The organism is Psychromonas ossibalaenae ATCC BAA-1528 (genome assembly GCF_000381745.1).
GTDB lineage: Bacteria > Pseudomonadota > Gammaproteobacteria > Enterobacterales > Psychromonadaceae > Psychromonas > Psychromonas ossibalaenae.
Genome location: NZ_KB907006.1, coordinates 1 through 43,845, shown reverse-complemented (window position 1 = coordinate 43,845; position 43,845 = coordinate 1). Strand labels below are relative to the sequence as shown.

Sequence of the window (43,845 nt, the reverse complement as noted above, 5' to 3'; positions counted from 1 at the left end):
ATGTCTTATGGCAACTCTTACAATAATATCTCTGTGTCTTACCAGCTTTGCCCCACTTTTTAAAATGACTCGAATGACAGTGAGGACATTGAGATGAATTATCAAACATAGGCTGAAACATCTCATTAACGGTGATTTCAGCCTGTGATGCTTGGATCGACTGGTGAACAATTTCTCTTTGAGCAGGTGTCATCGCTAGAAGAGTTTTAGTTATTTGGTTAAGCTGTTTGGTAAATGATTTAGTATCCATAGCTTTTAGCTTCAATAAGTTATGCGTACTTACAAGTATAGACAACAACTATCTGGAACAGAGCCGATTAATACTATAAATATAGACTAAACTGACCTATATGCAGAGGCATGAAACATTTTGACTCTATTACCGACCCGCGCATCGAGCGCTGTAAAAAACACAATCTACTCGATATTCTTCTCCTCTCAATTACTGCTGTAATGTCAGGCTCTGAGGGATGGGAGGATATTGAACATTTTGGCCATATAAAACTGGATTGGTTACGTCAATATCGCGATTTTGAAGCTGGCATCCCCCGCCATTATACCATCGCACGTGTTATCTCCCGTTTAAAGCAAGTGAAATAGAACATGCTTTTCAATCCTGGATAGCTAGCCTTGTAACAAAAACAGGCTGCGATGTTATCGCCATTGATGGTAAAACAGCGCGTCGCTCATTTACCACTAAAGGCCGAAAAAATGCATTACACACTGTCAGTGCTTGGAGCTGTCAGCACCAATTGGTATTAGGCCAAAGTGCGGTAGATGCAAAAACAAATGAAATCACAGCAATACCTGAATTGCTCTCACTTCTTGATATTGAAAGTAGCATCATCACTCTCGATGCAATGGGTTGCCAGAAAAAAATAGCCGAGCAAATTATCAAACAAAAAGCGGATTATATCCTCGCGCTTAAAGGCAATCATTCTGGTATGCAAGCGGAGCTAGAAGCATGGTGGCATAAGACTCAGCGAGAAGGATTATCAGAGCAAAATTATGCCGAGCATACAGAAATCGACAGTGGCCACAGACGCATTGAGACAAGAACATACCAGCAGATGTTGGTTGATAAACGATGGTTAGGCAAAGACTACCGTTGGTCAGGCCTTAAAAGCATCATTAAAATAAGCTCAACAGTTCACCATAAATCCACAGGGCAGGATACGAGTGAAACGCGTTGGTATATTGCATCATTAGATTTGAATGCGGAGCAATCACTCCATGCTGTGCGTAGTCACTGGCAAGTGGAAAGCATGCATTGGGTATTCGATATGACATTTAGAGAGGATGAATCGCGCATACGTAAAGGCTGTGGCGCATTAGCGTTTAGCGTGATGAGAAAGATAGCCATGGCATTGTTTAAGCAAGACAGCACAAAGTCGGCCAGTATAGCCGCAAAAAAGAAAATGGCAGGGCTAGATGATAATTATCGCTCAACCCTGCTAGAGTCTGGGATTAAAATGCGCTAGCCGTGTCAGTGATAGCAACAGCCAGCTGGGCTGGAATTAATATATTTGATTATTTAAATACACTACAGCGTGAGCAAGAAACGGTGAAGTTGGCACCTGAAAATTACCTCCCTTGGAATTACCAGTAAACAACATCCGCTCCGTCATAGGGTGGAACGGACTAAATTCTCTGAAGTCAAACTATCTTGCCGTAAGCTCACGTCAAAAAAGAAAAAACGGTTGACAGAACAATTAAGTTTGCGACGTCACCAAGGCCGAAGCCTATCTTTTCTTTTAAGCTTATTTGTGTGGAGGGCATATGTACTCCTTAAGTTATTGGGTTGTTAGATTGTTAGGTTTTGAATAATTCCTAAACAACTATATTGATAATAAGAGCCTTCCCTCAATTACAAAATTAATTTATCTTTTTACGTTTTTTTAAAGTGTAACTTCTATCTATTTCAAGACATAAAATGGGATTTTCAGGGTAAATCACCCACTCGTGGCTTAACAGATAAGAGCTTATCGACAGGGGAATTAATATATCTCATTGCATGGTAAACCGAGAAGACGTCAAGGATAGTGAGCATACTGCAGTAGATACAAATACAGCAGATTGACTTATAAGATTTTTCCTAGATGTTTATTGCAGTCAAAAAAACGCAAACATTAGAGACATGGATCACATTTACTAAATAGGTGAATTTTAGAACTAATTTTCATAATTGAATGCGCACTAAATAAAATCAATGATATCAGCCACGGTAATCACACACTTGAATAGGAAGTATGGCTATGACTGAATTTTTCAAAACGGTAAAAAAAATTAACTTTGAGGGAAAAGAATCAACAAATCCGCTTTCGTTTCATCACTACGATGCAGATAAAATGATTTTAGGAAAATCGATGAAAGAACACCTTCGATTTGCGGCCTGCTATTGGCATAACTTCTGCTGGAACGGGTCCGATGTCTTTGGCGCAGGTACTTTTGAACGTCCATGGCAGCAGAGTAATAATCAAATGGAAATTGCAAGAATGAAAGCTGACGCTGCTTTCGAATTCTTTTCCAAACTCAATGTTCCTTATTATTGTTTCCACGATACCGATGTTGCACCTGAAGGTAGTTCATTAAAGGAATATGTTAACAACTTTTCTGAAATGGTTGACGTACTTGAACAAAAGCAGGAAGAGACAGGCCTGAAACTACTATGGGGAACTGCAAATGCCTTCTCTAATCCTCGTTACATGTCCGGTGCAGGCTCTAACCCAGATCCAAAAGTTTTCGCTTATGCCGCTACACAAATTTTTAATGCGATGGGTGCAACTAAACGCCTTGGCGGAGAAAACTACGTTCTCTGGGGCGGCCGAGAAGGTTATGAAACACTGTTAAACACAGATTTACGTCAGGAACGGGAACAGCTTGGGCGTCTAATGCAGCTGGTAGTTGAGCATAAACACAAGATTGGTTTTAAAGGTACGATTTTAATCGAGCCAAAACCACAAGAACCAACCAAGCATCAGTATGACTATGACACCGCAACAGTATACGGTTTCTTAAAGCAGTTTGGTTTAGAGAATGAAATAAAAGTTAACATTGAGGCAAATCACGCAACGCTTGCAGGGCATAGTTTCCAGCATGAAGTTGCAACAGCAACATCACTTGGCTTATTCGGCTCTATTGATGCAAACCGTGGTGACCCTCAACTTGGCTGGGATACCGACCAATTTCCAAACAGTGTTGAGGAAAACACTTTGGTTATGTATGAGATTTTAAAAGCCGGTGGTTTCACGACCGGCGGCTTTAACTTTGATGCTCGTGTACGACGTCCTTCAATCGATGGTGAAGATTTATTCCATGGTCATATTGGTGGAATGGACACAATGGCACTGTCACTTGAACGTGCAGCCGCTATGATCCAGAACGATCAATTATCATCAAACATTGCGAAACGATACGCTGACTGGAACGGTGATCTTGGTAAAAAAATTCTGTCAGGTACACTATCGCTAGAAGAACTGGCAAAACTTGCAACTGACAGTAACCTTCAACCTGTTAAACAATCGGGGCAGCAGGAAATGCTAGAAAATATAGTTAATAACTATATTTATAAATAATTTCCTTTTTCACTTACCGCTGTTAACTGTAAATAACGATTTAGTATTCAGTGGCATTGTAATGTTCAGATTGACTATGCTTGAGCTTCAATGGGTTATTTAAAAGCATCACGGCCCAGAGCAGGAGATTAGGCAGATATAAAAAAACCGCGATAAACGCGGTTTTTTTACTCTTTAATAAACTGATTAATTAGTTAATTAAAGACGCTCTGCAATCATTTTTTCCAGTTTATCCTGGTCGAGAGCAAAGTTGCGGATACCTTCCGCTAGTTTATCAATCGCCATCGGGTCCTGATTATGTTCCCATAAGAACTGTGCATGAGTTAACGGTGATTGAGATGTTTTTTCAGCTGCAGAAGGCGCTAATTTTCTAACCACTTCTCCTTGTGTATCTGCTAACTGCTGCAGTAATTCAGGGCTGATAGTTAGTCGGTCACAACCAGCTAGCTCTAAGATTTCACCCGTGTTTCTGAAGCTTGCGCCCATCACAACAGTTTTATAATCGTTTGCTTTGTAGAAGTTGTATATTTTCGAAACAGACAGTACACCCGGATCTTCCTGAGGTGCAAAATCACGTCCTTCGTTTGCTTTATGCCAGTCCATAATACGGCCGACAAACGGAGATATTAAATACACACCGGCTTCAGCACAAGCACGCGCCTGAGCGAAAGAAAACAACAGAGTCAGATTACAGTTGATCCCTTCTTTTTCTAAAATCTCAGCAGCTCTAATGCCCTGCCAGGTTGATGCTAGTTTAATCAGAATACGATCGTTAGCAATACCGGCATCGTTATACATTTTCATCAGCTGGCGCGCTTTAACCAGACTTGCTTCTGTATCATAAGATAAACGAGCATCAACTTCAGTCGAAATGCGTCCCGGTACAATTTTTAAGATCTCTTTACCAATATTTACCGCTAACATATCACAGGTATCCTGCACCTGCTGCTGTGCACAATCGCTCTGTGCTTTTGCATACTCAATAGAGCTGTCAATTAAAGGCGCGTAATCAGCAATCTGTGCAGCTTTTAAAATCAAAGAAGGGTTAGTGGTTGCATCTTCAGGTGTATACTTTTGAATCGCTTCAATATCCCCGGTATCAGCCACAACAGTTGTCAGTTTGCGTAATTCATCTAGTTTAGATGTCATAATATTTACCTTGTAAAATTTGTTGGATAAAAACTAAAGCGCTCTTTTGTCACCTAGTAATACAGACTCAAATGCCAGTTCAATCATTGCTTTAAAGCCGGTTTGACGAGCTTCAGATGAAGCCGCTTCACCACGAATGATATGATCTGATACGGTAAGAATCGTTAACGCTTTTGCGCCGTATTCAGCAGCCACACCGTAAACACCGGCAGCTTCCATATCTACACCAAGAACGCCGTAGCTAGCCATTTTCTTGAAAAACTCAGGCTCAGCTGAGTAAAACAGATCTGCAGTGAAAACATTACCCGCTTTAACTTTAATACCCTGTGTCTCAGCAGTGTTCATCGCATTAGCAACTAATTGATAATCAGCAATGGCGGCAAAATCATGATTATTAAATCTGATACGGTTTACTTTAGAGTCTGTGCTGGCACCGGCAGCAATAACGATATCGCCTAAATTAACATCATCAAGAACTGCACCACAGCTGCCCACACGGATAATTGTTTTTACGCCGAAATCTTTAATAAGTTCAGTGGTATAGATAGAAACAGAAGGAATTCCCATACCGTGTCCCATAACAGAGATACGACGTCCTTTGTATTCGCCGGTAAAACCAAGCATATTACGAACATCACAAACTTGAACGACGTTTGTCAGAAAGTTATCAGCGATAAATTTAGCGCGAAGCGGATCGCCCGGCATAATAACAACATCAGCGAAATCACCCATTTCTGCATTTATGTGAGGAGTAGACATATTTTTAGTTCCTAATTATTAATTGACAAGTTAATTTAAGTTATTTGGTATTAAGTAAATTACTGATGTATTTTTGGAATAACATACCGCCTAAATACACGCCTACAATACCCATAATTCCAGATAAAACTGGTGGAGCAGGTATTGGTAATTTTAAAAAAGCAAAGAGCAGCCCAACGACTAATCCTGCAAATAAAGCCTTGAATATTTCATGCATAAGAGATCCCTGAAAGTTGATGCACTGAATAATTAAGACCAGTTTAGTAATTTATAGAAAGCAAAGTGTGACCAGGATCTCTTTAACAAGGTCTAAATATAGATCCAAACCAGCTGTTACCCAAATCTGTTGAAAGACTGTAATATGAAACTCATACGTTATTATTTGAAGGGTTACAGGCTGAAATATGTTTAAATTTGCAAATAACTTTAACTGCTGTAAAGCCGTGCACTGCCGAAACTTTGGTGTGCTGCACAGTAAAGATTATATTTATAGAAGCACAAGATTAGGTTATTTATCAACCGCATGTAAATCCTGTGGAAGCAATCCGCCGTGGGTAAATAATGAGCTTGTCACTAACATTATAAAAGAGAAACTGGACATACACTTCTCTATAAAATTAAATCACTGTCCCAAATGCTCCGGCAGTTTTTTCTTTGATAAAAATAGCCCCTTACATAAGTATGGCTTCACCTCTTCGGGCCGACAAAGAAAACAATGCGCCAAATGCGGCTTAGTTTTTACCATGGCAAACTTCAAAAAAATCAAACAGCTGCAGGCGGTTTTATCTACTATTGTAAACAAACAGGAAACCCGGGAAGCGATAACAATAACCGGGCTCTCTCCAAAATCCTATTATTTTTATCTGCAGCAGCTGTCTTTAATCTTTGCCAACTTCAGCAGATTAAATGAAGAAAAAATAATTGAGAGAAAATATCTGGGCCTGCACAGTGAAGGAAAGGTGCTTTCTCTAATGCATAAAAGAGGTGTTTATACTCTAATCAGCAGTGAGATAAACAGCGGTTATGTCTTATTACAAAGCCATAATCTGACTAGGACAAAGCTGCATGCTGAAGATACCTACCAGGCGCACAGCAACACAATCGTTGTTAATCACGAAACAGACAGCATCGAAAATATGCTGGTCAACCGCTATACACAAAATATGAAAAGAAAGCATTTTGAGCAGCTGCTGGTTGGCGAACTAAAAGCCCTCTCAAAATGCAGCTTAATATATCCGGACAAATTAGCCTATATCCATTTTCAACTGCTTAATGCTTTCACTCAAAAAGCCCAAAAATATGATCATTTTATTGAGCATGAAAGTACGCTCAGAGCCGGGGCATTAATGGCATCATTAAAGGAGATAAAAAAAAACAATGCAGATGTCTATTTCTTTGTGCCGCTAGATAAAGCCAAAGAGCATATAAACGGCAAAAAAATTGGATGGTGGAACGATCGCTGGTACAGCAATGAATTTGCAGCTTACTGCCCGGTTACATCTGCAGTCAAAGAACAGGGTGCAGTACCGCTCAAAAAAACAACCGATGTGGATAGGTTTTATACCTACCTTGATACACATATAAATAAAGGCATAAACAGTTTTAATGTTATTAATGAACTGTTTGAAATACAACGTGTACTTTTCAATTATTGTGAACTGACAGAGAATCAGTCACGAGCAAATAAAATCGGAATAACAGATAAAAGCTATACACCACAAAGCCTCTTAGATGAAGTACTGCACAGCATCAATGCCTGATAAAACATAATTAAGATACAAAAAAACCGCGATAAACGCGGTTTTTTATTAATCTTTATCTTAGTTAAAGATTATAAGCTGTTTGCAGTTTCAACTACATTTTTAACAGTGAAACCAAACATTTCAAATAACTGCTCAGCTGGTGCTGATTCGCCAAATGTTGTCATACCGATAACTTTACCGTTCAGACCTACATATTTGTACCAGTAATCAGCAATACCCGCTTCAATAGCAACACGTTTAGCAACAGCAGCCGGTAGTACAGACTCTTTGTACTCAGCGCTTTGTGTCTCAAATACATCCGTACAAGGAAGAGAAACAACACGTACCGCTTTACCTTGAGCTGTTAGTTCAGCGTGTGCTTCAACAGCAAGCTGTACTTCTGAACCCGTCGCAATCAGGATGATTTCAGCAGGAGTCGCACTGTCTAATAATACGTAACCGCCTTTTGCAACATCAGCTAACTGCTGTGCATCACGCGCCTGCGGCTTAAGGTTTTGACGGCTGAAGATAAGTGATGTAGGGCCGTCAGTGCGTTCAATTGCAGATTTCCAAGAAACCGCAGACTCTACACTGTCACATGGACGCCATGTATCCATATTTGGTGTTAAACGCAGGCTGGCAATCTGCTCTACCGGCTGGTGAGTCGGACCATCTTCGCCAAGACCGATTGAGTCATGAGTAAATACCTGAATAGCGCGCTGCTTCATTAATGCAGACATACGTAAACCGTTACGAGCGTATTCCATAAACATCAGGAATGTTGCGCCGTAAGGAACAAAACCTTTGTGCAGTGCCATACCGTTAATGATTGCTGACATAGCAAATTCACGCACACCGTAATGCAGGTAGTTACCAGATGCATCATCAGCTGTGATTGCTTTAGTACCAGACCACATCGTTAAGTTAGACGGTGCTAAATCTGCAGAGCCGCCTAGAAGCTCAGGCAGCATAGGTGCAAATGCTTCGATACAGTTTTGTGATGCTTTACGTGTTGCGATATTCGCTGAATCAGCTTGTAAATCAGCAATATACTGAGTTGATTTAGCTTCCCAGTCAGTAGGCATTTCACTGTTAATACGACGCTTGTATTCAGATGCTAATTCAGGGAAAGCGGCTGCATAAGCGGCAAATTTCTCATCCCAAGACTCTTCAGCAGCCTGACCGTCTGTTTTATTATCCCAGTCAGCGTAAATATCAGCAGGGACTTCAAAATCACCGTAGTTCCAGCCTAATGCTTTACGTGTTGCAAGAATTTCATCAGCACCTAGTGGAGCACCGTGACAGTCGTGTGTGCCCTGCTTGTTCGGTGAACCAAAACCGATAGTTGTTTTACAACAGATAATCGTTGGTTTCGTTGTTTCCGCTTTAGCGGCAGTGATTGCAGCTTTGATTTCTTCGCTGTTATGACCGTCAACAGAGATAACATGCCAGCCGTATGCTTTGAAACGTGCCGGAGTATCATCAGTGAACCAGCCTTCAACTTCACCATCGATAGAGATACCGTTGTCATCCCAGAATGCAACAAGTTTACCAAGACCTAAAGTACCCGCTAAAGAACAAGCTTCATGGGAGATACCTTCCATTAGACAACCGTCGCCTAAGAAAGTGTACGTATGGTGATCAACGATATCGTGACCTTCACGGTTGAACTGGGCTGCTAAAGATTTTTCAGCAATCGCCATACCAACAGCGTTAGTAACACCTTGTCCTAGAGGACCAGTTGTTGTTTCGACACCCGGTGTGTAGTCATATTCCGGGTGACCCGGCGTTTTAGAATGCAGCTGACGGAAAGACTTAAGATCATCAATTGACAGATCGTAACCCGATAAATGCAGTAGAGAATAGATCAGCATTGAACCATGTCCGTTAGACAGAACAAAACGGTCACGATCTGCCCACTGCGGGTTAGTCGGGTTATGCTTTAAGAAATCACGCCATAGGACTTCAGCGATATCAGCCATGCCCATTGGTGCGCCTGGGTGACCTGAATTGGCTTTTTGAACGGCATCCATACTTAAAGCTCGAATTGCATTAGCTAGCTCTTGACGAGAAGGCATCTGTATCTCCTGGTTTGGTTTAGTTACGTATTAACAGCGGGTATTCCGTGCGCAGGATTATCCCAAATGAACAGGGCAAGATGCAATGAAAATATTGCAAATCCATCACATATTTTTACAAATTTAAGCTCATTTTCTGCCTAATGGAGAAACTCGCTCTTTGTTCAGCAGATAGTGTCCTATCTTTACAATAATACTCCCTTAAAGATAATAGAAACATGAGCGAACCAGACTACACGATCACTAAATTATTACCTCTGGTGTTATTAAGCACCTGTTTCAGTATGGCCTGCGTTTACATCTTTCGCTCAATTGTCTTTAATCCTGTCTATCCGGATATCCATAACTTAAGCAATGAACTTGTCCCTCCCCTTTTAGGTTCCGTCTTCTTAATTATTCTCTTTTATCTGTTTGCCAGGCACCTGAAGTCCGGTCTAGCGCATGTTGTCTTAGAATTTCATATCGGTCTGGGACGACTGCCTTTTTTAAATCTTCTTTTTCAATTTCTAAGTGCCAGTGTCGCTTTAGTGACCGGCTTTGCTATCGGGGCAATTGGTCCGGCTGTACATATCGGCGCAGCCAGCGCGAATCTGGTCGGGCAGTTTTTTCTAGTTCGCTCCCACACGTTACGGGTATTAACAGCCTGCGGCGCAGCCGTTGCTATTACCGTCATGCTTGATACTCCTTTTATGGCGATATTATTTACTTATGAAACCATCATTCGTCAATTTAGGTGGCGCACCCTGCTGCTGGTCACGGCAGCCACACTTTTTGCACAATGGTTTGCACACGAGCTGGGTATTTATGCATTTATTATTAATGTCACCCCCTTCTCTATCTCGTTACTGCTGCTGGCAAAAATGCTGTTATTTGGCGCACTCTGCGGTCTGCTTTCCTCTTCCTTTTTAAACTGTATCGATTTCTTAACTCGAAAAATCAGTTGTAGTTACTGGCTGAAACTCCTGCTGGCCGGTCTGATAACAGCTGTGTTCTCCTGGCTTTCTCCAGAAACAATCGGGCTCGGATATGGACTAGTACAGGACCTGCTTTATGAACCACAAGCACTCACACTGATCACACTGTGGCTGATTGTTCGCTTTATCAGTTCAGCTGCAGTCATCGCGTTAGCGGTACCTGGCGGCGCGCTGGCACCAAGTATTATCTTAGGAGCATTATGCGGCGCGCTGTTTTGTAAGTTATTTGCTGTTGATGAGAGTCAGCTTTTTATTATTGTCGGTATGGGGGCACTGTTAGGCGCAGTATTACATGTGCCGCTGGCTGGTATTTTATTTGTTTTAGAGAGTACTAATGATCTTACTCTGTTACTGCCCTGCTTAGCAGCGAGTTACAGCGCTTATTTTATCCACCAGCATTTTAGCAAACAGAACAGTTTAATCGAATTATTATTAGTCAGACAGAATGTTATTCTGCGCAGCGGTTCATTAAAGAAAAAGCGACTAACGTCGCCCCTTTAGAGATGATAGCGTGAGTAAATATTAACTTTGCTGTTCTGCATAACCTGTATCTTTATTCGGTCCGAATACAAAAACAATACCTTTATCCAGCAGAATCTGCGAGGTTTTATCAAAAAAACTAACCGCCTGATCGCTTGGCATATGTTTTAAAATTAACTCAATGGCAATATCAAAACCTTCAGCATCCGGCAGTGCTTTAATTAACTCCCCTGATTCGATAAAAAACAGATAAGTATTTATTTTCTCCTGCAGAGTATAAAGGTGCACATTTTGCTCATCCCAGGCCAGCGCATCAATAATGCTTAAAAATACACGGCGTGCTTCTTTTTCCAAACCGATCGCATCAATACTATCTGTGTCAATTACACTCATTTTTTCCCTTTTAATATTATTTAAAACAAACCGACTGAGCTTTTATTAAGCTCCTGATACTATAGTAAAGCACTGATTTTATTATTCATGCGGATGTACAATACGCCAGTCAGTGAAACCGCCTTCAATACTATACACATCTAAATATCCCTGCTCACAAAGATACTGCGCAACACCTTTACTGCTGTTGCCATGATAACAAATTACAAATACAGGCGTATTCACATCCACTTCTTTCATAAACTTAGCCACACTGGCATTAGTCAGATGAAAAGATCCTTCAACATGATCGGTCTCAAAAGATTTGTCATCGCGAATATCAACTATCTTTACATCTTCATTTAAAGAGCGCTGTTTTGCATCATGCGCATTAATTAACTGGAACGTCGGCATAGTATTTCCTTATTAGATATAGCCTTTACACACTCAATTTAGCAAACACAATTGAATTTATGCAACATTTCATTCACCAATTGATAAATATTTATCTATACCCGTTACCAGTCAAAATGCATTTATCAGTCGCTAGCTCGGACACCAAAACAAGGCGCAACATGATGACCTTTCGAGCGATTAACTACGTTAATCCTCTGTCGGTAAGATTAAAATAAAGACTTTAATCTTTAAATGGCTAGCCCTTATCAAATGTTGCAACGCAGTATTGGTTTTCGATCTAGCGACCCGCAGGGAAAACCGTAAGGCAAACATCTTCGTTGTTGCGAAATCTCGATTTAACCAGTTAGATCTTCACCTTCTCGCCTAGAATCTGCTCACCTTACGACTTGCTGATTTTTGCATCTTGAATGATAACGGGTATATCGCCCCCTGTGCTTTTAAGCACTCACTGACCGGTCTTTTCAAGATTGTTTTTTATGCTCAGAGAAATTTAGCTGTTCACCGATAATATTACTGTTTACCGGATCAGAGTCGCAGCGGATAAAATAAAAAATTAGCACCGAAGTCGACTCTAAGCGTATAATCGCGCGTACTCGCTGATTAATATTCAGCAATACTCATTTTAATATCGTATCTATTTTAGAGGTGAATGCATGTTTATAGTTACAGGCGGCGCAGGTTTTATCGGCAGCAATATAGTCAAATCACTTAATGAGCGCGGCATTACAGATATTCTGGTTGTTGACGACCTTACTGACGGCACCAAATTTGTAAACTTAGTTGATCTGCAGATCACTGATTACATGGATAAAGACGAGTTTATTACGCAGATCGTGTCGGGCCAGGATTTTGGTAATATCGAAGCAATATTCCACGAAGGCGCCTGCTCTGCAACGACAGAGTGGGATGGAAAATTCATGATGGAAAATAATTATGAATATTCAAAAGACCTGCTTCATTACTGTATCGAACGTGATATCCCGTTTTTATACGCATCATCTGCAGCAACTTACGGCGGCAACGATACTTTTAAAGAAGAGCTTAAATACGAAAAACCGTTAAACGTCTACGGTTACTCAAAATTCCAGTTCGACCAGTATGTACGTGGTATCTGGCAGGATGCTAAAGACCATGGCGAAACACTGCCGCAAATTGTCGGTTTCCGATACTTCAATGTCTACGGACCGCGCGAGCAGCACAAAGGAAGCATGGCAAGTGTTGCTTTCCATCTGAATAATCAGCTTAATGCAGGTGAAAACGCTAAGTTATTTGAAGGTGAACACAAACGTGATTTTGTTTATGTGGGTGATGTCTGTAAAGTAAATCTATGGTTCTTCGATAATAACGTTTCAGGTATTTATAACCTCGGTACCGGCCAGGCAGAATCATTTCTTGAAGTAGGTAAAGCAGTGGTTGCATACCATCAGAAAGGTGAAATTCAGCGCATTCCGTTCCCGGATCATTTAAAAGGCTTCTACCAAAGCTTTACTGAAGCCGATTTAACTAACTTGCGCGCAGCCGGGTATGATGCTGAGTTCAAAACAGTGGCACAAGGTACTGCAGAATATATGGCAATTATTAACAAATAGTTCTTTTACCTTAGCAAGCTGAAAAAGCAGTAATGGCTCATTACTGCTTTTTTATTTTAATTTCTAAATGAGATGTATAGATGAATATATTGATGGCGCTCTCGCAGCTTGAAGTGACAGGTGCAGAGGTTTATGCAACAACAGTTGGTAATCAACTCAGTCACAGAGGACATCAGGTTTTTTATGTCTCAGATACATTAACTAAAAAGCATAACGGTCCTTTTTTTAAACTGCGCTTTAATAAACGCAGCGTGCCAAGGCGCTTCTGGCATGTTTTTTATTTAATCTATCTCATTAAAAAACACAATATTCAACTGGTACATGCACATTCCCGCGCTTCAAGCTGGAGTTGTCACCTTGCCTGTAAACTTACCGCCACTCCTATGGTCACGACAGTACACGGCCGCCAGCCGGTACATTCTTCAAGTAAAAAATTCCATGCCATGGGTGATAAGGTTATTTGTGTCTGCGAATCAATTCAGCAGCAGATCGTAACTGAACTGGGTGTCGAATTGAATAAAACGGTCGTTGGCCGTAATGGTATTGAATGTAACGATTTCAAAGTACAGGTATCACCAGATAACGATAAAAAAATCATTTCGATTATCGGACGATTAAGCGGTCCTAAAGGTGATGTTTGCTATCACCTGCTTAATCAATGCATCGATTTAGATAAATACCAGGTGCGTATTATCAGCGGTACACAAGTGGACAAACGCTTTGAGCCGTTTAAGAACCAAGTGGAATTCCGCGGTTACAGCAATGACGTGCAGACGATTATCGCACAGTCTGATTTAGTTATTGGAGCCGGCCGTGTTGCGATGGAATCACTGCTTTGTGGACGCCCTACTTTTGCTATCGGCGAAGCAAGCTCCATTGGTGAAATCACAGCGGATAATATCCAGCAGGCGATGAGCACTAATTTTGGCGATATAGGTAAAAAAGGATTAAATGTTGATTTTTCAATATTAAAATCGCAGATCGAAAAAGCACTGCTGCAGACAAACTGTGCGCCTGAAGTAACAGAACTCATTAAAGAAAACTATGATTTAGATAAAATTGTTGAGCAAATTGAAATAATTTATCAAGACACCTTTGTTGAGAAACGCAGGCAGGAAATCCCGATAATTATGTATCACCGTTTTATTAAAGATGAATCGGAAAAAGGGGTACATGGGACTTACCTTGATATCAATATGCTTGAAAAACATTTCAAGCTATTAAAACGTTTGAATATCGAAACCTTAACCTTTGCAGATTTAAAAGATTCAGGCACTGTTTCACGTCTAAAGCCAGGAAAACGTTATGTTATTATCACCGTTGATGACGGTTATAAAGACAATTATGAATTACTGTTACCTTTACTGAAAAAGTATAACTTTAAAGCCGTCGTGTACGCAGTTACCGGAGAGTCATTTAACCGCTGGGATGTGGAACAAGCTGATAATCCGGAAAAATCTGTTGCGTTAATGTCAGCAGAGCAGTTAAAAATATTAAGTGACTCCGGCTATGTTGAAATCGGCGGGCATACTTTAACGCATCCTAAACTGGATACGCTAACTTATGAGCAGCAGTTTAAAGAAATAAATGAAAACAAAACAGAGCTGGAAAAAATCACAGGTAAGCCGTTAGCCTCTTTTGCTTACCCCTTTGGCATTCACAATCAGGATTCTAAAGATATAGCGAAACAACTAGGTTATGATTTTGCCGTTGCAACAAACAGCGGCCCACTGGGCATGCATCAGGATTTATACCAGATCAGACGTATCGCCATTTTCCCGCGCACCGATGTTTTCGGATTATGGCGCAAAATTCGCGGTAATTATGTATTTAGAAAAGCCAAGTGATATGAAGAAAATTAATAATCTAACAGCAGAAACCAGTGCTATGACTCCCGTTCTATCTATATCTGCAGCAGGATACTAAATAATGAAAATTTTAATTATCAGCCCGTCATGGGTCGGTGACATGGTGATGACCCAGTCATTATACATCACTCTAAAAGAGCAATACCCAGAGTGCAGCATTGATGCATTAGCCCCTAAATGGTGTCTGCCTATTCTAGAAAAAATGCCGCAGATCAATCAAGCAATTGAAATGCCCTTAGGCCATGGAGACCTCGACTTTAAGGTTCGCTATCAGTTAGGAAAATCATTACGGAATAAAAGTTATGATATCGCCTACATTTTACCTAATTCAGCTAAATCAGCGCTTATTCCTTTCTTTGCTAAAATTCCAAAACGTATCGGCTGGAAAGGTGAAATGCGTTATGGTTTATTAAACGATTTACGTAATAATAAAAAATCATTTCAATATATGGTTGAACGTTACGTATCTCTTGCTTTCCCTAAAGATAAAATGACAGGATCGGGCTGTTTAGGAGATATACATTCTCTGCCGAAACCAAAATTAGCGATTAACGAGCAGATCAGAAACAGCATTTTAGGGAAATTTAACCTTTCATTAGCTCCTAAAATAATCGGCCTTTGTCCCGGCGCCGAATTTGGCCCGGCAAAACGCTGGCCTGAAGAGCACTACGGCACTATTGCTCAAGAACTGATCAAGCAGGGTTATCAAGTATGGTTATTCGGCTCAGTAAAAGACAGAGCAACAACCGATAAAATAGCCTATCTGGTTAATGACGCGGATCAACACAAGGTTGTTAATCTTGCTGGTAATACGACGCTAAATGAAGCGGTTGATCTGTTATCCTGCTGCCATACGGTTGTCAGTAATGACTCTGGATTAATGCATGTTGCGGCGGCTGTCGGCTGTAACATTGTAGGGATTTATGGTTCAAGCTCTCCTCAATATACCCCGCCGTTATCAAATCACGTTGAAATAGTGCATACAGATATTGAATGCCGTCCCTGCTTTAAAAAAGAGTGCCCATATCAGCACCTAAAATGCCTTAAGGATCTAAAACCTAATACGGTAATGGACTGTATTCAAAACTTCATAAAAACAGAGGAAAAATAGCGGCTGAATATAATATGAAGCATCTCTTCGCGCGAACAGGTGCTCTTATGCTAATCCTTCCTAAGTCCAAATTTGGTGCTGGCTGAATTTTCTTGTCTCACTTGATCAAATAATGCCTCATTGACCGCAGAGCGGGGCAGTTCTGTGTGATAGAGATGGATCTGATTGGCCATAAAGAAAATATTTTTTACTTTCACGCCAGAAAGTCTTAAGCGGTATTCTATATCGCTGTCTTCACCAATACCCGGGGCTTCATACCTTTCATCAAATCCATTGATTTTCAACAAATCAGCTTTGTTGGCAGAGAAGTTACAGCCGAGCAATCCTTTATTCTTGCGATTAAGGAAAGCAGAGAAAGGCTGAAGCCTAATACGAAACCCTTTCTCTATGTTTTTCCCTTTTCCCTGCAGATAATCACAGATAATTGAATTTCGATAAGATTTGAAAATCTTATTTGGCTCAGTATGCTGAGTTTCTCGTATTTTATCACTCACACCAGGCGAAAGATCAGCTCTGCGGCCATTTAAGCAGGTATTTTCTTCCGCCTGAAGTAAATGATCAGCTACAAAATAATCTTGCGGAATACAGTCCCCGTCAATAAAGATCAGATAGTCATTGTGTGAGACCAAAATAGCCTGGTTAAGGATTCTATTTTTTCTGAATCCTTTATCCTCATGCCAGACATGGTGAATCGCAAAATTGTAATCTCCGGAAAGCGCTTTGACTTGGGTGACACTCTCTTCTGCTGAACCATCATCAGCAATAACAACCTCAAAATTGTTTTCATATTGATTATTCAGGGCGGTTAATATCATCTTTAAACTTGTTACATTATTATAAAAAGCAATAATTATGCAGGCCTTAAGCATGAATTCTCTCCGGTAGGCTTGGTAGGCAAATAGATATTAAATAGAAAAAGCAGATGGTTTGATACTCAAGCTGGTTAGTATAAAACATACCAATAATAAAAAAGGCGGCAATGACATTTAACCCCGAATGTTTAATGCTGGGGCTGCCTTTCATGATCTGCCTGGTGATGAGTGCTATTAGTACTAAGAACATTATTTCATAGACGATACCAAGTTTGTTAGTCGCATCCAGAATACCATTGTGGTTATCACGAAAAGAAAATTCTGGATAGTCACTCAGTATATTCTTGTTTACGCTATTAATATATGTACTGTACTCTCGTTCGAAGTTAATAGGCCCACTGCCAAAGAAAAACGCAGCTGGATTGTTCTTCAGGTTATCAATAGCGAATAAATATCCGGACTCCCACATTTTAATTCGTGCAGAGTTAGATTTATTTGTTGTTGTATTTGTGATACTGCCTATTCTGTTTTCTACTACATTGACTTTTGATGGAAAGATGAACATCAAGAGAGGCAATACGACTAATAATACTGCGGACAACTTCAGCAACACATCTCGCTTGTAAACAACTAAGTACAAGACCGTTACCATGAGCGATGCCAGCATTCCACCTCTCGATCCGCTTAGGATAAGGCAGACATATCCGATAACTATCAATAAAAGGTAGATAATTTTTTTCTGTTTTTTCTCCTTGTTATCTAATGCTAGAGGTAATAAAAACACTAGGAAGTAGGTAAGCATTTCAGACCAGCGGCCGACATCGAAAAAGCTAGTGATTCTTTCTCCATCCCAGACACCAAGGTTATATGCATGATAAGCAACATTAACAACTGCGACCAGAAACCCGGCACATAACGACTTTATTGCCAGGCTCTTATTCTCTGCATTCATGTTGATCATAAATAGACAAGGAATGACTAATAGAAAAACGGCTTTACGGGCAAAGTAGATCGTATCTGCTGAGTTAGATGGATAAATGAGCGTTGATAGCAGGCCGATAATATACAGCGAAATGGATAAAATAAAGATCTTATTATTCGCTATTTTGGCCCGGTAATTTTTATTACTTATGAATAAATAAGCAAAAAGGATAAAGAGTAATGCGACAGATATATTTAAACCCGCTTTTGACGTAAAGACAGAAAAACCAAAGAAAATAACAATGCATTTCTCAAAAAAATTAACGTTTACCAGATGTTTCATTGCTTTTTATATGCCTTTTTTTAATTTTTATAAACTGTCACTATTTTTCTCACCACTAAAGTGAGTCTCAGCCCTATCTTTAAGTCTTGCGTCAGCGAGCTTCACTTTTTGACTCAGATTGTCAATTTGATGACGAAATCCTTTATGTTAGACGCCGAACATAAAAGTATCAATAATCCTATCTTCGATTTTTCCATACACTTTGAAAAATAATTGATTTGATATTTAACTCATCAACAATATTATGAGAGGAAATAATATAATAACTATTCATTAGAGTAGGTTCTTTGCATCTAACTGCCATTTTTCACAAGCTAACTCTGCCATATCAACCACCACTAGAGCACGTAACCTTGCTATTGTAACGCATACGCCATCCGTTGCTATATTTTATTCTACCAAACCTTTTCGCCCTTCCCGTTAAGCATCTGTCATAGAATAGTGTTCAATGCGGATCCGCCACTCCAGTCCCTCGATAAAACAATAGAAGCTATAACTAAAGCAGCTTAACGGTCAACCAGTACTTTTTTAACCTCCATTAATAGATTGTTGATATCAAAGTTATTAATATCAGACTCTTCACCAGCTTTATTATTCGGCTCTGAAAATACTTGTTTCACTTTTTTAGAGCCCGGCCCCCACAGTTTGGCATTATTTCCATGACCACCTCTATAAATAGCGACCATTTTTTTATCAAATGCTACCGCAATATGAACAATTGAGGTATCCGGACTAATAACAAGATCGGCACACTTAATGATCGCGGTCGTGTCTACTATTCCACTCAGGTTTGAATTGAAATACACTTTACTATCATAAGATTCGCTTAGTTTTTTAAGCTTTTCTCTTTTGTCAGGAGAGAATACAAATGTGACCGCAACATCCGGTATTTCGATCAGTCCATCTACAATAGATTTGACAGTTTCTATATTTAAAGTTCTATGCTTACTGGCTCCATAGGGATTGATAACAAGCAAATGACGTTCACTGATACGGCTTCTAAATTCTTCCGCTATACGCACCCTTTCTTCAGGTAAGTGAATGTCATAACTTAAATCTACATCCTGTACTCCAAGTGTTGTTAAAACAGCCCCATACTTATTGCTGATATGATGATCAGCGTCTTCGTAAGGCAGACTTAAATCAAACAAATTCCAGTCGAGTTTATTAATTCCAAAATTATACTTTCCTGCACACTGCTTGATAAACATCATCTGTTTAACACGCGGCACTTCTGTAAAATCGATGACTAGATCGTATGCATCTGATTTTATTTCTGCCGCTAATTTTTTTATTTTTGAAGAGGAACTTGAATAATCATAGATACGATCGATATAAGGATTCATCGCTATAATATCTTTTGCAATCCCCTTGACCACAAGGCCAGTTCGTACGTCTGGATTATTTTTTTTAAGCTCTCGAAACATCAGAGTATTGATAACCATATCTCCGATTTTTCCATCACATCTTAAAAATAAAACCGACTTGATGTTTAGTTCTTCAATAAGGTTATTACGGGAAATAATCTCATGCGCATCAGTTAAAACACTTTCTTTACGATCCCGGCACCATTTCCCAAAAGCTAACCGTTTAGGGCGCGTAGCGTCCTGAAAAATACGATTAACTTTACTTGCAAATTTTTTCATAAACTTCTCTTAAAATCTTCTATTTATTAAATACAACAACCGGCTGTTGTACATCTACACATTTTCCCATAAAGAATAGTGTCAGGCATAACAACCGGGCTCTCCTTTAAGAGGGCACTTTACCGCTAGTTAACCAGAGCGGTTTAAAACAGTCAGTCGATATAATCCCGCCTTGCCGTGCGTTTGTAAATTAATTACAAATACTTTAATTTGCAGTGTTCTTCAATCATTGCCCGTTTCATTGACTAATAATTAACAGTGCTTCTAATAATCAGCAAAAGGCAGTAATAAAAATTAATAATTTATATTTTAGAAAGTATACTGTAACTAACTTTTCATTTCTCTTTGAATCCCATGCTTAAATTTATCTATTCACTTGTATTACTGTTCATTGCCCCCGTATTTCTCTATTCCTTATATAAAAAGAAAGATGGTAAACCATCCATTGGTCCGCGCTGGAAAGAGCACTTTGGCTATACACCGGCTTTAAATTCAAAGAAACCTGCTATCTGGATACATGCTGTATCTGTTGGAGAAGTGATTGCCACTATTCCGCTGATAAAAAAAATTAAAGCAGAACATCCTGAGCAGAATATTTTAATCACAACAACAACCAGCACAGGTGCGGAGCAGGCGGCTAAATTAGGACCGCTAGTCGAACATCGATATATGCCTCTGGATTTTAGCTTCGCGATAAAACGTTTCATCAAAATAATACAGCCGCAGCAGCTTCTTATAATGGAAACAGAGCTATGGCCGAATACACTTAGTGCGGCAGCAGAAGCTAACATTCCCATAACTATTGTTAATGCGCGCTTATCAGAGCGTTCCCGTTCCCGTTACGCCAAAGTACAGGGCGTTTTTAACTTATTATCAGAAAACATCACGCAGATTTTGTGTCAGACGAAGGATGATGCTTTACGCTTTCAAAAACTAGGTATTGAAAGTGATAGAGTCAAAGTCACCGGGTCTATCAAGTTTGATATTAATATCTCTAAGGCTGATATAAATAAAGGCGTTGAACTTAGAAAACAAATAGGCAGTAAACGACCGGTTTGGATTGCAGCAAGCACTCATCCGGGTGAAGATGAACAACTTTTCGATGCGCATAAATCATTATTAACAACACAGCCAGAAGCACTGCTTATTCTTGTACCAAGGCACCCAGAACGTTTTGCTTCGATGTTTAAGCTAAGTCAAGAGAGCGGCTTTAATACCACCAGCCGCTCAGGTAAGGCGTCTATTGAAAAATCTACACAGGTTTATCTAGGTGATACCATGGGTGAGATGCTGAGCTTAATTCAAGCAGCCGACATCTGCTTTATGGCGGGCAGCTTAATCGGCGATAAAGTCGGCGGACATAACGTACTTGAACCCGCAGCACTGGCAAAACCGATATTGAGCGGCCCGAGTTATTATAACTTCACCGATATTACCAAACAGCTTATTAATAATAAATCCTGTACAATCTGCGCAGACAGCGGCCAGATAACAGCCCAGCTGCAGAAACTGCTTAATGATCCAGAATTACGAATGCAGCAGGGAGAAGCTGCTGTTCAGGTGGTTAATAGCAACAAAGGTGCCATCAAAAAATCGATTGAGTTTTTACCTGAATTTGTCTGATTTTTCATACAATTAAGACCTTAGCTAATTAAAAATAGAACTTAGATTTAAAGAGAAAATATAATGAATGTTGAAATCATAATGGCTACATATAACAATATTAAAGATATGAAACTGGTCTTTGATGCGTATTTAAATCAAAGTGATTCTAATTTTTCATTATGCATTGCCGATGACGGTTCAAGAGATTCTGTTAAATCATTAGTATCTGTATACCTTGAACTGGGTCTTAATATACGTCATCTATGGCAGGCTGATGCAGGTTTTCGAAAAGCTAAAATAGTCAATAAAGGAATAGAAACAAGCGTAGCCGATTATATTATCCTGACTGATAATGACTGTATCCCATCTGTAAACTTTGTAGCTGATTACAAAAGAGTCCTTCATAAGAATAAGTTAATTATCGGCCGAAGAGTCGATCTTTACCCGCCAGTTTCCGATGCCCTAAGAAATAACAAGATTGCTCTTCAACGTCTTGAAAATCCATTCTGGTTAATTTTCCAGTCTGCTGTAAAAGGTCTTAAACGCCCTGAAATTGGGATTAGGTTTCCAGCTTGCATATGTAAAATATGGAATAAAAAACCAAGAAAAGCAATCGGCGCCAATATGGGGGTTAGCCGTGATGCATTATTAAGTGTAAATGGTTTTGATAATGACTTTCAAGGTTACGGCTTTGAAGAAACGGATTTAGAATGGAGATTAGCTAAATACGGCTTAACTAGTCAAACCGTACTGGGCCGCTGCGCACTATATCACCTGTTCCACATTGAAAAAAAAGAATCAAAAGAAGCCGAACTGCATTTACAGCGAAAAAGAAAAGCAGGAAAAATGCGCTGTGACAATGGTATATTATAAAACACAGCTAATTAGTCTGTTGGTAACCTATCATCAAAAATTCCCAGTATTGCTCTGACCAGTTAAAGTGACTGTTTTTTGTTTTTTCTTTACGGAAAGAGCGTAATAAACGCGCTAAGGTTTGCTCTTTCCAAGCGCCAGCAGTTCTCTGCGCACATTTATCAAAATCAATTAACCAGACTTTATCTGAATCATCCAGCATGATGTTGTGACTGTTCATATCGCTGTGGTAAATATTATTATCATGAAATAAACGAATTACCCGGCCTATTTCTAACCACTGCAGTTCGCTGATTACCTGTCTGCTTAAAACAGCCACTAAATCCTCAGCACCTTCAATTAGTTCAATAATCAAATCCGCCTGATAAAACAGGTTTTTTTTTGTAATACGGCCGGCATAGGGCTGCGGGATAGGTAAACCTAATTGCGACATCTTTTCTAATAAAGAGAACTCTTTATAAGCGCGTGTATTTTTTAAACCGCAATACAGGAAATTATCCGGATTAATTTTTCCGATTAAGCCGCCGCGATAATAATGGCGTAATACATATTTTTTCTGTTGATGCTGAAAAAACCAGGTTGTCCCACGTCCAACGGAACTGCCTGTTATCAGATTATTACCCTGCAGGTAATCAAGCTCAAAAAGCGAAGCAGAAAAAGTATCGCTGTTAAAAAGACAGATTTGTTTGTTTAATTTATTAATTTTCACATTTATGACTTTATTTGGATAAATGAAGGTCTGTTATTTTACATTAGCAATCGTCCTTTGCATAATGTCGCACTTGTTACTCAACTTTTCTTTTAATAGGTTTTTTATGCCATTATTCACCTTCGCACCTAAATCAATCTGCATTTTGCGCCTTAGTGCCATTGGCGATGTCTGCCATGCAATTGCCTGTGTGCAGGCAATTCAAAGACAATGGCCGGAAACTAAAATAACCTGGGTAACGGGAAAGTTAGAAGCACAATTAGTACAAAACCTCGCGAATATTGAAGTGATCAGTTTTGATAAGAAACTAGGCTGGAAAGCGTATTTTCAGTTACGAAAACAGTTAAAAAATCATCGCTTTGACGCCCTTCTGCATATGCAGGCGGCTTTGCGCTCCAGTCTGGTCAGTTTAATGATTAAAGCGAAGATTAAACTTGGATTTGATAAAGCACGAGCGAAAGACGGTCAGTGGTTATTTACTAACAAAAAAATCGACACGGCTAAATCATCACACGTACTGGATGGTTTTATGGCTTTTGCAAAAAGACTCGGTGTACAGGATTTAACGGTAAAGTGGGAGCTGCAGTTACCGGCAGAAAGCAGACAAAAAGCAAAATTACTTATTGATAACAAACCGACCTTTATTATCAGCCCGGCAGCCAGTAAAGCTTATAAAAACTGGACTGTTGAAGGTTATAGTGCAGCTGCAAATCATGCTCTCAAGCAGGGGTATCAAGTTTTAATCTGCGGCGCGCCAACCACATTGGAAAAAACAATAGCAGAGCAGATTGTTAATAATACGCAGCAGCAGGCCACAAACTTAATCGGGAAGACCACCTTGATTGAGCTTGTTGCATTAATCCAGCAGGCAGATATTTTACTAGCACCGGATACCGGACCGACTCATATGGCCACCATGGTTAATACACCGGTTATTGGTTTATACGCCCATCACAACCCTAAACGTACCGGCCCGTACACACAATTAAATCATGTTGTCAGTGTTTATGAACAGCTGATCAGCAGACAGACAGGTAAAACAATTAATGAGCTTCCATGGCGTGCACGGGTCAAAGATACGGATGCAATGCAGCAGATATCCATTAAGTCAGTTACCACGATGTTTGATCAGATAATTAAAGAGCAGGAATAGATAAATGTCAGAAAATAAAATCAGCGCGATTATCATCACTAAAAATGAACAAAATAATCTTCCCGCATGTTTAGATTCTTTAACCTGGGTTGATGAGATTATTATTGTCGACTCGGGAAGCATCGATCAGACTGAGAATATTGCCGCCAAGTACGGTGCTAAATTCTACTCTCATACAAACTGGCAGGGCTTTGGTAAACAAAAACAGCTTGCGCAGAATTACGCGACCAGCAAGTGGATTTTAGCTATTGACGCCGACGAAGTTGTTTCTCCTGAATTACAGCAGTCAATTCAACAGCAGATCAGCGCAGCTGATGCAGACACAGTTTTCAAAATTCAGCGTAAAACCTGGGTATTCGGACGCTTTTTAGAACACTCCGGCTGGGTCGATAAAATAATCCGTGTTTATCCAAAAGAGATAGCTCGATATAATGATGCGCTTGTTCATGAAAAAATAATCACCGATGAGAATGCTAAAATTGCCCAATTAGACGGAGATCTGTTCCATTACTCCTATGGAGACATGGAAAACTATTTGGTTAAATCAGCAAGTTACGGCAAGGCCTGGGCAGACGGGCGGCAAGCCCGAGGTAAAAAGTCTAGTCTGACCCAAGGCTTTACCCATGCTCTCGGCTGTTTTTTGAAAATGTATCTGTTAAAGCGCGGCTTTTTGGATGGTAAACAAGGGTTACTGATTGCAGTTCTTTCAGCACACTCTACCTTTATCAAATATGCAGATCTTTGGATCCGTAATAACGATTCCAGAGCAGATAGAAACAACTAACCCGCATATCAAGGGAGCATTGCCGCATGCTCCCCTTCTGAATTAGTTAAAACCATGTCCCTGTAAAAAAACTGATAACTCCTTCATCAACAGGTTAATATCAATCGACTGCATATCTTCCTGACTTTTATCATTACTGGCGGGAATAAAAGCAATATGGCGCCCTTCACTATTTAACGGCTTCCAGCGCAAAGGTGTTGCACTGCGCTTAGCCGGGAAGAAACCAGCCGTTAAGACATCGGCGGCACCGGCAATATGCAGCGGCCCTGTTGAGCCTGCAATAAACAGATCTGCGCAGCTGATTGTCTGGCAGAACGAAGTTAACCCTGAAGTAGATATATACAAGTAAGAAGTTACATCTGCTTTTAATAACCCCTGCAGTTGTCCGGCTTGCTGTTCTTCACCTGGTCCGGCTGTTAACACAAAACCGACACCCGAGAATTTTTCATTTAACAGCTGAATTAACAACGCATACTGCTGTAACGATAAGTTATTTGCACTGCCTCCGCTGCCCGCGTGAATAAAACACAGCTTGTTAACAGCGGCTGGAAATTTTTCTAGCAGTGAGTTTCTGAGATCTTCTTTCAGCTTCTCAGCAGTATTTAAAAATGGAGCCGTCACTTCTACTGGACTGATATTGTTTTTCTGTAAAAAATGACGAATCAGATCCAGGTTGTACTCAAACTCTGGTTTTGCTGACTGCGAACGGCGCTGCTTTAAGCGGTCCGTAAATAGAAACTGCGCCCACTTTGTAGCAGGTGCCAGGCGATAGGGGATTTTCGCTTTCCGTCCCAATTGTGCATTACGGGTAGTTGAAAAGAGACAGATATAATCACTGTAGTTTTCAGATTTAACCTCTTCAATCAGCCTGCTCTGCAGTGATTTGCAGGAGTCATCAATAATTATATTATCTATCCACGGACAAAGCTCTGCTAACGGTTTTGTATAAGCAGGCACCAAAGCATCAATCTGCGCATCGGGCATCGACTTTTTGAGCATGGCGAAACTTGGCCATGCCAGCATAAAATCACCGATTTTATCATTGCGTACGACAAGTATTTTAGACATCACTTACTCTATTGCTCCTTAATTAGCGATACATTGTACTGTATTTTTAAGACTCTTGAAATTAGCTGTGTGAAGACAGCCACTTTATTGGCAGGTGCATTAAGAATATATTTGTACATAAAATAAAAGAGACATAAACTGCATGATTGATATTCATTGATGATTGAAGATTAGAATTATTATATTCAATTTAGCGTCATTTAATGAAACTGGTTATTTTAATACAAAGGTACTCAATGAAGGTCTTAATAATTCGCTCAGGCGCACTTGGTGATACTGTTTTTGCAAGTGCAGCGATATCTGCAATTCAACAAATTTTACCTGACGATACGCTGATTAACTGGCTGGGAGCACCATTAGCTCACTCTCTTTTTGAACATGATCCGCGAATTCAACATGTCTATTCAATCAAGCATAAAAAAATTCCCATTTTATTCAACTCTGATAAAAAACGTATAATTTCCGACAGTCTATCCGCCCCCTATGACCTTATTATCAACTTAGAAAACAGCCCTTATTTTGTCTCTTTAATGAAAAAAATAAATGCTGAACATAAAGTTGGCCAGCCTTACACCGAAGGTCCCGTAGAACAAAACAACGAACATGCTGTTGATGCAATGCTGCGCATTGTTGAATTAGGCCTAGCCAAACTCAAACCTAATTGTAACCTAAAACAATCAGCACCAACTTTAATCGGTACTGATTTCGCTCCTTTACAAAAAAAGTTTAATTTAACAAAACCTTATATTGTACTGCACCCGGGCAACAGCCATGTAGGGCGTTCAAATCCAATAAACTACCGAGCCTGGCCGTCCAGTCACTGGCAGGTTCTAGCTAAAAACTTAGCCGAAACGTACAAAGAAACGCATCAAGTCATTCTAATCGGCAGCCCAGAAGAAAAACTGTTAGTTGATGTCATTGAAAAAGAAGCTGCTGATAAAGAGCTTCTGAATTTATGTGGAAAAACGACTATTAGTGAACTGATCACACTGATAGAGAATGCAGCTGGCATAATAACAACAGATACCGGTCCTTCACATATCGCATCGGCGGTGAATACGCCTGTATTCGCCATTATTGGTCCAAATGATTACCGGCAGACAGGCCCCTATTCACATGCAGGCAACTATGTTGAAATTATCTCACTAGCTCTTCCATGCAGCCCTTGTCTACCTGACGGCAGTATTAAACAGTGTACAAATAATATCTGCATGCAGGAACTGCAGCCTCAACTGGTAATGCAGAAAATAAGCAAACATCTCGATAAGTCTAAATAGAACTTTTAGTTACAATCCGCATTAAAATTTACATACAAAAAAGCAGCTGATATACAGCTGCTTTTTTATACTAAGAATAAATTATTTGTTAATAACTTATTTCCAGGCTTTCCACGCATTAATCAAGCCGTTAGTTGAACTGTCATGACTTGCTACCGCATCATCATTAGTTAACTCAGGTAAGATCTGACCTGCAAGCTGTTTACCTAATTCAACGCCCCATTGATCGAAGCTGAAGATATTCCAGATAATGCCCTGAGCAAATATTTTCTGCTCGTACATCGCAATCATCTGACCTAACGTTTTAGGTGTGATTTTGTTAACCAGAATCGAGTTAGTTGGTTTATTGCCTGCGAACACTTTAAACGGTACTAAATCAGCCATCTGTTCAGCTGTTTTACCAGCGGCCGTGAACTCAGCTTCAACTTGTTCTTTCGTTTTACCAAATGCTAACGCTTCAGTCTGCGCGAAGAAGTTAGAAAGCAGTTTAGCGTGGTGATCACCGGCAGGGTTATGGCTTACAGCTGGTGCGATAAAGTCACAAGGGATCAGTTTAGTCCCCTGGTGAATCAACTGATAAAACGCGTGCTGGCCATTTGTGCCAGGTTCACCCCAGATAATCGGGCCAGTCTGGTAATCAACAAGTTCACCGTTACGGTCAACACATTTACCGTTTGATTCCATATTACCCTGCTGGAAATATGCAGGGAAACGATGCATGTACTGATCATAAGGTAGAATTGCTTCCGACTCTGCGCCGTAGAAGTTGTTATACCAGATACCGATAACCGCTAAAATCACTGGAATATTGTCTGAAAATTCAGTTTCCGCGAAATGTTTATCCATTTCGTGCGCACCTTCAAGCAGGGCTTCAAAGTTATCGTAGCCTACAGTTAATGCAATTGATAAACCGATAGCCGACCAGATTGAGTAACGACCGCCTACCCAGTCCCAGAATTCAAACATGTTTTCTACATCAATACCAAACTCAGCAACTGATTCTGCATTAGTTGATAAAGCTGCAAAATGTTTTGCAACATGCGTTTGATCTTGAGCAAAATTCAAGAACCAGTCACGCGCACTGTGTGCGTTAGTCATTGTTTCCTGTGTGGTAAATGTTTTTGATGCGATTAAGAACAGTGTGGTTTCCGGATCAACTTTCGCTAAAGTTTCAACGACATGCGTACCGTCAACGTTAGACACAAAGTGAGTTTCAATGCCTTCAACTTTATAAGCGCCTAATGCTTCAGTCACCATGTAAGGACCAAGATCCGAACCGCCGATACCGATATTGACGATATCAGTAATGCGCTTACCTGTGTAACCTTTCCATTCACCTGAATGTACTTTGGCACAGAACGCTTTCATTTGTTCCTGTACTTTATTGATTTTCGGCATAACATCTTCGCCGTCAACCATCACAGGAGTGTTACTGCGGTTACGTAATGCGCTATGCAATACCGCACGGTTTTCAGTGACATTAATCGTTTCACCGGCAAACTGTGCTTTAACTGCACCTTTTAAATCAACCTGTTCAGCCAACTGCAGAAGCTTATCGAAAATTTCCTGAGTGATTAAGTTTTTAGAAAAATCGATTAACAGATCATCATTAAATGAGCGGGAAAACTGCTTAAAACGCTCCGGGTTACTGCTGAAAAGTGCAGATAATTCCATATCAGCATGAGTATCAAACAAAGCCTGTAGTTCAGACCAGGCTGCAGTTTGCGTAGGATTGATATTTTTTAGCATAAATAGTTTCCAGAAGGTAAGGTTTAAAAGACTAAAATATTATATTTAGTAAACAATAACGGACTTAATAAACGGATGTTAGTTCGCTTTAAAAGAGCTGTGATCATTCGCAAAAATTTATTTTTTATTAAAGGAATTCTAAAGTAAAGTCAGCAATTCTACCGTAACAAAAAGTAACATAAACAAATTTTACACAATCTCTTGTTTAGCATTCAAGATTAATGATCCAATTTTCAGCAGAATCAGGTATTATCTCGGCTCTCATTATTACCACAAACAAAGAGAAATCCATGAGTAATGCACTAGAAAACACTACACATTTTGGCTTTAAAACCGTAGAAGAAGATAAAAAAGCAGATTTAGTTGCCGAAGTTTTTCATTCTGTAGCTGCTAAATATGATGTAATGAATGATGTATTGTCTATGGGTATTCACCGAATCTGGAAGCGTTTTACTATTGACTGCTCAGGTATTCGTAAAGGTCAGAAAGCATTAGACCTTGCCGGCGGTACCGGTGATTTAACCGCAAAATTCTCTCGCGTAGTAGGTAAAACCGGCCATGTTGTTTTAGCTGACATCAACGACTCAATGCTTAAAGTAGGCCGAAGCAAGCTCCGTGATATGGGCATTGCCGGCAACGTTGATTACGTGCAGGCCAATGCTGAAGAACTGCCTTTCCCGGATAATCATTTTGATTTAGTGACCATCGCTTTTGGTCTGCGCAATGTCACCGATAAAGATAAAGCCTTAGCCTCTATCTATCGCGTTTTAAAACCCGGCGGGCGCTTATTAGTATTAGAGTTTTCAAAGCCTCTTTATCAGCCGGTGAGTAAATTTTACGACTTTTACTCATTTAACATTCTGCCTAAACTGGGAAAAATCATCGCAAATGACAGCGAAAGTTATCAGTATCTGGCTGAAAGCATCCGCATGCACCCTTGTCAGGATACATTAAAAGGCATGATGGATAATGTTGGTTTTGAAGGGACAGAATACTTTAACCTTAGCGCCGGCATTGTGGCTTTACACCGTGGTTATAAATACTAACAACAGTTAATTAAAGCGAGAAAATTATGCCATTAGACAACCTGCTTTGCGGCTTACTTGAAAGCGGTGTGAATAAACTACACCTGCTGGATGCCAGTGCACAACAAAGACGTAAACAACTTGACGGTCTGATTATTGGTGTATCTTTAAAAGAAATTAATAAACCTCTCTATTTTGTTATCAGCACCCAGCAGATTGATATTCTAGCTAAATATGAAGGCCAGCCGGACTGCTTTATCCGTCTGAATATCTCTGCTTTAAAAGAACTGCAGAATAACCATCAACTCACCCGCCTGATCAAAACAGAACAGCTTGAAGTTGAGGGTGATATCCAGATAGTCCAGCAGTTTGCCCAGCTGCTGACAGAAATGGATATTGACGGGGAAGAGGTACTTTCGACAAAAATCGGCGACGTATTAGCCCATAAGCTCTGTTATCACCTTAAACAATGCACCCAAAGTGCCGTCAAACAGCTCCATAAAATTGAAAAACACAGCGCAGAGTACATTACGGAAGAGTTAAGACTTGCACCGGGTCCATTAGAGGTGATGTACTTCTGTGAACAGGTAAATGATCTGCACAAAGAGACTCAAGCATTAGAAAAACGAATTGAGCAGCGCTTCAGCCGCTGACTCTAACAGCATTTTAAGCTCCTTTATAAGTTCACGCGGAACATCTAATGATAAAATTAAAAGAACTATCCCGCTTATATCAAATAAACAAAACCGTTATAGAATACGGGTTAATTGAACTGCTGCCTAAAGAGCATATTCCGTTCTCTTATCGTTTGATGCGCCTGACGCTTTTCTGGTTAAAAAACAAACATAAAAATACCGACCTGGCGCAGCGTTTACGCCTAAGCCTGCAATCGCTAGGGCCGATTTATATTAAACTGGGGCAGATGTTATCAACCCGCCGCGATCTGCTTCCGGCGGTTTATGCGGATCAGCTTGCCCACCTTCAGGATAATGTACCTGCATTTTGCGGTGAGCTGGCCATAAAGCAGATTGAGAAGTCATTTAACCGGCCCATTAAAGCACTGTTTGATAACTTTGATAAAACCGCCCTTGCCTCAGCCTCAATTGCACAAGTTCATACAGCGACACTAAAAGAAGACGGTCGTGAAGTTGTCATTAAAGTTACCCGGCCGGGTATTGAAAAAACGATTCAAGCCGATCTACAGTTGATGAAGTGGCTGGCGGCGCTGATGCAGCGTTTCTTAAAAGATGCAGATCGCCTGCGCCCGGTTGAAGTTGTGCAGGAGTACGAAAAAACGATTATTGACGAATTAGATCTGATGCGCGAAGGTGCCAACGCAATTCAACTGAGACGCAATTTTTTAGATTCGAAAGTACTCTACGTTCCTGAGATATATCCAGATTACTGTACAAAAGATGCCTTAGTGATGGAGCGAATCTACGGTATCCCTGTTTCGGATATAGAGTCACTGAAAGCACAGAATACCAATCTTAAATTACTGGCCGAACGTGGTGTAGAAGCCTTTTTCACCCAAGTTTTCCGCGACAGCTTTTTTCATGCAGATATGCATCCGGGAAATGTGTTTGTCTCCTACGAGCACCCGGAAGATCCGCTGTGGATAGGTATTGACTGCGGCATTGTCGGTACGCTCAATAATGAAGATAAACGTTATTTAGCTGAAAATTTCTTAGCCTTTTTTAACCGAGATTACCGTCAGGTTGCACAGCTTCATGTTGATTCAGGCTGGGTACCGCCGGAAACCCCCGTCGAAGAGTTTGAATTTGCAATCCGCGCTGTTTGTGAGCCTATTTTTGAAAAACCGCTTTCAGAGATCTCTTTTGCACAGGTTTTAATCAACCTGTTTAATACTGCACGCCGCTATAATATGAAAGTGCAGCCGCAGTTAGTCTTATTACAAAAAACCCTGCTGTATATCGAAGGTTTAGGGCGTCAGTTATATCCGCAGCTAGACTTGTGGGATACCGCTAAACCGTTTTTAGAAAACTGGATGAAAGAGCAGGTCAGCCCCAAAACATTAATGAAAAAAATGCAGCAGAAAGCCCCGTTCTGGTTAGAAAAACTGCCGGAGCTGCCGGAACTGGTTTACCACAACTTGTCACAGTCTAAAAAACAACAGCAGCAGCTGAGCTTGTTAACAGAATCAATTAATAGACAGCAGCGCAATAACAGTAAAAGCTATTTTTATATTGGCGCAGGTTTCACTTTCAGCATAATTTCTGCGCTGGCATATATGAAACCAGATCAAGATTTAGCTTTGTTTTTTGCAGTACCAGCAGTTTTTTCCTGGTTACTTGCATGGAATCATACCAATAAGGGCTAAACTTTGTTATAAAACGTCACAAGCTTTTAACCGTTTAATAAAATAATAGAAACAGAAGGAAATAAATTATGGGTGGTATCAGTATCTGGCAGCTAGTCATTGTCGCCGTGATCGTAGTTCTACTTTTTGGTACGAAAAAACTACGCGGCATTGGCGGTGATTTAGGCGGTGCAATAAAAGGCTTTAAAAAAGCGATGAAAGATGAAGAATCGACTCCTCCGAGCGTTGATGATAAATCAGAAAAAAGCACAACGGACGAACAGAAAATCAACGAAAAAACTAAACATAAAGATCAAGCATAGCCTTGAGCTAAAAGGTTTATAACTAAATGTTCGATATCGGATTTTGGGAGATGATTGTTATCTCCGTAATAGGTTTAGTAGTGCTCGGCCCAGAGCGCTTACCCACAGCTATCCGCAGCGTTCTACGCTGGGTGAACACCGCGAAAGGCATGGCTAACTCGGTAAAAAGTGAAATATCTCAAGAATTAAAGCTGCATGAAATAAATGAGAATATGATCAAGGCGAGCAAACAGGGTCTTAGCGACCTTGATCCTGACCTTAAAGAATCAATTGATGAGATGAAAAAAGCGGCACAGGAAATTACCCGCCCATATCAAACTAACAATGAAGACTTAAATTCATCAATCGCTGAGAAAAGTGTAAACACAGCAGACAGCGATGAAAATAGTATTCTTAATAAGTCTGCAGCACCAATTACACAGGATAAAAGTGAATGAGTTCAAGCGAAACCAGCGATCCGCAAACAAAACACAGCTTGCCGTTAATATCTCATTTATTAGAACTTCGTGACCGCTTATTACGTGTTATTGCGATCGTTATGGTTCTATTTTTAAGCCTGGTTTATTTTGCTAATGATATTTATCACTACATAGCAATCCCCCTTACCAGTCAGCTTCCTGAAGGCTCAAGCATGATTGCAACCGGGGTGGCAACGCCGTTTTTCACACCGATCAAGCTGACCATTGTACTGTCCATCTTTATTGCCATTCCGGCTATTTTACACCAGGTATGGGCGTTTATTGCACCGGGTTTATACAAACATGAACGCAAACTAATTGCGCCTTTGGTGATCAGCAGCGCTCTACTCTTTTATTTAGGCATGGCATTTTCTTATTATGTGGTTTTCCCCTTAGCTTTTTCCTTTTTTACCAGCACAGCACCTGAAGGTGTCACTATAGCAACCGATATCAGTAGTTATTTAGACTTTGTCTTAAAGCTGTTTTTTGCATTTGGTTTAGCTTTTGAAATCCCAATAGCAACTTTAGTCTTATGCTGGACGGGGGCAACAACACCTGAAAAATTAAAAGAGAAACGTCCATATATTGTGGTCGGTGCATTTGTCTTCGGCATGTTATTAACGCCGCCAGATGTTATTTCTCAAACATTACTCGCAGTGCCGATGCTTCTTTTATTTGAAATAGGCCTGCTGTTTTCACGTTTTTATGTGCGTAAAGACAATGATCAAGATGAAAATGAAGAAAAACCTCAAGACTAAATCTGCATAAATTACTGAGTTTTTTTAAATGATAGATATCGGTGTCAACCTGACCAATAAACGTTTTGAAAAAGACTTACCTGATGTTATTTGTAACGCCAGACAAGCTGGTGTTACAAATATGGTTATCACCGGAACCAGTTTAAAAGAAAGTGAAGCAGCTCTGCAGCTCGCCTTATCGGCTCCAGATTACCTGTACTGCACCGCCGGTATTCATCCTCATGATGCCAAAACCTTCGATGCAGCAAGCCTGTCTCACCTTAAAAATTTAGCATCAAACCAGCAGGTGAAAGCAATTGGAGAATGCGGCTTAGACTTTAACCGTAATTATTCCACACCAGCAGAGCAGGAATACGCATTTGTACAGCAGCTGGAATTAGCTGTTGAACTGCAGCTGCCGGTATTTATGCATGAGCGGGATGCAAACAAACGCTTCATTGAACTGCTAACACCTTATATCAGTCAACTTCCCAATGCAGTTCTACACTGTTTTACCGGCAGCCAGGCTGATTTAGAGCGATCCTTAGCCATTGACCTGCACATTGGCATTACCGGATGGATTTGCGACGAACGTCGTGGAGGCCAGCTTTTAGAGCTGGTAAAACTTATTCCCGGAAACCGTTTAATGATTGAGACGGACAGCCCTTACCTGTTACCTCGTTCAATGCGCCCAAAACCAAAATCCAGCCGTAATGAACCTAAGTATCTGCCGTTTATTGCACAGACAATTGCAGCGGCTCGTTCTCAAAATACGGAACAGCTTCTTATAGAAACAAGCGCGACAAGCCGCGCCTTTTTTAATATATAAAATACATTATTTGCTTTAGGGCAGAATTTATAGGACGGGGTACTTTGACACTGCTCCCGAACAAAATATCAGCCTGCAGATAGTTATTCTTACTAACAGACTTAATAGGAATATTAATGACTACTTCTCAAAGTTTCCCCGCACGACGTTTACGCCGTTTACGCAAGCATGATTTTTCACGTCGTTTAGTGGCTGAAAACCAGCTTTCAGTGAACGATCTTATTTACCCTATGTTTGTTCTTGAAGGTCAAAAGCGTCGCGAAAGTATTACTTCAATGCCCGGCGTTGAACGTCTTTCTGTGGATTTGTTAGTTGCAGAGGCCAAAGAGTTAAGCGCATTAGGTATTCCGGCTGTCGCACTGTTCCCTGTTACACCGGATGAAATAAAAACACTGATGGCAGAAGAAGCTTATAACGCAGAAGGTCTTGCACAACGCGCTGTTAGGGCGGTTAAAGAAGCCTGCCCTGAGTTAGGCGTCATTACCGATGTTGCCCTGGACCCTTTCACCACACACGGTCAAGACGGTATTATTGATCAAGAGGGTTATGTATTAAACGACATTACTACTGAAATACTAGTCAAACAGGCACTTTCTCATGCGCAGGCCGGAGCAGATATTGTTGCACCTTCAGATATGATGGACGGCCGTATCGGCGCAATTCGTAAAGCACTAGAAAACGCAGGTTATATCAATACACAGATCATGGCCTACAGCGCAAAATATGCATCAAACTATTACGGTCCTTTCCGTGATGCCGTCGGCAGCGCAGGTAACTTAAAAGGCGGTAATAAATCTACCTACCAGATGGATCCAGCAAACAGTGACGAGGCAATTCACGAAGTGGCATTAGATATCCAGGAAGGTGCGGATATGGTAATGGTTAAACCAGGCATGCCCTATTTAGATATTGTCCGCCGTGTTAAAACCGAACTACAGGTGCCTACATTTGCATATCAGGTCAGCGGTGAATATGCGATGCATAAAGCGGCTATTGATAACGGCTGGTTGAAAGAGAAAGAGTGCGTATTAGAATCATTACTGTGCTTTAAACGCGCCGGGGCGAACGGTATTTTGACCTACTTTGCCAAGCAGGCGGCAGTCTGGATGCAGGAAGAAAAGTAAGTTATTACCCTAAATGGAAAGAGCTTTCGCGGTCAAAACAAATAATCAATAGATATAAAAATCCCGCTCAATAAGCGGGATTTATTCTTAGCACAGAAAAACAGTTTAAAAAATCAAACTTCTTTTTTAGTCATAAAATAGTGCACTAGTGCAATAAATATCGAAAGCATACCCGCAAGTAACGTTGATAAAATAACAATCAATGCACGTTTTGGTGCTGCACGTGCCAATGGAGGCTCTACAATTTCTAAATAACGAAATGGTGAGAATGAACGGTCATCAACAAACTTCAAGTTGTTCAATGTATCTAATGTTATCTGCATTTGTGAAATTGACGGATCTAAAATGCTTAAATCTTTAATTGATTTTAAAACCTTAATTTTTGCTTTTAAGGCTTTCTCACCTAAATTAATCTGAAACAGCTCTTCATTAGGATTTACGTTAGTTTGATAATCAACTAAATTAGATTGAGAAGCAATCTGGTAAGCATATTCTGTTTTCTTCAATAATCGTGCTAACTTCTGCTGTACCTTCACTTCACTCATTTCGACAGAGATCTCAAGCTCTTGTTTTGACGATTCAACAAACATTAAAAATTTTTCAAACTGATTGTCTTTTACAGTTTTACTGATATATACAATATATGCATTTAACAATTCTGCTGATGATTCTTTCATTGACGTTTTAAACGATAAACTTAATTCAGAATGTTCACTGTTTAGTGATGCGTTAATTTCTGTCATCCAGTCATTAAGAACTTTTGAATATTTTTGACGTTCTTCTAGCGAACTCAAACTTAATTCTTTACTGGGAACCTTAATATTATTCTCTTTTAAATACTCAATAAAAACGGAATTTTTTTCTAAGAAGACTTTTTTATTTACTGATGAATTAAAAGCATTAATAAAGTTTTTAAATAAAGTATCAGGTTCAAAAAGATCAATAAAATCCTTCATCTCTTTTTTATTATTGGAAGATGAATTACCGGCATTTAATATAGCGCCAACTTTTTTACTTTGCGAATACAAAGTAGCAACATCATTTATCTGCGGGGCAATAACTTTACCTTTAGCAACCCACCACTCCTGTGCATTTAGAGCATAAAAAATGGATCCAACAATTGCGACAGCACACATAAACACCGTCAGCCATTTATAATCCCAAATAACTTTGAGTAACTCACGCAAATCAATTTCATCATCTTGATAAGCGGGTTGATAAACTGGAATATTTACTTCATGTTGCGTTAAGTTATTTTTATTTGTCTGAGTCATCATTAAAAGTCTTAATATAAAAGAAAAAACAATATTTAATACCGAATTATACAGTATGCGAATAATAAACGATTATTTAAATGTATTATTTCGCCACACTTAACAATATTTCTATCGGCCAGCGGGGTTTAGCTTCTATCTCTAAATTTTCAAAATGACCGGCTTTAAGACGCTGCATGCCGGCATAAGCAATCATTGCCCCGTTATCTGTACAGAATTCGTTACGTGGATAAAAAACTTCACCGCCTCTGGATTTCATTAATACGGCTAATTGAGCGCGTAGAGACTGATTAGCACTTACACCACCAGCAACAACTAAACGTTTTAAACCGGTTTCTTTTAACGCACGCTTACATTTAATAGCAATGGTATCAATCACCGCATCCTGAAACGCAAGGGCAATATCCGCTTGTGTCTGTGCATCTTTGCCCTCTTTCTGGATAGTAACTGCGGCAGATGTTTTTAAGCCGCTAAAACTAAAATCAAGACCAGGTTTATTCGTCATTGGTCGTGGGAATACAAAACGTCCAGGCACTCCGTCTTCAGCCATTTTAGCTAAGCGCGGTCCGCCGGGGTAATCCAAACCCAGTAATTTTGCAGTTTTATCAAATGCTTCACCAGCAGCATCATCAATACTTTCGCCTAATACTTTGTACTCGCCAATATTATCCACCTGCACCATAAGCGTATGGCCTCCGGAAACCAGCAAAGCTAAAAATGGAAATTTCGGGCGGTTTTCTTCAAGCATAGGTGCAAGTAGATGCCCTTCCATATGGTGCACTGCAATGGCTGGTTTATTCCAGGCAAACGCAATACTGCGCCCGATACATGCTCCAACTAACAATGCACCAACCAGACCTGGTCCAGCGGTAAACGCAACAGCATCGATATCATCTTTACTGCAGCCGGCAGAAGCTAGCGCTTCCTTAATTAATGGAATGGTTTTACGTACATGATCACGAGATGCAAGTTCAGGTACAACGCCGCCGTAATCTGCATGCAGGTCTACCTGACTGTACAATTGATGTGATAACAAACCTAATTGATCATCATAAACAGCAATACCAGTTTCATCACATGATGTTTCAATACCCAAAATACGCATATGATAAATGCCCCTTTATGAAAGTAATAATAAAAAATTTCTGCCGAAAAAAACGCGCTAGTTTAACGTAAAAAACTGGCTAACAGTGTTTTTTTTCACCTGCTAATCACCAATAAACACATTGACAGTTAAGCAAAGAGTAGATCTTAAGGATCTTTGCATATATTTCACTATATTTAACACACTAATCCTTTACTTTTTGCCCCAAATAGGATTAAAATCTCGCACCATTTTAAATGAACTGGTCAATATACGACCGTAACCATAAAGGTAATAGGCACATGCCAGTAATTAAACTTCGTGAAAACGAACCATTTGACGTAGCACTTCGTCGTTTTAAACGCTCTTGCGAAAAAGCAGGTATCTTAGCAGAAACACGTAAACGTGAATACTTTGAGAAACCTACTACAGTACGTAAACGCGCTAAAGCAGCAGCAGTTAAACGTCACTTGAAAAAACTTTCTCGTGAAAACGCACGTCGCGTTCGCCTTTACTAATTATTAGATAAAGGTCAATTATGTCTTTAAAAGCAAGATTAAAAGAAGAACAAATACTCGCAATGCGAGCGAAGAATAAGGTCCGTCTGGGCACTGTTCGTATGTTACTAGCTGCAATCAAACAAATTGAAATCGATAATAAAGTTGAGCTGAATAATGATGAGGTTACGGCTGTCATCATTAAATCAGTAAAACAGCGTAAAGATTCAATTACTCAATTTGAAAAAGCGAATCGACTTGATCTTGTTGAAGTTGAAAAGACAGAACTTGCTATATTGCAGGAGTTTCTTCCACAAGCACTGACCACAGATGAAGTGAAAGCTTTAGTCGAGCAGGCTGTTGCATCTTCTGATGCAAACGGTATGCAGGATATGGGGAAAGTGATGGCAGTACTCAAGAAAGATATTCAAGGACGAGCTGACATGGGTGAAGTAAGCGCACTTGTAAGAGCCAGCTTAGCTTAACTCTGAAGATCGTTAGATAAAAAAGCCCCATGCTTAGCAATAAGTTTGGGGCTTTTTTGTTTGTAAAGTACACTTAACAGCAGATCCGCTGAACAACGGATTAATTTAATAATTTACTTAATGGTTTAATACATGGCTGGACGCATTCCTCGAAATTTTATTGATGATCTTATTGCCCGCACCGATATTGTTGACTTCATTGACAGCCGTGTAAAATTAAAAAAGAAAGGCAAAGACTACCGCGCCTGCTGCCCCTTCCATAACGGTAATAACAACTCCTCCTTTTCTGTCAGTGCCGATAAACAGTTCTATCACTGCTTTAACTGCGGAGCGAGCGGCAATGTACTCTCTTTTGTTATGGAATATGACGGTATTGAATTTGTTGATGCCGTTGAAACACTAGCCGAACAGTTATCTATTGAAGTACCGCGAGAAGAAAACGGCTCGCCGGCATCACAGCAAAATAGTTATGTTGACCGTAAAGACCTCTATCAGCTAATGGCTGATATTACCGTTTTCTATCAGCAGCAGTTACGCTCTCATAAAAACAGTAAACAGGTAATCAACTACCTTAAAAAACGCGGTTTATCCGGAGAAACGGTCAAGTACTTTAAAATTGGCTATGCGCCTGACGGCTGGGATGAAGTACGTAAACGCTTTGCTGTTTCGCCTGATCTAGAAAAACAGCTGATTGATGCCGGTATGTTAATCCCTAAAGAAAAAAACGGCAGTTACGATCGCTTTCGGGACCGTTTAATGTTCCCTATTCATGATCAGCGCGGCCGTGTTATCGGATTTGGCGGACGAGTTTTAGGTGAAGGTGAACCTAAATATTTAAACTCACCTGAGACACCGATCTTTCATAAAGGCAAAGAGTTATACGGTTTATACCAGGTTAAGCAGAGCTATAAAGAAATTCAGCGCATTTTAGTCGTAGAAGGTTATATGGATGTTGTTGCGCTTGGTCAATTTGCTATTGATTATGCAGTTGCATCACTTGGTACCAGCACCACATCAGATCACATTCATATTCTTTTCCGCCACAGCAGTGAAGTGATCTGCTGCTTTGACGGCGATAAAGCAGGAAGAACGGCAGCCTGGCGAGCGCTGGAAAATGCACTACCTTATATACAGGACGGTCGAACATTACGCTTTATGTTTCTTGCTGATGGTGAAGATCCGGACAGCTTAGTGCAGAAGGAGGGTAAAGAAGCCTTTGAAAAACTGATCGAACAGGCAGTCCCATTATCTGATTTTCTTTTTCAGCACTTATTAAGCCAGGTCGATATGAGTATTGCGGACAGCAAAGCCAAACTGGCACAGCTGGCAATTCCGCTGATCAGTAAACTTCCTGAAACTGTATTTCGACAAATGATGGAAGAAAAATTAATTCAGTTACTGGGCATTGAAAAACAAGGTTTGAAGAAACTGCTGCCGGAAGCAGCAAAAACAGCTAAGCCCGATAACAAACAGAAAGTAACACCGATGCGCTTAGCCATTTCGGTGCTGCTGCAGCACCCGAGCATGGCTTACGGTCTGCCGGAGTTTCCTGAATTTAAAGAGATAAATTTACCCGGCTTAACTTTATTAAATTCGTTACTTGAAATATGCCGAGTTAGTCCCAACATAACTACAGGGCAATTACTTGAACACTGGCGGGAAAAGCCAGAAAGTAGTCAGCTGAATAAGCTGGCGGTATGGCAAAACGATGTTGAAGAAGAAAATTATGAAGCGGTTTTCTTAGATATCTTAGAAAATTTCCTTAATCTTCACATCAATCAGAAGATTGAATATTTAAAACAAAAAGCCCGTACAGGGCAAGTATTAACTAGCGAAGAAACACTGCAGCTTGCGCAGCTTCTCGTTGAACAAAAACAAAATTAATGGAACTGGAAAAATTTACAATATAAGCGTATAATCGAGCGCTTGTATTTTTTTCAATTACATATCCTATTTGCACTCTATTTTGGACGGTATCTATGGCTCAAACACCTCAGTCACAGCTCAAAGAGCTTATTATAAAAGGTAAAGAAAAGGGTTTCTTAACCTACGCAGAAGTTAATGACCACCTGCCGCAAGATATTGTTGAATCAGAACAGGTTGAAGACATTGTTCAAATGATCGGTGACATGGGGATCCGTGTTGTTGAAACTGCACCAGATGCAGATGAAATGATGTTAGGCGGAGACGACAGCGATACTCCCGATGAAGATGCTGTAGAAGCTGCAGCACAGGTTTTAGCAACGGTTGAATCAGAAATCGGCCGTACAACCGACCCTGTGCGTATGTATATGCGCGAAATGGGTACTGTTGAGCTGCTGACACGTGAAGGCGAAATTGTTATTGCCAAACGTATCGAAGAAGGTATTAAAGAAGTACAGACTTCCGTTTCTGAATATCCGGCAACAATAACGGGTTTATTAGATAACTGGGACAGCTACGAAGCTGAAGAGATGAAACTGACTGATTTAATCAGCGGTTTCGTTGATCCGAATGATGAAATGACTCAGGCGGTCAGTGCGACACATATCGGCTCTGAATTAACAGACAGTCAGTTAAAAGATGAAGACTTGCCTGATGATGGCGAGGATGAAGACGACGAAGAAGAAGGGCCAAAAGGTCCTTGTCCTGAAGAAGCGGCTGAAAAGTTTGCTGAACTTCGCAAACTGAATAAAGTTGTTGAAGATTCAATAGCCAAAAACGGACGCGGTCACGCAGAAACCCGTAAGGCAATCAATGAGCAGGCAGAGTTCTTCCAGCAGTTTAAACTGATCCCAAAACAGTTTGACCGTATGGTTAAAGCCATCCGTTCTTCAATGAATACTGTTCGAGTTCAAGAGCGGCTTGCTCTAAAGATCTGTGTTGAACAGTGTAAAATGCCTAAGAAAGAGTTCATCTTCATATTCAAAGGCAACGAAACTAATAAATCATGGATCGAAGCAATTCTTTCCAGTGGCACCGATTACGCAAAACGTATTAGTGAATTTGAAGAAGACTTAAACCGCTGTTTAAGAAAAATGCTGGCAGTTGAAGAACAAAGTGCACTTACTATCAGCGATTTAAAAGAAATTTCACGCAATATGAGTATCGGCGAAGCAAAAGCACGCCGTGCGAAGAAAGAGATGGTAGAAGCCAATTTACGTCTAGTTATCTCTATCGCTAAAAAATACACTAACCGTGGTTTACAATTCTTAGATTTAATTCAAGAAGGTAATATCGGTCTAATGAAAGCGGTTGATAAATTTGAATACCGCCGTGGTTACAAATTCTCAACTTACGCAACCTGGTGGATCCGTCAGGCAATTACTCGCTCTATTGCCGACCAGGCGCGTACCATTCGTATCCCGGTACATATGATTGAAACGATTAATAAACTTAACCGTATTTCTCGTCAGATGCTGCAGGAGATGGGGCGTGAACCGCAGCCGGAAGAACTAGCTGAACGCATGATGATGCCGGAAGATAAAATCCGCAAAGTCCTGAAAATTGCTAAAGAGCCGATCTCAATGGAAACACCCATTGGTGATGATGAAGATTCACATCTAGGTGATTTCATTGAAGATACGACTATTGCTCTACCGGTCGACTGTGCAACAAGCGAAAGCCTTAAAAATGCAACGAACGATGTATTGGAAGGATTAACCGCACGTGAAGCAAAAGTTCTGCGTATGCGTTTTGGTATTGATATGAATACCGACCATACTCTTGAGGAAGTTGGTAAACAGTTTGATGTAACACGTGAGCGTATCCGTCAGATTGAAGCGAAAGCATTACGTAAACTTCGTCATCCGAGCCGCAGTGAACAGCTGCGCAGCTTTCTAGACGAATAATTCATTTACGGTACAAACAAAAATCCTGCTGATGCAGGATTTTTTTTAACTAAATAGTGATAATTGACTGAGTTTGTCGATTAACACCCAAAAGAGCGATTAATTAATAGGCAAACGACTTACATAGGCTAGACAGATATAAGCGAAGCTTATATAATCGCGTTTCAAATTTGGCCCCTTAGCTCAGTTGGTTAGAGCATACGACTCATAATCGTCAGGTCCCCCGTTCAAGTCGGGGAGGGGCCACCATATTATTGATAAGGCGCATGGAGAAATCCACGCGCCTTTTTCATATCTAGACTTTAGTATTTTAAATCCTGTCCATATCCGGTAACCTCCCTCGCGACTTTCACATTTAAATTCTAAGCAAAATTACAACAATCATATTTCTCAGCACTAAATCATTATTTTAAATCAGCATTGATATGTACCTGTAGATCATTACCAATTCAGACCAGACTGTGATTACCCCATGCCTCCATCATGATTCGCGCTAATCTAACTCAGATACAATTCAGAGCGATTCTAGCGTTAGATAAATTCCTCTAAGTAATTACATTCGCCACTCCCCCCCCTCTGCTACGGAGTCACTCAGCAAGCAGTTACATAGCCTCAACAGATAAAATGAACTGGATTAGTACCGTCGTATTTAAATTAAAAATAATAGCTAGCTCTACTGTCGCCGCCGTCGGGAAATTTAGGCTAATCTAATCTAATCTAATCAGCTCAGATTCTAATTCAACCAGTAATTCACAGACTGATATTCATACTCATATCGCTAATTGTGTCACTAGGGGGATTTTAG

Annotated in this window: 38 protein-coding genes, 1 tRNA gene and 1 pseudogene; 25 read left to right on the top strand and 15 right to left on the bottom strand. The window is 40.2% G+C overall.

Translation table 11 applies throughout. The annotated features are described in order from the left end of the window. A partial coding sequence (locus G327_RS27215; RefSeq protein ID WP_019616020.1) for a transposase-like zinc-binding domain-containing protein occupies window positions 1–250 on the bottom strand: 250 nt, incomplete at its 3' end. Window positions 251–360: 110 nt separating this feature from the next. On the opposite strand from G327_RS27215, the pseudogene G327_RS26600 reads away from it, so the two are divergent. Together G327_RS26600 and xylA are read left to right on the top strand one after the other, a co-directional pair. Continuing rightward, window positions 361–1,481, top strand: a pseudogene (locus G327_RS26600) (ISAs1 family transposase). Window positions 1,482–2,255: 774 nt separating this feature from the next. Beyond that, window positions 2,256–3,575 carry a xylose isomerase gene (gene xylA, locus G327_RS0117045; protein ID WP_019616016.1) on the top strand — a complete coding sequence of 440 codons (1,320 nt, stop codon included), beginning with the start codon at window positions 2,256–2,258 and terminating at the stop codon, window positions 3,573–3,575. Between the two features lie 198 nt (window positions 3,576–3,773). Here the strand turns inward: xylA and tal are convergent, their stop codons facing one another. Genes tal through G327_RS24985 form a run of 3 tightly spaced genes read right to left on the bottom strand, consistent with a single transcriptional unit; the run spans window position 3,774 to window position 5,700 of the window. Continuing rightward, window positions 3,774–4,724: a transaldolase gene (gene tal, locus G327_RS0117040; protein WP_019616015.1), complete on the bottom strand. Its 951-nt coding sequence runs from the start codon at window positions 4,722–4,724 to the stop codon at window positions 3,774–3,776. A gap of 33 nt (window positions 4,725–4,757) precedes the next feature. Further along, window positions 4,758–5,483: a purine-nucleoside phosphorylase gene (gene deoD / locus G327_RS0117035; RefSeq protein WP_019616014.1), complete on the bottom strand. Its 726-nt coding sequence runs from the start codon at window positions 5,481–5,483 to the stop codon at window positions 4,758–4,760. Between the two features lie 40 nt (window positions 5,484–5,523). Continuing rightward, window positions 5,524–5,700 (bottom strand): XapX domain-containing protein, encoded by a 177-nt coding sequence (locus tag G327_RS24985; protein ID WP_019616013.1) that lies wholly within the window; start codon window positions 5,698–5,700, stop codon window positions 5,524–5,526. 526 nt (window positions 5,701–6,226) lie between these two features. Between G327_RS24985 and G327_RS0117025 the strand changes: the two genes are divergently transcribed. Continuing rightward, a complete protein-coding gene (locus G327_RS0117025; protein WP_245542704.1) occupies window positions 6,227–7,243 on the top strand; it encodes a hypothetical protein in 1,017 nt (338 codons plus the stop codon). Window positions 7,244–7,314: 71 nt separating this feature from the next. Here the strand turns inward: G327_RS0117025 and tkt are convergent, their stop codons facing one another. Continuing rightward, window positions 7,315–9,303, bottom strand: coding sequence for a transketolase (gene tkt, locus G327_RS0117020; RefSeq protein WP_019616011.1), 1,989 nt, complete (start codon window positions 9,301–9,303; stop codon window positions 7,315–7,317). Between the two features lie 218 nt (window positions 9,304–9,521). On the opposite strand from tkt, the gene G327_RS0117015 reads away from it, so the two are divergent. Next, window positions 9,522–10,778: a chloride channel protein gene (locus G327_RS0117015; protein WP_019616010.1), complete on the top strand. Its 1,257-nt coding sequence runs from the start codon at window positions 9,522–9,524 to the stop codon at window positions 10,776–10,778. A 21-nt stretch (window positions 10,779–10,799) separates the two neighbouring features. On the opposite strand, the gene G327_RS0117010 is transcribed toward G327_RS0117015, so the two are convergent. Continuing rightward, window positions 10,800–11,150: a DUF6572 domain-containing protein gene (locus tag G327_RS0117010; protein ID WP_019616009.1), complete on the bottom strand. Its 351-nt coding sequence runs from the start codon at window positions 11,148–11,150 to the stop codon at window positions 10,800–10,802. A gap of 81 nt (window positions 11,151–11,231) precedes the next feature. After that, window positions 11,232–11,543: a thiosulfate sulfurtransferase GlpE gene (gene glpE / locus G327_RS0117005; RefSeq protein WP_019616008.1), complete on the bottom strand. Its 312-nt coding sequence runs from the start codon at window positions 11,541–11,543 to the stop codon at window positions 11,232–11,234. A 656-nt stretch (window positions 11,544–12,199) separates the two neighbouring features. On the opposite strand from glpE, the gene rfaD reads away from it, so the two are divergent. From rfaD to waaF, 3 genes are all read left to right on the top strand, one after another. Continuing rightward, window positions 12,200–13,135, top strand: a complete 936-nt coding sequence (gene rfaD, locus G327_RS0117000; RefSeq protein ID WP_019616006.1) for an ADP-glyceromanno-heptose 6-epimerase — start codon at window positions 12,200–12,202, stop codon at window positions 13,133–13,135. 80 nt (window positions 13,136–13,215) lie between these two features. After that, window positions 13,216–14,982 carry a bifunctional glycosyltransferase family 4 protein/polysaccharide deacetylase gene (locus G327_RS0116995; RefSeq protein WP_019616005.1) on the top strand — a complete coding sequence of 589 codons (1,767 nt, stop codon included), beginning with the start codon at window positions 13,216–13,218 and terminating at the stop codon, window positions 14,980–14,982. An 82-nt stretch (window positions 14,983–15,064) separates the two neighbouring features. Beyond that, window positions 15,065–16,114: a lipopolysaccharide heptosyltransferase II gene (waaF, locus tag G327_RS0116990; RefSeq protein WP_019616004.1), complete on the top strand. Its 1,050-nt coding sequence runs from the start codon at window positions 15,065–15,067 to the stop codon at window positions 16,112–16,114. Between the two features lie 50 nt (window positions 16,115–16,164). Here waaF and G327_RS0116985 read toward each other — a convergent pair whose 3' ends face one another. The 3 genes from G327_RS0116985 to G327_RS0116975 form a co-directional block, all read right to left on the bottom strand. Further along, a complete protein-coding gene (locus G327_RS0116985; RefSeq protein ID WP_019616003.1) occupies window positions 16,165–16,983 on the bottom strand; it encodes a glycosyltransferase in 819 nt (272 codons plus the stop codon). Then, window positions 16,976–18,190 (bottom strand): O-antigen ligase family protein, encoded by a 1,215-nt coding sequence (locus G327_RS0116980; RefSeq protein WP_019616002.1) that lies wholly within the window; start codon window positions 18,188–18,190, stop codon window positions 16,976–16,978. The genes G327_RS0116985 and G327_RS0116980 overlap by 8 nt, the downstream gene beginning before the upstream one ends. A gap of 506 nt (window positions 18,191–18,696) precedes the next feature. Next, on the bottom strand, window positions 18,697–19,836 hold the full coding sequence (locus tag G327_RS0116975; RefSeq protein WP_019616001.1) for a glycosyltransferase family 9 protein: 1,140 nt from the start codon (window positions 19,834–19,836) through the stop codon (window positions 18,697–18,699). Between the two features lie 354 nt (window positions 19,837–20,190). Here G327_RS0116975 and waaA point away from each other — a divergent pair, with 354 nt between their 5' ends. Continuing rightward, window positions 20,191–21,459: a lipid IV(A) 3-deoxy-D-manno-octulosonic acid transferase gene (waaA, locus tag G327_RS0116970; RefSeq protein ID WP_019616000.1), complete on the top strand. Its 1,269-nt coding sequence runs from the start codon at window positions 20,191–20,193 to the stop codon at window positions 21,457–21,459. A gap of 63 nt (window positions 21,460–21,522) precedes the next feature. After that, window positions 21,523–22,314 carry a glycosyltransferase gene (locus G327_RS0116965; protein ID WP_019615999.1) on the top strand — a complete coding sequence of 264 codons (792 nt, stop codon included), beginning with the start codon at window positions 21,523–21,525 and terminating at the stop codon, window positions 22,312–22,314. Between the two features lie 7 nt (window positions 22,315–22,321). Here the strand turns inward: G327_RS0116965 and G327_RS0116960 are convergent, their stop codons facing one another. Continuing rightward, window positions 22,322–23,023, bottom strand: a complete 702-nt coding sequence (locus G327_RS0116960; RefSeq protein WP_019615998.1) for a 3-deoxy-D-manno-octulosonic acid kinase — start codon at window positions 23,021–23,023, stop codon at window positions 22,322–22,324. 106 nt (window positions 23,024–23,129) lie between these two features. On the opposite strand from G327_RS0116960, the gene G327_RS0116955 reads away from it, so the two are divergent. Together G327_RS0116955 and G327_RS0116950 are read left to right on the top strand one after the other, a co-directional pair. Then, window positions 23,130–24,176 (top strand): glycosyltransferase family 9 protein, encoded by a 1,047-nt coding sequence (locus G327_RS0116955; RefSeq protein WP_019615997.1) that lies wholly within the window; start codon window positions 23,130–23,132, stop codon window positions 24,174–24,176. A gap of 4 nt (window positions 24,177–24,180) precedes the next feature. Then, window positions 24,181–24,960, top strand: coding sequence for a glycosyltransferase family 2 protein (locus G327_RS0116950; RefSeq protein ID WP_019615996.1), 780 nt, complete (start codon window positions 24,181–24,183; stop codon window positions 24,958–24,960). A gap of 42 nt (window positions 24,961–25,002) precedes the next feature. On the opposite strand, the gene G327_RS0116945 is transcribed toward G327_RS0116950, so the two are convergent. Further along, entirely contained in the window at window positions 25,003–26,028 is a 1,026-nt protein-coding gene (locus tag G327_RS0116945) for a glycosyltransferase family 9 protein (RefSeq protein WP_019615995.1), read from the bottom strand. A gap of 236 nt (window positions 26,029–26,264) precedes the next feature. Between G327_RS0116945 and G327_RS24980 the strand changes: the two genes are divergently transcribed. After that, window positions 26,265–27,305 carry a glycosyltransferase family 9 protein gene (locus G327_RS24980; RefSeq protein ID WP_019615994.1) on the top strand — a complete coding sequence of 347 codons (1,041 nt, stop codon included), beginning with the start codon at window positions 26,265–26,267 and terminating at the stop codon, window positions 27,303–27,305. A 96-nt stretch (window positions 27,306–27,401) separates the two neighbouring features. Here G327_RS24980 and pgi read toward each other — a convergent pair whose 3' ends face one another. Further along, window positions 27,402–29,054: a glucose-6-phosphate isomerase gene (gene pgi, locus G327_RS0116935; protein WP_019615993.1), complete on the bottom strand. Its 1,653-nt coding sequence runs from the start codon at window positions 29,052–29,054 to the stop codon at window positions 27,402–27,404. A 290-nt stretch (window positions 29,055–29,344) separates the two neighbouring features. On the opposite strand from pgi, the gene ubiE reads away from it, so the two are divergent. The 8 genes from ubiE (at window position 29,345) to hemB (ending at window position 35,870) form a co-directional block, all read left to right on the top strand. Continuing rightward, window positions 29,345–30,100: a bifunctional demethylmenaquinone methyltransferase/2-methoxy-6-polyprenyl-1,4-benzoquinol methylase UbiE gene (gene ubiE, locus G327_RS0116930; RefSeq protein ID WP_019615992.1), complete on the top strand. Its 756-nt coding sequence runs from the start codon at window positions 29,345–29,347 to the stop codon at window positions 30,098–30,100. Window positions 30,101–30,126: 26 nt separating this feature from the next. Further along, window positions 30,127–30,732, top strand: coding sequence for a ubiquinone biosynthesis accessory factor UbiJ (locus G327_RS0116925; protein ID WP_019615991.1), 606 nt, complete (start codon window positions 30,127–30,129; stop codon window positions 30,730–30,732). A 47-nt stretch (window positions 30,733–30,779) separates the two neighbouring features. Beyond that, window positions 30,780–32,420 (top strand): ubiquinone biosynthesis regulatory protein kinase UbiB, encoded by a 1,641-nt coding sequence (gene ubiB / locus G327_RS0116920; RefSeq protein WP_019615990.1) that lies wholly within the window; start codon window positions 30,780–30,782, stop codon window positions 32,418–32,420. Between the two features lie 68 nt (window positions 32,421–32,488). Further along, window positions 32,489–32,722, top strand: a complete 234-nt coding sequence (gene tatA, locus G327_RS0116915) for a Sec-independent protein translocase subunit TatA (protein ID WP_019615989.1) — start codon at window positions 32,489–32,491, stop codon at window positions 32,720–32,722. A 26-nt stretch (window positions 32,723–32,748) separates the two neighbouring features. Further along, window positions 32,749–33,159 carry a Sec-independent protein translocase protein TatB gene (tatB, locus tag G327_RS0116910; RefSeq protein WP_019615988.1) on the top strand — a complete coding sequence of 137 codons (411 nt, stop codon included), beginning with the start codon at window positions 32,749–32,751 and terminating at the stop codon, window positions 33,157–33,159. Further along, window positions 33,156–33,938: a twin-arginine translocase subunit TatC gene (tatC, locus tag G327_RS0116905; protein ID WP_019615987.1), complete on the top strand. Its 783-nt coding sequence runs from the start codon at window positions 33,156–33,158 to the stop codon at window positions 33,936–33,938. The genes tatB and tatC overlap by 4 nt, the downstream gene beginning before the upstream one ends. Window positions 33,939–33,966: 28 nt before the next feature. Continuing rightward, on the top strand, window positions 33,967–34,746 hold the full coding sequence (locus tag G327_RS0116900; RefSeq protein WP_019615986.1) for a TatD family hydrolase: 780 nt from the start codon (window positions 33,967–33,969) through the stop codon (window positions 34,744–34,746). 116 nt (window positions 34,747–34,862) lie between these two features. After that, complete coding sequence (gene hemB, locus G327_RS0116895; protein ID WP_019615985.1) at window positions 34,863–35,870, top strand: porphobilinogen synthase; 1,008 nt, start codon at window positions 34,863–34,865, stop codon at window positions 35,868–35,870. 113 nt (window positions 35,871–35,983) lie between these two features. Here hemB and G327_RS0116890 read toward each other — a convergent pair whose 3' ends face one another. Next, window positions 35,984–37,147 (bottom strand): Wzz/FepE/Etk N-terminal domain-containing protein, encoded by a 1,164-nt coding sequence (locus G327_RS0116890; protein ID WP_019615984.1) that lies wholly within the window; start codon window positions 37,145–37,147, stop codon window positions 35,984–35,986. 82 nt (window positions 37,148–37,229) lie between these two features. Then, on the bottom strand, window positions 37,230–38,249 hold the full coding sequence (gene tsaD / locus G327_RS0116885; RefSeq protein ID WP_019615983.1) for a tRNA (adenosine(37)-N6)-threonylcarbamoyltransferase complex transferase subunit TsaD: 1,020 nt from the start codon (window positions 38,247–38,249) through the stop codon (window positions 37,230–37,232). Between the two features lie 281 nt (window positions 38,250–38,530). On the opposite strand from tsaD, the gene rpsU reads away from it, so the two are divergent. From rpsU to G327_RS0116860, 5 genes are all read left to right on the top strand, one after another. After that, entirely contained in the window at window positions 38,531–38,746 is a 216-nt protein-coding gene (rpsU, locus tag G327_RS0116880; protein WP_015464331.1) for a 30S ribosomal protein S21, read from the top strand. A gap of 20 nt (window positions 38,747–38,766) precedes the next feature. After that, the gene (locus G327_RS0116875; protein ID WP_019615982.1) at window positions 38,767–39,210 is read left to right on the top strand and encodes a GatB/YqeY domain-containing protein; all 444 of its coding nucleotides are present in this window, start codon (window positions 38,767–38,769) and stop codon (window positions 39,208–39,210) included. 132 nt (window positions 39,211–39,342) lie between these two features. Next, window positions 39,343–41,094: a DNA primase gene (dnaG, locus tag G327_RS0116870; RefSeq protein ID WP_019615981.1), complete on the top strand. Its 1,752-nt coding sequence runs from the start codon at window positions 39,343–39,345 to the stop codon at window positions 41,092–41,094. A 95-nt stretch (window positions 41,095–41,189) separates the two neighbouring features. Next, a complete protein-coding gene (gene rpoD, locus G327_RS0116865) occupies window positions 41,190–43,040 on the top strand; it encodes an RNA polymerase sigma factor RpoD (RefSeq protein ID WP_019615980.1) in 1,851 nt (616 codons plus the stop codon). A gap of 172 nt (window positions 43,041–43,212) precedes the next feature. Next, a tRNA-Ile gene (locus G327_RS0116860) sits at window positions 43,213–43,289 on the top strand. Window positions 43,290–43,845 lie beyond the last annotated feature (556 nt).

Bases quoted from the DNA above. Each gene is read 5' to 3' on its own strand.
- xylA (WP_019616016.1), top strand. From the start codon at position 2,256: ATGACTGAATTTTTCAAAACGGTAAAAAAAATTAACTTTGAGGGAAAA.
- tal (WP_019616015.1), bottom strand. From the start codon at position 4,724: ATGACATCTAAACTAGATGAATTACGCAAACTGACAACTGTTGTGGCT.
- deoD (WP_019616014.1), bottom strand. From the start codon at position 5,483: ATGTCTACTCCTCACATAAATGCAGAAATGGGTGATTTCGCTGATGTT.
- G327_RS24985 (WP_019616013.1), bottom strand. From the start codon at position 5,700: ATGCATGAAATATTCAAGGCTTTATTTGCAGGATTAGTCGTTGGGCTG.
- G327_RS0117025 (WP_245542704.1), top strand. From the start codon at position 6,227: ATGGCAAACTTCAAAAAAATCAAACAGCTGCAGGCGGTTTTATCTACT.
- tkt (WP_019616011.1), bottom strand. From the start codon at position 9,303: ATGCCTTCTCGTCAAGAGCTAGCTAATGCAATTCGAGCTTTAAGTATG.
- G327_RS0117015 (WP_019616010.1), top strand. From the start codon at position 9,522: ATGAGCGAACCAGACTACACGATCACTAAATTATTACCTCTGGTGTTA.
- G327_RS0117010 (WP_019616009.1), bottom strand. From the start codon at position 11,150: ATGAGTGTAATTGACACAGATAGTATTGATGCGATCGGTTTGGAAAAA.
- glpE (WP_019616008.1), bottom strand. From the start codon at position 11,543: ATGCCGACGTTCCAGTTAATTAATGCGCATGATGCAAAACAGCGCTCT.
- rfaD (WP_019616006.1), top strand. From the start codon at position 12,200: ATGTTTATAGTTACAGGCGGCGCAGGTTTTATCGGCAGCAATATAGTC.
- G327_RS0116995 (WP_019616005.1), top strand. From the start codon at position 13,216: ATGAATATATTGATGGCGCTCTCGCAGCTTGAAGTGACAGGTGCAGAG.
- waaF (WP_019616004.1), top strand. From the start codon at position 15,065: ATGAAAATTTTAATTATCAGCCCGTCATGGGTCGGTGACATGGTGATG.
- G327_RS0116985 (WP_019616003.1), bottom strand. From the start codon at position 16,983: ATGCTTAAGGCCTGCATAATTATTGCTTTTTATAATAATGTAACAAGT.
- G327_RS0116980 (WP_019616002.1), bottom strand. From the start codon at position 18,190: ATGAAACATCTGGTAAACGTTAATTTTTTTGAGAAATGCATTGTTATT.
- G327_RS0116975 (WP_019616001.1), bottom strand. From the start codon at position 19,836: ATGAAAAAATTTGCAAGTAAAGTTAATCGTATTTTTCAGGACGCTACG.
- waaA (WP_019616000.1), top strand. From the start codon at position 20,191: ATGCTTAAATTTATCTATTCACTTGTATTACTGTTCATTGCCCCCGTA.
- G327_RS0116965 (WP_019615999.1), top strand. From the start codon at position 21,523: ATGAATGTTGAAATCATAATGGCTACATATAACAATATTAAAGATATG.
- G327_RS0116955 (WP_019615997.1), top strand. From the start codon at position 23,130: ATGCCATTATTCACCTTCGCACCTAAATCAATCTGCATTTTGCGCCTT.
- G327_RS0116950 (WP_019615996.1), top strand. From the start codon at position 24,181: ATGTCAGAAAATAAAATCAGCGCGATTATCATCACTAAAAATGAACAA.
- G327_RS0116945 (WP_019615995.1), bottom strand. From the start codon at position 26,028: ATGTCTAAAATACTTGTCGTACGCAATGATAAAATCGGTGATTTTATG.
- G327_RS24980 (WP_019615994.1), top strand. From the start codon at position 26,265: ATGAAGGTCTTAATAATTCGCTCAGGCGCACTTGGTGATACTGTTTTT.
- pgi (WP_019615993.1), bottom strand. From the start codon at position 29,054: ATGCTAAAAAATATCAATCCTACGCAAACTGCAGCCTGGTCTGAACTA.
- ubiE (WP_019615992.1), top strand. From the start codon at position 29,345: ATGAGTAATGCACTAGAAAACACTACACATTTTGGCTTTAAAACCGTA.
- G327_RS0116925 (WP_019615991.1), top strand. From the start codon at position 30,127: ATGCCATTAGACAACCTGCTTTGCGGCTTACTTGAAAGCGGTGTGAAT.
- ubiB (WP_019615990.1), top strand. From the start codon at position 30,780: ATGATAAAATTAAAAGAACTATCCCGCTTATATCAAATAAACAAAACC.
- tatA (WP_019615989.1), top strand. From the start codon at position 32,489: ATGGGTGGTATCAGTATCTGGCAGCTAGTCATTGTCGCCGTGATCGTA.
- tatB (WP_019615988.1), top strand. From the start codon at position 32,749: ATGTTCGATATCGGATTTTGGGAGATGATTGTTATCTCCGTAATAGGT.
- tatC (WP_019615987.1), top strand. From the start codon at position 33,156: ATGAGTTCAAGCGAAACCAGCGATCCGCAAACAAAACACAGCTTGCCG.
- G327_RS0116900 (WP_019615986.1), top strand. From the start codon at position 33,967: ATGATAGATATCGGTGTCAACCTGACCAATAAACGTTTTGAAAAAGAC.
- hemB (WP_019615985.1), top strand. From the start codon at position 34,863: ATGACTACTTCTCAAAGTTTCCCCGCACGACGTTTACGCCGTTTACGC.
- G327_RS0116890 (WP_019615984.1), bottom strand. From the start codon at position 37,147: ATGATGACTCAGACAAATAAAAATAACTTAACGCAACATGAAGTAAAT.
- tsaD (WP_019615983.1), bottom strand. From the start codon at position 38,249: ATGCGTATTTTGGGTATTGAAACATCATGTGATGAAACTGGTATTGCT.
- rpsU (WP_015464331.1), top strand. From the start codon at position 38,531: ATGCCAGTAATTAAACTTCGTGAAAACGAACCATTTGACGTAGCACTT.
- G327_RS0116875 (WP_019615982.1), top strand. From the start codon at position 38,767: ATGTCTTTAAAAGCAAGATTAAAAGAAGAACAAATACTCGCAATGCGA.
- dnaG (WP_019615981.1), top strand. From the start codon at position 39,343: ATGGCTGGACGCATTCCTCGAAATTTTATTGATGATCTTATTGCCCGC.
- rpoD (WP_019615980.1), top strand. From the start codon at position 41,190: ATGGCTCAAACACCTCAGTCACAGCTCAAAGAGCTTATTATAAAAGGT.